A 54,798-nucleotide genomic window follows, 5' to 3' on the forward strand; every position below is an offset into this window, starting at 1 on the left:
GAGCTCCTGGACACCGACCCGCCCGAGGACGTCGCCGCGGCCGTCCGCCGGTCCCTGCGCGGCCTCGGCGCCGGGACCGGCGACGCGATGCAGGACCTTCGCCGCCGGTGGATGCGCGGCGCGCTCCTGGACCGCGCGGTGCGGCTGGAGCCGGAGGCGGTCGCGGCCGTCGTCGACGCGGGCTACCTGCCCGACGACGACGAGCTGGCCCTGCTGCCGTTGCTGTTCCTCACCGAGCAGTTCGACCGGTACGACCAGGAGGACCCCGACGGCACGAAGCTGCGCGCCGCCCTGGCCGAGCGGCGCCACCGGTACGAGCACGAGCACTTCCGGACCGTCGCCGAACGCTCCGGGCGCGACGACCCGTGGCCGCCGTACGAGCCGCCACCGCAGCGCTACCGGTCGGGTGTGCACGCCACCACCTGGCCGAGCAGCATCGGTGGTGGCGGCCACTCGATCGGCGGGTACTTCTGACTACTTGACGAGGACCGGCGCCTCCTCGACCGCCTGCTCGGTGGCGGGCGCGCGGCGGGAGGCGCCGGTCCGGGCGTGCGTCGAGTAGACGGTGAGGCCGACGAACGTGATGCCGCCGACGAGGTTGCCGATGACGGTCGGGATCTCGTTCCAGATGAAGTAGTCCGCGATCGAGAAGTCGCCGCCGAGCATCAGCCCGGACGGGAAGAGGAACATGTTGACGATGGAGTGCTCGAAGCCCATGTAGAAGAAGACCAGGATCGGCATCCACATGCCGATGACCTTGCCGGACACGCTGCTGGAGATCATCGCGGCGACGACGCCGGTCGAGACCATCCAGTTGCACAGGACGCCGCGGATGAAGAGGGTCAGCATGCCCGCGGCACCGTGGTCGGCGTAACCGACCGTCCGGCTCTCACCGATCTTGCCGAGCGCCTGGCCGACGGCGTTCGGCTCGACCGTGAACGCGAAGGTGAAGATCACCGCCATCATCACGGCGACGGTCAGCGCGCCGGCGAAGTTGCCGATGAAGACCAGGCTCCAGTTGCGCAGCACGCCGCGTAACCGCACCCCGGGACGCTTGTCGATCAGCGCGAGAGGCACCAGCGTGAACACCCCGGTGAGCAGGTCGAAGCCCAGCAGGTACAGCAGGCAGAACCCGACCGGGAAGAGCAGGGCGCCGAGGAGAGGCTGGCCGGTCTGCACGGTGACCGTGACCGCGAACGCGGCGGCGAGGCAGAGGATCGCACCCGCCATGTACGCCCGGATCAATGTGTCCCGGGTGGACATGAAGACCTTCGCCTCACCGGCGTCGATCATCTTCCTGGCGAGTTCAGGTGGGGTCACATACGACACAGCGTTGCTCCTCCGGGGCGGGTGGGGGCGCCGCAGACATGATTGCCCGGACGTTTCCGGTGCGGATCGAGTCTGCGGAGCGCCTGTCACCAACATGGTGCGCGATCGAGAGCCCCGGGTCACGTCGCGCTCACTGACAGCGCACACCCAGTGCGACGTCAGTCCTCCAGCGTCCGGCGCAGCCGGTCGACGGCGCGCAGGATCTCCGCGCGGTGCTTCGCCGCCTTCATCCAGGCCGGCAGCCGCGCGACCAGGGTCATGCCGCCGGGCCCGTCGCCACGCTCCCGCAGCCTGGCACCGACGTAGCCGTCCAGGAGGTCCAGGTGCCGCCGGTTGAACGCCCACAGGACGTGCCCGCCGCAGCATTCGGCGCGCAGCCACAGCGGCTCGCGGAAGTACGGGTCGACCGGGCCGCCCCAGACGGAGCTCGCCCCCGCCTGCGCCTCGACGACGTACCCGCAGGCGGCACACGCGAGCCGCCGGCCGCCGCCGGGTCGCGGGACGTCCACGGCGCGCCGCCCGCACCGGGGGCACACCACCAGGATGTCGCCGGCCGCCAGCTCGTACAGGTCGGCCAGCGGGTCCTGGAAGCGGTGCCCACCCGTCACAGGACGTGGGCGCCGGCGAGCCGGCTGGCCAGCTCGGCGCTGCGGGCCGCGAACGGCGCCCAGGCGTCCGGCGTCCGGTCCAGGAACCGCTGCGCGTTGGCCTTCCGGCAGGCGCGCTGCGTCCAGGTGCACAGCCGGCCGCCCTTGACGTGGAAGCGGACCAGGAGGTCGTCGGCCCAGCCGTACACCTCGCAGTCGGCGGCGCCGTCGACCGTCACCTTCTGCTCGGCGACGAGCCAGTCGATGGCCTCGATCTCCTCCTGTACGCGCTGCGCCACCTCGAACGCGAGGCCCTCCGACGCCCGGTCCCGCTGCCGCGTGAGCAGCTCCCGCACCGCGTCGATCGCGGCCCGCTCCCGCCGCAGCACCCCGGCGGTGGCGGCGACGAGGGCGTCGCGGTCGGCGGCGTCGACGCCGCGGATCCGGGCCATGTCCCGCTCCGAGCCGGTGAGCCGGTCGCCGGTGTACCCGAGCGGCAGCACCCGGCCCAGCCCGTTCAGCGCCAGCCGCGCCTTCGTCCCGCCCAGGTACGGGCCGAACACGTCCTGCGCACCGGGCTCGAACGGCCCGTGATCGACGACGAGCCGCGGCACGCCGCCTCGGCGGTCGAGGCGAAGGTAGATCGGCACCTCCAGGCCGCCACGGATCCGGTTCCAGCGCGGCTTCGACCGCTCCAGCAGGTTGCGCTCCAGCCACGCGGCCTCGTGCACCGAGTCGCACACGACCGCCTCGACCTGCACGATCTGCGCCACCATCCGCTTGAGGTGCCGCCTGCCGCGCAGGTCCGACCAGTACGAGCCGACCCGCTGCCGCAGGTCGGTGGCGCGCCCGATGTACAGCACCTTGCCGTTCTCGTCGCGGAACCGGTACACACCGGATGTCTTCGGCAGGCTCGCCACCGCCGCCCGCGCCGCCGTCGTCACGCCCGGCATCCTACGGCGCTCAGCTGGGCTGTTGCCGCCAGGTGAGCTGTTTGGTGAAGCGCAGCAGCGTCCCGGTCCCGTCGACCGACACCACGTCGAGCCCGTCCACCACGGCCGCGACCATCTGCAGCCCTCGCCCCGAGTCGGCCCACACATCGCCGGGCCCGACGGTGGACGGGTCGAAGCCGCCCCCGTCGTCCGTCACCTCGATCACGCAGCGGTCGCCGTGGACGGTCACGTCGACGTGGTACGTCGTGGCGAGGCCGGCGTGCTCGATGACGTTGGTGCACGCCTCGGTCAGCGCCAGCCGGATGTCGTCGCGGCACTCCTCCTCGACGCCCGCCCCGGCCAGGGCCCCGTCCAGCATGCGGCGGGTCTGCCCCACCCGTGCCGACTCCCGCGGCAGATCCAGCGACATCTGCAGATGTACCGCGTCGGTCATGTACTCGCTCCCAGCCTCGTCCGGATGCCGCACGGGGTACCCCACGAACGCCCCCGCGTAACCGGCCTACGATCACGACGCTCGGATTTGTCGGCGGGGTCGGGGGCGGAGCGGTGCAATACGTGCGGCTGGGCGGGACCGGGTTGCGGGTCTCGCGGATCTGCCTGGGCATGATGAGCTACGGCGACCCGGCCAGAGGCAGCGGCTGGGTGCTCACCGACGCCGGCGCCGAGCCGCTCGTGCGGCGGGCCGCCGACGCCGGCATCACCTTCTTCGACACCGCCGACATGTACTCCGCGGGCACCAGCGAGGAGGTCACGGGGCGGCTGCTCGCGAAGATCTTCCCCAGGCGGGACGACTACGTGCTCGCCACCAAGGTCTACTTCCCGATGGGCAAGGGTCCCAACGACCGCGGCCTGTCACGCAAGCACATCCACGCCGCGATCGACGGATCGCTGCGCCGGCTCGGCACGGACCACGTCGACCTGTACCAGATCCACCGCTGGGACGACGAGACGCCGATCGAGGAGACGATGGAGGCGCTGCACGAGGTGGTGCGCGCCGGGAAGGCCCGCTACATCGGCGCGTCCAGCATGGCCGCGTGGCAGTTCGCCAAGGCCCAGCACACCGCCGACGCGCACGGCTGGACCCGGTTCTGCTCGATGCAGAACCACTACAACCTGCTCTACCGCGAGGAGGAGCGCGAGATGCTCCCGCTCTGCCGCGACCAGGGCGTCGGCGTCATCCCGTGGAGCCCGCTCGCCCGCGGCCTGATCGCGCGGGCCGGGTCGGCCCAGGCGGCCACGGCCCGAGCGTCCGGTGACGACGCCGGCCGCCAGCAGGCCCTCTACGGCCGCGGCGACGACCGCATCCTGCGGCGGGTCGCCGAGGTCGCCGCCGAGTCCGGCCTCCCGCCCGCGCAGGTCGGCCTGGCCTGGCTGCTGAGCCGCCCCGGCGTGACCGCCCCCATCGTCGGCGCCACCAAGCAGCAGCACGTCCTCGACGCGGTCGCAGCGGCCGATGTACGACTCACGCCGCAGCAGCTCCAGCGCCTCGAGGAGCCCTACCAGCCACAGCCCGTCCGCATGTAGACCCACCGGTGGCCCAGGGGTCGGATCCCTTGCCGCCACCGACCTGGGCCACCCAGGCCTCCCGCCAGGCGCGGTCGGCGGATTAGAGCCGATGGTGGGTGCCGGCCACAGCCTGGCGATGTTGCCAGGCGTGCTGCGCAGAGCCACGCCTCTGACGTGACGCCGGAGCAACGGTCGGGCCGCAACGTTGCCGGCGCGGCAGCGGTGCTTCAGTCCTCGCCGAGGTCAGAGGTCGTGGTGGCGGGGGTGCGGGCCGCGACGGTCGCGAAGGCGGTGACGAGGGCGGCGTTGACGACGACCGCGAGCCAGCCGATGTTGGCGATGTGCGCGACCGGCCAGGCGAGGGACGCGGCGGCGAGCAGGACGACCGTCCACAGTGGCTGGGTGCGGTGCAGGACGGCGGCGCCGAGCAGCAGGGTCAGCGGGAAGAACAGGCCGAGCGGCTTGATCAGGGTGGCGGCGCCGGACGCGTCGACGAGGTCGGTGTCGCCGAGGGAGACGTGGATGGTGTTGAAGCCGTAGGCGACGTTGCCGGCGGCGCCGAGGACGCCGACGACGAGCAGGACGGCGGCCAGGACGCCGCGGCCGAGGGCGACGAGCCGCAGCATGAGGACGATGTACGCGGTGGCGCCGAGCACGTGGAAGACGGCGGCGAGGGGGTCGTCCCAGCCGCGGGCCGCGTACAGGAAGTCGGCGATCAGGTAGATCACCGGGGCGACGAACAGTGACGCGGTCAGCACCCGGTCGACGGGTGTAGCAGAGCGAGCGGTCATGGCGTGCTCCTGAGAGGTGTGGGTACCCGTACCCTCGCCGCAGCGGTCGTCCGGGGCATCGGGGCCGGCCCTGGAACATTGCCGGGTTAACCCTGGTCCCAGCGGGCGCATGCGCTGGCACGATGTGGACGTGGCACGCGACGGGACGCTGCGAGGGGCGGTGGGTGCGGCGACGGCCGTGCTGGTCGCCGGCGGCGCCGCGCTCGGCTGGCACGTCGGGAACCTGCACAACGGGCTGATCGCGACGGCGTTCACGGCGGTCGGGCTGTTCGTGCTGCGGCGCAGCCCGCGCAACCCGGAGGGGCGGCTGTTCGTCGCCACCGGCGTCGCGCACGCGGTGATGTACGCCGGACGCCAGTACGGTCTGCATCCGGGGCCGCTGCCGGGCGCGTCCTGGGTCGGCTGGTGCGGGGTGTGGCCGCTGCCGCTGGTCCTGGTGCTGATCGGTGTGACGGTGATGGGCTTCCCGACCGGGCGGCTGCCGTCGCCAGGCTGGCGGCCGGTCGTCGGCGTGCTCGGCGCCACCGGGCTGGTCCTGTCGGCGGTGTCGGCGCTGTGGCCGGTCGAGTACGCGCGGACCGGCCTCCTGGCCGCGCACCCGCTGCACCTGCCGGGCGCGGCGGCCGCCGAGGCGTTCTACGGGGTGGCGCGGCCCGTCGGGTACCTGCTGCTGCAGCTGACGTGGGCGGCGTGCGTCGTCGTCCGGATGCGCCAGGCGCGCGGCGACGAGGCGCGGCAGCTGCGCTGGTTCGTGTACGCCGTGACGGTGTCGGCGGCGGTGATGGTCGTCGGGCTCGCCGTCTGGCGCTCACCCGTGCCCGGTGCGCTGACCGCGCCGCTGATCGCGGCGGCGGCCGGTGCGGCGGTCCTCAAGTACCGCCTGTACGACATCGACCCGGTCATCAACCGGTCGCTGGTGTTCGGCGCGATGGCCGCGGCGGTGACCGCCGGCTACGCCGTCGTCGTGACCGGCGTCGGGCGGCTCGTCGACGGGCACGGCACGCTGCTGTCGCTGGCCGCCACCGGGGTGGTCGCGGTCGCGTTCGAGCCGTTGCGGCGCAGGGTGCAGCGGATCGCGGACCGGCTCGTGTACGGGCGGCGCGCCACGCCGTACGAGGCCCTCGCCCGGCTCTCGGCGCACCTGACGGCACCCGCGGGCGGGCTGCTCGACGGGATCTGCACCACCGTCGCCGACGCCGTGGGCGCCCACGAGGTCGTCCTGTGGACGGGCCCGCCGGACGCGCTGCGGGCCGTGTCGATCTGGCCCGCGGCATCGCTCGTACCGGACGGGACACGGCGACTGGAAGATCTCCAGGCCGTGCCCGTGCGGCACGACGGCGGGTTCCGCGGCGCGCTCACCGTGACGAAGGCGCCCGGCGAGCCGCTGTCGGCCGCCGAACAGCGTCTCGTCGGCGACCTGGCCGGTCAGGCGGGTCTGGTGCTGGAGCTGCGGGCGACCGCGCAGCGCCTGGTCGCGGCCGGTGACGCAGCCCGCCGCCGCCTCGAACGCGACCTGCACGACGGCGCGCAGCAGCGCCTGGTGACGGTCGCGATGGAGCTCGGCGGGGTGGTCCGCGCGGCGACCGCCGCCGGCGCCGACGACGTCGCCGCCCAGGCGTCCGCCGTGCGCGTGCGGCTGCTGGAGGCGACGGCCGAGCTGCGGGAGATGGCCCGTGGGTTGCACCCGGCGGTCCTCACGCAGGACGGCCTCGAGGCCGCGGCCGGGTTCCTCGCCGACCGCTCGCCGCTGCCGGTGCGGCTCACCGTGTCGGTGGGGCGGCGGCTGCCGGCCGAGGCGGAGGCGACCGCGTACTTCGTGGTGAGCGAGGGCCTGACGAACGCCGCCAAGCACTCCGGCGCCACCGTCGTCTCGGTGACGGTCTCGCTGACCGCCGCGGGTCTGGTCGTGGAGGTGGCGGACGACGGCACGGGCGGCGCGTCGGTGCGCCCCGGCAGCGGCCTGGAGGGGCTCATGGACCGGCTCGCGATCCTCGACGCGCGGCTGACCGTCGACAGCGGACCGTCCGGCACCCGCCTGCGGACGGTGATCCCGTGCGCGTGATGCTCGCCGACGACGGCGTCCTGTTCCGCGAGGGCATGGCCCGCCTCCTGGTCGAGGCGGGCTGCACCGTCACCGGTCAGGCCGGTGACGGTGCAGCGCTGCTCGCGCAGGTGCGGGCCGCTCCCCCGGACGTGGCGGTGATCGACCTGCGGATGCCGCCGGGCTTCGCCGCCGAGGGCATCGAGGCGGCGGCCGCGATCCGCGCGGCCGCGCCCGGCGTCGGGCTGATGCTGCTGTCGCAGTACCTGGAGGTGCACCACGCGCTGCGGCTCATCACCGAGTTCGACGGTGGTGTCGGGTACCTGCTGAAGGACCGGGTGTCGGACCTGACCGCGTTCGCCGTCGACCTGCGCCGCGTCGCGCACGGCGACACCGTCATCGATCCGGAGCTCGTCTCCAGGCTCGTCGCCCGCCGCCGCGAACGCGACCCGCTCGACGACCTCACCGACCGCGAGCGCGCGGTGCTCGCCCTGATGGCGCAGGGCCTGTCCAACGCGGCGGTCGCGGCCGACCTGCACCTGGCCGTCAAGACCGTCGAGGCGCACGTGACGTCCATCTTCACCAAGCTCGGCCTGGTCCAGCACGAGCGCGAGCACCGCCGCGTCCTCGCCGTCCTCACCTTCCTGCGCGCCTGAGGCTACGATGCGCACCGTGAGCTCCCCGCTGACGGTGCGCCCGGCCAGGGTCGAGGACGTCGCGCAGATGGCGCGGGTGATCGTCCGGTGCTGGCGGGAGACGTACCGCGGGCTCATGCTGGACACGGTCCTCGACGACCCCGGTCTCGTGCCCGCGCGGGAGCGGTTCTGGACCGCCGCCCTGACCGACGAGCGCTACCGCGCCAACCGCGTGGCCGTCGCCGAGCGGGACGGCTCGCTGATCGGCGTCGCAATGTCCGGGCCGCCGCTGGACCCCGCGGCGGCGTGGACACGGCAGCTATACGTGCTCTACGTGCACGCCGAGGATCACGGCACGGGCGCCGGGACGGCCCTGCTGGAGGCGGTCCTCGACCCCGGCGGGTCGGCGGCGCTGTGGGTGGCCGACCCGAACCCCCGCGCGCAGGCGTTCTACCGCAGGCACGGCTTCGTCGCCGACGGGACCGCCCAGGACGACGAGGACGGGGTCCGGGAGGTCCGCATGGTCCGTCGCAGGCACCGGCACTCGGACCTCGGCGTGTTCGAGGGGTCGGCGTTCGAGTGGCGCGCCATGACGCCGTCGCGGCTGGGCGGCACAGACGAGGTGGCGCTCTGTCTGACGCCGATCGGCGGGGTCGACGACGACCAGGGCCCGCTCTTCGACACGGCCGCCGACGTCGTGCGCCGCCTCGACCCGCACGCGCTGCGGCGCGCCGTCGCCGAGGCATGCCTGGAGCTGTACAACGACACCTGGCGGCAGGACGACGTCGAGCTGGACGAGGCGGCGTTCACCGCCCGCATCACCCCGACCGCCGTCGACATCACCGAGGAGGACCTCACGGTCCACCTCGACGACGGCGGGCTCTTCGGGCAGCACTCCATCGTCGTGTCCCTCGACCTGGACCTGACGGTCACCGACGTCAAGCTCGCCGGTTGACGTTGCCGGCAGGATGAACCTTCCGGGCCTCCGCGCCGACTGTACTGGCGAAGGAGGGTCGATGAGCGATGAGTTGCTGGTGGTCCGCTGCCAGCTGGGTGAGCGGGAAGCCTTCACGGAGCTGGTGCGGGCCTGGCATCCGACCGTCGAACGGTACGTCGGGCGGATGCTCGGCGGGTCGGACGACGACGTGGTGCAGGAGATCTGGCTCGCCGTCGTCAAGGGATTGCCGCGGCTGCGGCAACCGGACCGGTTCGCGCCGTGGCTGTTCACCGTGGCGCGCCGGGCAGTGATGAACAGGCTGCGGGACGTGTACACGCGCCCGGCGCATGAACCGGTTAACCGTGCCGGGGACGACCAGGCGGACGCCGTCGTCAACCGCGAGGCGCTCACCGGTGCCCTGGCAGCACTGCCGCCCCGGGAGCGGGAGGTCCTGATGCTGTTCTACCTCGAGGACATGCCCCTGGAGGCGTGCGCGCAGATCTGCGCGGTGCCCGTCGGCACGGTCAAGTCGCGGCTCCACCGGGCCCGCACGTTGTTACGGCACGAACTGGAGCAGAAGGGGTACGAGGGATGACGCCGGAAGACTTGCTGGCACGGCTCGGCGCGCCACTGTCGCTGCGCAGGCGCGTCGGATACCTGGTCCTGACCTTCGCCGCGCTGACCGGCAGCGGGCTGATCGGCCTGCTCTGGGCGACGGAGCCCGGCCTGCCGCCGCGGACGAAGGTCGCCTTCGCGGTGCTGATGGCGATCGGGCTGGGCTGGGCAGCGTTCGGCGGGTGGGCCCTCACCCGGCGCACGCCGCTGTTCGCCCGGGACCGCGTGATCGCCGGGTGGCTCGGCGTCGGCGCCTGGCTGGCCTTCACCGTCGGCGCGTTCATCATCACCACGCTGCGGCACAAGGTCGAGCCGTCGCTGCTGGCGGTGGTGGTCACACTGGGCGTCGTGGCCGTCGTGCACCTGCGGGTGGCCCGCCGGGCACGGGCGGCGCTGCTACGGCGCAGGACCGAGCTGACCGGACGATGAACGGGCCGGGTCGCGGCGGCATGACCGCACCGTGACCGGCGTCGGGTCGGGCAGCCTGACCGCACCGTGAACGGGCCGGGTCGCGGCGGCCTGAGCGCGCTGTGAGCGGGGGCGGGTCGGGGGCGGACTCTTCGTGACCCGGCCGGTGCACTTGCCGGTCTCGGCGCGGGCCGAGACCGGCAAGGCCGTCAGCCGGCGAGGGCGACGTCGCGCGGTGGGGCGGTGAAGTCGCGGACCGGCAGCGGGGCGAGGCCGTCGTGCTGGACCGCCGCGACCACGCCGATCGCGGCCTCCGGCACACCGGTGGGGATCGCGGCCTGGCCGGTGCGGGCCCACGGCGCGGTCGCGATCATGCCCGCCGTGGCGAGCTGGGGTCCGGCGACCACGACGGAGCAGGAGCGGCGGCTGTCGGTCACGCCCGACTGGCCGGCCACCGGGCGGCCGACGGTGGCCCGGACGGTGGTGGCGGGCACGGCACCGGCGCCGCAGCGGTCACCGAACGCGGACGAGTCGCCGACCGGGCAGCGGCCGGCGTCGATCGCGGCGCGGGCCACCTCGGGGCGCAGCACGGACTCGCACTTCGGCCCGACGCCGGGCACCTGCGCGCCGGTGGCGTCGGTGACCTTGACGGCGGGCAGCGGGTCGCAGCGGGTGCCGTCGGCGGCGAGGGTCGCGTACGCGTTGGCCAGGTCGAGCGTGCTGGTCGCCGAGACGCCGAGGGTGAACGCGCCCCACATCGCGCTGTTCTTGCCCAGCATCTGGTCGTCCCTGCCGCGGAAGGTGATGCCCAGGCGCTGCGCGAGGGCGACGGCCTTCTCCACGCCGACCTGCTCCGCGAGCGCCACGAAGTAGGTCACCACCGTGTGGCCGAACGCGTCCCACATGGTCCGCCGCCCCGACTGGTACGCCGTGTCACCGGTGTTCGAGGGGCAGTAGTACCCGCCGCCGCAGGCCATCGGGCTCTGCGGATCGATGCGGAACTTCGACTGGTACACCTTCTTCGTGTCGATCGCGTGATCCAGTGTCAGCCCGCTCTCCAGCGCCGCGGCGAGGGTGAACATCATGAACGGCGCGCCGGCCTGTGTACCGGGCATGTTCTCGTCGCCGGCGATGAGCGCGTCCGTCGCGTCCGGCCCCGTGTACGGCCACACCGGTCCGTCCGCACCCGCCGGCGCGCTCGGGCTCGCGGCGGCCGTGCGGCGGAAGTTCCGGTTCACGGCCATCGCCCTGATCAGCCCGGTGCCGGGCTCGATCGACGCGAGGGAGAACACCTTCGGGTCCGTGACCGGCACGAGCGCGTCGACCCGCTGCTTGGCGCCGGCCTGCAGCTTCGGATCGAGCGAGCCGACGATGCGGAGCCCGCCCTGCCGCAGCCGATCGGTGCGCTCCGCCCTGTCGGCGCCGAACGCCTCCTGCCCCTGCCACCAGGTGACGACGGTGTCGCAGAAGAACCCCCAGTCGTTCACCGGCGCCCGCAGGCAGCTCTCCCGCGGGTCCTCCGCGCCGAACCGCGCGATCAGTGTGGTGCCGTCCGCCGCGAACAACTCCGACGCCCGGGCCGCCGGCGCGGGTGCCGCCTTCGGCGGGTCGGTGTCCCTGGACCGCCAGACCGCGATGCCGGCCACGGCGGCGACGACCAGGACCACCACCGCCAGCGCCACCGGGCGCCGCCCACCCGGCCCGTCCCGGTGCGCCGACTCGATGATCGACACGTTCGGCCCATCCCCCGCCACCGCAGCCCCCGCCACTCGCTTGTCGACCGCTCGTCGTACAGGTGGATGTTATCGACTCACGCCGCTGCCCGGTGCCCGCCGGAGGTTCGTGCCCGCCATCCTGTCCGGCGCCTGCTCCGACGTCGGCACCGCCTACACCGGCTTACCGACCGGCGCCTGGCCGCCGGCCCGCCTCGGCACCGAGCGGGCCGGCCGTTCTCCTCGTAGGGTCGGAAGGACGAGGAAGGATGACGATGGAACAGATCACCTCGAAGGACGGCACGACGATCGCGTTCGACCGGATCGGGCACGGGCCGCCGGTGGTGCTGGTCGCCGGGTCGGCCTCGGACCGGACGGACAGGACTCCCCTGGCGCGGCACCTCGCCACCGAGCTCACCGTCCTGAACTACGACCGCCGCGGCCGTGGTCCCAGCGGTGACACGCAGCCCTACGCGGTCGAGCGCGAGATCGAGGACATCGCGGCGGTGATCGACGCGGCGGGCGGCGAGGCCGGGCTGTTCGGGGGTTCCTCCGGCGCGGCGCTGGCGATGCTCGCGGCGGGCGCCGGGCTCCCGGTCACGAAGCTCGTGATGTGGGAGCCGCCGTACCTGCCGGAGGGCATGCCGACGCCGCCGCCGGACCACGTCAGGCAGCTCGAGGCGATGGTCGCCGAAGACCGGCGCGACGACGCGGTCGAGTACTTCATGTCGACGGTCGTCGGCCTGCCGGCGGAGGCCGTCGCCGACATGCGCCGGAAGCCGTTCTGGGCCGAGTCCGTCGCGCTCGCGCACACGCTCGCCTACGACGCCCGCATCCTGGGCGACTACCGGATCCCGGCCGACCGGGCGAAGCACCTGACGGTGCCGACGCTCGTGCTGGCGGGCGGCGCCGACATGCCGTTCATGCGCGACACCGCGGCGGCCCTCGCCGGGCTCCTCCCGGCCGGCGAGGCGCGGTTCCTCGACGGCCAGCCCCACAACGTCGACGCGGCGGCCCTCGCCCCCGTCCTGAGAGCGTTCTTCGCCCACTGAACCGCCGCCGTCCCTGATTGATCGAATGGCGGATCCGGTCCATGGCGACCGGGTCCGCTGTTCGATCGTGAGCAAGCCAGGGAATGCTGCGCGCAGGCGCGGAAGCCGCCGCGCGGCGAGGCGCGCAGGAGCGCAGCGAGCATGGGGGCCGCGGGTGGGAACCCCCGCCCCGCGCCGGCAGGCGCGGAGCTGGCACAGCGCACGCCGGCCGCGGAAGGCGCCTTCCGCGACCGGGGTGCCTACCCTGCTCGGCGTCGGCGTCGCCTTGCAGGGTGTCGTCCGCAGGTCTGCGAGCGGTGGGTCCGCTCATCGAACCATGGACAACCCTCGACACTGAGTGAACATCGGAGGTATCGGTTCGTCAAGAAGGGTGCCGAACTTCTGTCCGAGCGAACAAAAGCGGCAGGTTCCAAGATTTTGCCCCTTGCCCAGTGGTGGCGAAGCCTGCTAGACATCGGATGTCTTCGCACGGCTTGCGGCACCAGACCGAGGGAGGGGCCATGACCAACCGATTCGTGTCGCTGGACACCTACGACGTACGGTTCCCGACCTCCAGAGCGCTCGACGGCTCCGACGCGATGAACCCCGACCCCGACTACTCGGCCGCCTACGTGGTCATTCGTACCGACGAAGGGGCCGGCAAGGCGGAGCAGAGCGAGGGGCACGGGTTCGCGTTCACCATCGGGCGCGGCAACGAGATCCAGACCCGCGCGATCCAGGCCCTCGCCCCCTATCTCGTCGGACGTCTGGTGAAGGAGGTCCTCGACGACCTCGGCGGCCTGTACCGCGAACTCGTCTACGACTCGCAGCTGCGCTGGCTCGGCCCGGAGAAGGGCGTCATGCACATGGCGATCTCCGCGGTCGTCAACGCGCTGTGGGACCTGAAGGCGAAGCGGGCCGGGCTGCCGCTGTGGCGGCTGCTGTCGTCGATGCCGGCCGAGGAGATCGTCGACCTCGTCGACTTCCGGTACCTGTCGGACGCGCTCACCCCCCAGGAGGCGCTGCAGCTGCTCCGCCGCGGCGAGGACGGCCGGGAGGAGCGGATCCAGACGCTGCTGCAGCGCGGTTACCCCGCCTATGCCACGTCGCCCGGCTGGCTCGGCTACGACGACGCCAAGCTCGCCGCGCGCTGCCGCGAGGCGCTGGCGAGCGGCTTCACGCAGATCAAGCTCAAGGTCGGCGCCGACCTCGAGGACGACCTGCGCAGGATGAGGATCGCCCGGGAGGTCTGCGGTCCCGGGGTACGGATCGCGGTCGACGCCAACCAGCGGTGGGACGTCGGCACGGCCGTCGACTGGGTCCGGGCGCTCGCACCGTTCGACCCGTGGTGGGTCGAGGAGCCCACCTCCCCCGACGACGTCGTCGGGCACGCCGAGATCGCGCGCAGGATCGCCCCGATCCCCGTCGCGACCGGTGAGCACGTCCAGAACAGGGTCGTGTTCAAGCAGCTGCTGCAGCTCAACGCGGTCTCGTTCGTCCAGCTCGACGCCGCCCGCGTCGCCGGGGTCAACGAGAACGTCGCGATCCTGCTCCTCGCGGCGAAGTTCGGCGTGCCGGTCTGCCCGCACGCCGGCGGGGTCGGGCTCTGCGAGCTCGTCCAGCACCTGTCGATGTTCGACTACGTCGCGGTGTCGCGGACCATGCACGACCGGGTCATCGAGTACGTCGACCACCTGCACGAACACTTCACCGACCCGGTGCGCGTGGACCGGGGGCACTACCTGGCACCCCTCCAGCCAGGGTTCAGCTCCACCATGCGGGCCGAGAGCAGGGCCCGCTACGCCTTCCCGGACGGTCCCGTCTGGAACACCCCCTGAAGGAACCCGAGGAATCCGCCATGAAGCTGTTACGACCGGCCCTGCTGGCCACCGCCCTGGTCGTCTCGCTCACCGCCTGCGATTCGTCCACGACACCCAGCGCCGGCACGACCGACGCCAAAGGCGGGCAGATCGCCGTCGACCTGCCCCGCGCCGACTCCGACTTCTGGAACTCGTACGCGAAGTACATCCCGCAGTTCGCGAAGGACTCCGGCATCAACCTGATGACGCCGACGAACTCGCAGAACGACATCGCCAAGCTGGTCGCCAACACGCAGGCGCTGACCAGCCAGGGCGCGAAGGCGATCGTGATGGCGCCGCAGGACACCGGCGCGATCGCGACGACCCTCACCCAGCTGGAGCAGAAGAAGATCCCGGTCGTCACCGTCGACACCCGCCCCGACAAGGGCAAGGTCTTCATGGTCGTCCGCGCGGACAACCGCGCCTACGGGCAGAAGGCGTGCGAGTTCCTCGGCACGAAGCTCGGCGGCAAGGGCAAGGTGATCGAGTTCCAGGGATCGCTGTCCAGCGTCAACGGCCGGGACCGGTCGGAGGCGTTCGCCGAGTGCATGCAGAGCAAGTTCCCCGGCATCACCGTCTTCGCCGAGCCGACCGACTGGGAAGGTGCGAAGGCATCCGCGGCGCTGCAGACCCGCCTCGCCCAGCACCCCGACATCAACGGCATCTACATGCAGGCCGGCGGCGTGTTCCTCGCCCCGACGCTGCAACTGCTGCGCACCAAGAACCTCCTCGTGCCGCCGAGCGACCCGAAGCACATCTTCATCGTGTCCAACGACGGCATCCCGCAGGAGTTCGACGCCATCCGCAAGGGCGAGATCGACGCGACCGTGTCGCAGCCGGCCGACCTGTACGCCAAGTACGCCCTCTTCTACGCCAAGGCCGCGGTCGACGGCAAGACGTTCCAGCCCGGCAAGACCGACCACGACAGCACCATCGTCCAGGTCCGTGAAGGGCTGCTGGAGGACCAGCTGCCCGCCCCGCTCGTCACCAAGGACAACGTCGACGACTCGGCGTTGTGGGGCAACCAGATCGGCAAGTGATGAACAACGCACACGGTGCCGCGGGCGTCCATGCAGGCGCCCCGGCGGTGGAGGCCGTCCACACGAGCAAGCGCTTCGGCGCCACCACCGCGCTGCACGACGTCTCGATGTCGATCGCGCCCGGCAGTACCCACGCCCTCGTGGGCCGAAACGGCGCCGGGAAGTCGACGCTCGTGTCGCTGCTCACCGGCCTGCAGAGCCCCGACGCGGGCGCGATCGCCTTCGACGGCAAGCCGGCCCCGCCGGTCGCGGACCGGGCCGCGTGGCGGCGCCGCGTCGCGTGCGTCTTCCAGCGCTCCACCATCATCCCCGACCTGTCGGTGGCCGAGAACCTGTTCCTCAACCGCCAGGGCGACCTCGTTCGCTGGGGTGCGCTCCGGCGCAACGCGGCGCGGCTGCTGGAGGAGTACGCCGTCGACGTCGACCCGGCCGCCCGCGCCGGTGACCTCGGCGTCGAGCAGCGGCAGCTGGTCGAGATCGCCCGCGCGCTGTCGCAGGGTGCCCGGTTCATCATCCTCGACGAGCCGACCGCCCGGCTCGACGCGACGGCGATCGACCGGCTCTTCGGCCGGCTGCGGGCGCTGTCCGCGACCGGCGTGACCATGCTGTTCATCTCGCACCACCTGCAGGAGGTGTACTCGGTCTGCGACACCGTGACCGTGTTGCGGGACGCGCGGCATGTACTGACGGCGCCGGTGTCCGACGTGGACCACGACGCACTGGTCGCCGCGATGACCGGTGAGGCGGTCGGTCTGACCACCGTCGAGGCCCGCCCGCCCGTCGGCGAGGCCGCCCGGGTCGCGCTGCGCCTGGCGGGGCTGACGCTGCCCGGCTCGTACAGTGGCATCGACGTCGACGTGCGCGCCGGTGAGATCGTGGGCGTCACCGGATCCGGCAGCAGCGGCAAGGTCGCGCTCGCCGAAACGGTGGGTGGGCTTCGCCGCCCGACGAATGGGACCGTCAGCGTCGGCGAGCGGCCGGTGCCGCCGGGGAGCGTGCCGGCCGCGCTCGCCGCCGGGATCGGGCTCGTGCCGCAGGACCGGCACCGCGAGGGGCTGATCCCGCTGCTGTCGGTCGCGGAGAACGCGACCCTGCCGATCGCGGGGTCGTTCGGCCGGTTCGGCTACGTCGCGCCGGGCCGGCTACGGGAGAGCGCGCGGTCGTTCATCGAACGCTACGACATCCACGCCGAAGGCCCGGCCGCGCCGGTGAGCAGCCTGTCGGGCGGCAACGCCCAGAAGGTCGTGCTGGCCCGCGCCCTGAGCACGGAGCCGTCGGTGCTCGTCCTCATCAACCCGACCGCGGGCGTCGACGTGCGCTCCAAGGAGTCCCTGCTCGGCGCCGTCCGTGCCGCCGCCGACACCGGCACGGCGGTGCTCATGGTCTCCGACGAGCTCGACGACCTGCGCCACTGCGACCGGGTCCTCGTCATGTTCCACGGCCGCGTCGTGGCGGCCCTGCCCGCCGGGTGGAGCGACACCGACGTGGTCGCCGCCGTCGAAGGAGTCAACCGATGACCACAGTCCCGGCCCGGTTGTCCGGGATCCGCCTGGCCAGGATGCGGGACCTCACCCTCGTCCCGGCCATCCTGCTCCTGCTGATCGTCGGCGCGGTCGTCGACCCCGTCTTCCTGTCCAGCGCCAACATCGTCAACGTCCTGCAGCAGCAGACCGAGCTGTCGCTGCTGGTCCTCGCCGAGACGATCATCCTGATCGGCGGGCGGTTCGACCTGTCCCTGGAGTCGACGGTCGGCCTCGCCCCCGCGCTCGGCGTCGCCCTCGTCATCCCGGCCGCCAGCAACGGCCTCGGCACCGGCTGGCCGTCGGCCCTCGCCGTGCCGATCATCCTGCTCGTCGGGCTGCTGGTCGGCGCGCTGAACGGGCTGCTGATCCTGCGGTTCGGGCTGTCGGCGTTCATCGTCACGCTCGGCATGCTCATCGTGCTGCGCGGCCTGCAGATCGGTATCACCGGCGGGCAGAACCTGTTCGAGCTGCCGCCGTCGGTGCTGTACCTGGGCAACGCGACGTGGCTCGGGCTGCCGCTGTCGATCTGGCTGTGCGGGCTGCTGTTCGCCGTCGGGATCGCCGCCCTGGGCTGGTTCCGCCACGGCCGCGCCGTCTACGCCATCGGCGGCAACGTCGACGCCGCCCGCGCCGCCGGCATCCGCAGCGACCGCGTCATCTGGATCGTCTTCATGGTCGGCGGCACCCTCGCCGCCCTCGCCGGCCTGCTGATGACGGGCCGCCTCGGCTCCGTCGCCGCCGCACAGGGCCAGGGCATGATCTTCACGGTCTTCGCCGCCGCGGTCATCGGCGGCGTCAGCATGGACGGCGGCAAGGGCACGCTCTTCGGCGCGCTCTGCGGCGTGCTCGTCCTCGGCCTCATCAACAACATCCTGACCCTCGCGGGCGTCTCCGCGCAGTGGATCCAGGCGGTGTACGGCCTGATCATCCTCGTCGCGCTGATCCTCGCCCGGGTGACCACCGGCAAGGCGCAGGACTCATAGGCCGGCGTGGTGGGCGGTGTCTTGGCGGTCACCGCCCACCACGCCTTTCGGGAAACTTTCACGGTCCTGCGGCCGTATTCGCTGCTCAGGACCGCCGGGCACTTTCGAAAGATCCGATCGCACAGCACGCTCCCGCATTCGGCGACAGTTTGCGCTGACTGCATCGAAGGGAGCAGCAATGAACCATTCCAGACGCCTTCTGCTGGTCGGCGGGGCGTGCGCCGCGCTGGTCGCCGCGGGCGTGGTCGCGCTGACCACCGGCACCGCCAGCGCCGAGGCCGACCGTACCGTCACCGCGAACACCACCGGCACGCACAACGGCTACTTCTTCTCGTACTGGAAGGACACCGGCAACGTCACCATGCAGCTGGGCGCCGGCGGCTCGTACAGCGTCCAGTGGAGCAACATGAACAACACCGTCGTCGGCAAGGGCTGGAAACCCGGTTCCAGCCACACCGTGAACTACTCCGGCACGTTCAACGTGAACGGCAACGGCTATCTCGCGCTGTACGGGTGGACGACCAACCCGCTCATCGAGTACTACGTGGTGGAGAACTTCGGCAGCTACAACCCGAGCACCGGCGCGCAGCGCCTCGGCTCGGTGACGACCGACGGCAGCACGTACGACATCTACCGCACGCAGCGCGTGAACCAGCCCTCGATCATCGGCACCGCGACGTTCTACCAGTACTGGAGCGTCCGGCAGCAGAAGCGGACCGGCGGCACCATCACCACCGCCAACCACTTCAACGCCTGGGCCGGCCTCGGGCTGAACCTCGGCACGCACGACTACCAGATCCTCGCCACCGAGGGCTACCAGAGCAGTGGCAGCTCCAGCATCACGGTCAGCGAGGGCCCTGGCCCCGGCCCCACCACGACGTCGCCGCGGCCTTCGCAGGGCACGTCGAGCCCGCCCCCGGGCGGCGGCACCGCGGCGTGCCAGGTGACGAACGCCGTCAACGCCTGGAACACCGGCCTGACGGACAACATCACCATCACCAACACCGGCACGACACCGATCAACGGCTGGTCGCTGCGGTTCAACCTCGCGGCCGGGCAGACGATCACGTCCGGCTGGAGCGCGACGTACTCGCCGAGCAGCGGCCAGGTCACCGCGACCAACGTGAGCTACAACGGCTCCATCGCGCCGGGCGCCTCGACGACGATCGGCTTCCAGGCCAACCACACCGGCAACTCGGGCGCTCCGAGCGGCTTCACCCTCAACGGCGCCGCCTGCCGCTGAGGTTCCCCGGGCCGCGCCGGTTCCCGTTCCGGCGCGGCCCGCTGCGTGCCTTGCACATTCAGCGGGTTTCCACGGATGTACCGGTTGCCGGCGGGTCGAGCAGGGCCGCGGCGACGGTGTCGACGTACCAGCGCTGGAAGCGCTCCGGCGGCCGGCCCCGCCGGCGGACGAGCCAGTCGTGGCTGCGCACGTCCATGGCCGGCCACAGCACATCGGCCGCCGTGTCGGCGGTGTGCTCCGGCCGCAGCTGCCCGGTGGACGCCAGTTCGGCGGCGAACATGCCCATGCCGGTGCGGCGGTCGTCGACGTTCTTGCTGGCTGTGACCTTCCTGCCGGATCCATGACTGGCTATGCTTGGCGCGATGCCGAAGCAGTTCCGTCCCAGCCGCGGCCGCCGCGTCGGTGACGCCGTCATCGGGCTGTTCGTCCGCGCCGGCCTGATTCCCGCCACGTACATGCTGACGACCACGGGCCGGAAGACCGGGCGCCCGCTGACGCACCCCGCGACGATCGTCGACGACGGGGACCGGCGCTGGCTGGTCGCACCCTATGGCCCCGTGTCGTGGGTCCACAACGCCCGCGCCTCGGGCCGCGTCTCGCTGTCGCGTCGCGGCCGCCGGCAGCTGTACTCCGCGCGGGAGGTCCCACCCGACGAGACCGGCGAGGTGCTGCGACGCTACGTCACGGTGGCGACCGCCACCCGCCCGTACTTCGCCGCGACCAAGGACGATCCACCCGCCGCCTTCCTGCCGGAGGCCCACCGCCACCCGGTGTTCGAACTGCTCCCCCTGCCCGCGGATCAGGGCGCCTGAAGCAGGTCGACCAGCAGCTCCGACAGCGCGGCCGGGTCGCAGGCGCCGAGCGGGATGCGGCGGGCCAGCTGCAGGTGGTTCGACCAGACGTCGTCCACCCACAGTTCGGTGATCTGCTGCTCGGCCGGGTTGCCCATGCTGTACCTGCCGACACCCGGCGAGATCTCGGCGACCAGGGCGAGACCGCCGGGCAGCGCGCGGGCCAGTTGGGTGTGCGGGGGCTGCGACAGCCCGTTGCCCTGCCAGCCGCCGCGGTCCAGCAGCGTCACGATCCGGTCGGTCGGCACGGGGCGGAGGCCCGCCATGCTCGTCGCGGCGCGCTGCGCCCCGGTCAGCACCACCACGGGCCGGCCCAGCTGCGGGAACGTCGGCAGCAGCTCGTAGTCCGCGACGATCCGCGCCCAGCGTTTCAGGTCGCCGTCGAGGTCCGCGGGGTGCACGATGCCGAGCATGCCGTCGGTCGTCGCGGTCGCGTCGTCGATGTCGGCGAAGCTGCCGTCCTCCGCGACGCGCAGCGCCCGTGCCAGCCGGCCGGCGGTGTCGTACTCGCCCCACAGCAGCCGCCGGGCGAGCGGGCCGAGGATCGGGTGCGGCAGGAGCACCTCCCGCACGTCCCGGGCGGGGCGGAGGCGGCGGGCGAGCATGTCGCGTCGCAGGCGCGCGGTCTGTGCCGCCGCGGTGGCCCGCAGGTCCTTCTTGTACTGCAGGAACTGCTGGTACGCCTCGGGGTTGGTGTCCCTGGCGCCGGGCTTGGGCGGCCGCGCCAGCCGCACGCCGTGCTCGTCGAGCGCGAACGCCGTCAGGTGCTCGTCGGCGACGACCGTGAACGTGCGCGGCCCGTAGTCGAAGGTGACGCCCGTGTCGAGACCATGGGTGGTCGCCAGCCGGTCGGCCAGCTGCGTCACGGACAGCCCGCGCCGTGCGGCCGCCTCCGTGAGGTACGCGGTGGCGCGGTCGTTCGTCGGCCCGCCCGACATGTTCTCCTCGATCGCGAGCAGGTGCCGCAGCGCCACGTCGGTGCCGACGGTCGCCAGCACCGCCAGCCCGTCGATGGCGCGCGCGTAGCGGCTGCGTGGGGGCCAGGACCGCACCAGCGGCGCGAGCACGTCCATCGTGGTGTCGTCGCCGACGTGGGCCTGCGCCAGCACCACCCAGGCGTCCGCGGCCTGCATGCCGTCGGCCAGCCAGGCGTCCAGCAGCGCCCGCCCGAAGGCGGCGAGGCTGGTGCGGTCACAGTCGGCGATGAGCTTCTCCGCTTCCGGTTCCGCGGGGTGTACGAACGGCTGCGGCGCTTCCGCCGACTCCACGGCCAGCGGCACACCCCCGCCGTCCGGCGCCGGGTCGCCCGGTGGGGGTTCGGGTGCCGCCGCGAGCCGCGACCAGGTCAGCGCCGCGACGAGACGCTTGACGTCCTCCTGCGGCATCGCTTCGCCATGGACCAGCCGGATCTCCGGCAGCGACCACGCCTTCACCTTCCGGGCCGGCAGCGCCGCACCCGTTCCCACCTCGCACAGCGCGGTGACCGTGCCCGTGCCGCACCGCTCGACGGCTTCGACCACGGTCTCTTCGTGGCCTGTCGCGGCCAGGTGCCGCAGCGCGTCCTCGGCCTGCTGGCGGGGCCTGCCCGGGCGGCCGGCCGCGACCGGCGCCAACGCCGACGCCGCCGTCCGGGGGTGCCGCTCCAGCCACAGCCGCGCCCACAGCCGCGCCGAGCCGAGATGCCGCAGCCACCCGGCGACCAGCGAGGCCATCTCCGGCCCCCGGAACGGCAGCACCAGGAAGCCGAGCCGGTCGGCGTTCGTACCCACGTCGCGCAGCACCAGCGGCCACGCGTCCAGCTCGAACCGCGCGACCGCGACCCGGTCCACGTCGATCTGCTGCCGGTGATGCAGCAGCGCCAGCGGTCTGCCCAGCAGTGCCCGCGCGGACGACTCCGGCCCGCGGACCAGCAGCCACGACTGCTGCGCCGGGGTCAGGTCAGACAGCTGGTCGGCGCCCGCCACCGCCGCGGCCCAGTCGTCCTGCTCCCGCCCGTGCTCCAGCGCCGCCGCCCTCGCCCACCACCGCTCCCGCTCCCCGTCCTCCCACGCCATCGCCATCCCGGCCGGCTCCGCACGGGCCAGCCCGTCGACCATCTCCGGCTCGCCCGCCGCCATCACGCCTCCCCAGGTACGTTCCGGTGCACGACCGTACCCCCTGCGACGGACGACCTCTCCGGCACCAGACCCGGCCGGCGGTTACAGTACCCAGGTGTCGATCTTGGAGATCTCCGACCTGATCGTCCGGCACGACCCGGCGACCGGTGCGCGGCTGCCGGTGCGGCGCGACGACGTGCTCGCGGCGCTGCGCGCGGCCGGTGACCGGCGCGGGGCCCGGATCGCGGAGGCGCTGCCGCACCGCGACGGCGTGCTCGACACCGACGCGGCGGAGCGGCTGCTGGTGCGCACGCACACCGAGCTGCAGCGGCTCAATGAGGAGCTGCGGATCGCCGAGCAGCTGGCGGAGCTGCTCGGCCCGCTGCTGGCCGCGGTCGCCCGGGACGGTGAGCGGCCACGGATCGTCGACGTCGGCTGCGGCATCGGGTACGCCATCCGGTGGCTCGCGACCACCGGTGTGCTCGGCGACGTGGAGCTGTGCGGCGTCGACCTCAACGCCGCGCTCGTCGCCGAGGCGAGCAGGCTGGCCGAGGCCGAGGGGCTGACCTGCCGGTTCACGCACGGGGACGCGTTCGCCCTGCCCGGCGGGGCGACCGTGTACATCTCCTCCGGGCTGCTGCACCACCTGCGCGGCGACGAGCTCGGCGCGTTCTTCCGCGCGCAGGCCGCCGCCGGTGCCCGGGCGTACTGCCACTTCGACATCGCCGCGACCCGGCTGGCGCCGCTGGGTGCGTGGATGTTCCACCGGGCGCGGATGCGCGAGCCGCTGGGCCGGCACGACGGCGTCGCGTCGGCCCGCCGCGCCCACGAGGATCACGCGCTGCTCGAAGCGGCCCGGTCGGCGCCCGGCCTGGAGCCGCTGCTGCACCGGCCGATGCGCCACAGCAACCCGTTCTGCGCGTCGGTGCGCCCCCTGCTCGGCGTGCGGCCGGAGCACGGGCCGGCGCTGCGCACCGCGCTCGGCCCGGCCGCGCGCCACCTGGTCGCCGTGAGCGGACCGGAGCGCCGGGCGTGGTAGCCGCGGTGCTCGTCGCGATCGCGCTGGTGGACGCCGCGCTCGCCGGGTTCCGCGTCGCGACCGGGCGCAACGGCCGCATCCGCAAGCGCGCCTTCTACCGCACGGCGATGCGGCGCGGGCTGGTCACCGGCGCGGCCGTGCTCGGCGGGCTGGCGCTCGTGCTCGGGGCCGTGCTGGTCACCGCGCCGGATCCGGGCACCCGGTACGCCGAGCTCGCCCGGACCGGAGCCGCCATGCTGTGGATCATCGGCCCGTTCGCCGCCGTCGTCCTGCTCACGCTCGCCGGCTACGCGGTCCTGCCCCAGCGACCGGCGACGTTCCTCATCCTGCTCGGCCTGGGCCCGCTGACCCTGCTGCGCCCGTGGGTGACTGTCGCCGCGGGCGCCACGGCCGCCTGGACGGCGCCGAACGCACCGGCGGCCGCCTGCGCCATCCTCGCCGTGGCCGGCGTGCTCACGGTCGAACCGTTGGTCCACCGGCGCTGGTACCGGGAGCCCGCCTGAGGTTCATGGCTGCCGTGCGGGTGGTGCGCCGACCCGGATCGGCGTCGCCGGACACGCCGTCGGCGTACACCCGGGTGAAGGCGGACAGTCGCTCGTCGCGCGGATCGGCCACGTCGACGTAACGGTCGATGAACGCCGTCAGCGTCGCCGGCTCCCGGTCCGGCACCCAGACGTACACGTCGATGCAGGACGGCATGTGACCGCCTCCAGCCCGGTCCGGGCAGACCGCAATGGCAGGCGAATATCCTCGAGGCGTGATGGGGATCTCGCTGGGGATGGACGCCGACCACCGGGACGCGGAGCGGGTGCTGCGCGCGGACGGGTGGACCTGGTGCGGCGCGGGCGACTGGGCGATCGCGCTCCGCTCACCGGACGGCGCGACGGTCGCGCGGATCAGCCCGTTCGACCCGACGGGCCCGTACGCCGCAGCCCTGTACCGGGAGGCGGCCCACACCCGGCAGGTCCCGGCGCTGTTCGCGCACCGCCGGCTCGCCGGCGGCGGCGACCTGCAGGTGCTCGAATGGCTGCGGCCCGTCGGCCAGGACGAGGCCGCCGCCTTTCACCGCGCACTCGCCGCCCGTACACCTGACGTCGCCGCACTCGCCGATGTCGTGCGACAGGTCCACGAGCGTGCCTGCCAGGCCCTCCCCTGGTGCGGGCCGCTGGACACCAACCCGGCCAACGTCATGCGCGCCGCCGACGGGCGGCTCGTCCTGGTCGACCCGTACTACGCCGACGGCCCGAACCTGTACGCGACCGCGGCCAGCGACCCGGACCGCGTCGCCGCCCTCATCCCGGAGTCCGAGCGGCGCTTCATGACCGAGATCCCCCTGGCCGGCTCCGGCCCCTGGCTCCCCGAGGAGCGGGCGGCGATGCGCACCGCCCTCGCCGCCGCCGACGCCCGCGCCTGATCACCGCGGACCTACTGTTGCCGGCGGACCATCTCGGCGATCCACACCGGCGCGTACGGGGACGTGCAGTTGGGCGGGGTCGGGTAGTCCTTGAGGACCTGCAGGCGCTCGCCGATCGCGATGGCGCGGGCGCGGTGGTCGGGGTGCTCGATGCCGATCTGGGCGAGGCAGTGGTTCATCGCCCACTGCAGCCGGTCCGGGGCGTCCTTCATGTCCGCCTCGATGGTGTCGAGCAGCGCCGCGAGGTCGAGACCGGCAGGCTTCTTCGCGACCCGGTCGGTGGTCAGCGCCCAGCCGGCGCCGGCGACGACCGGGTCGTCGTCCGCGAGCCAGGCCACCCGCAGCTCCTCGACCGCCGGGTGCTTCTTCACCACGTAGCCGACGAGCCAGTCGTGCACCTTGGGCGCCCGGGCGTCGCGCAGCATCGCGTCGAGCTCGTCGCCGGTGAACGCCTTCGGCCGGCAGATCAGCAGCGCCAGCAGCCGGGCCGCCGTGTCCCCCGTGCCCCACAGCTGGACCGCGAGGTCCTGCTGCGTCTTGAGCCGCTTCGCGATCGCCCGGAGCTTGCCGAGGTTCACGCCGTGGTCGTCGCCGTGCCTCTCGTTCACGGCGCGCGCCTTCGGGTCCTCGAGCGCGGCCAGCTCGGCCATCACCTCGGCGACCGTCGTGTCAGCCATCGCCGCGACCGCCCAGTCCGGGTGCGGGCTTCACGCGGCTCAGCCACGCCGCGGCCTCTTCGGGCGGGAGCGTGCCGTCCACCCGCAGCAGCGGCGTCATCAGCGGGTACTGGCGGCCGGTGTTCCAGCTGCGCGGGTACGGCTCGGGGTCGAGCACGACCACCCGCACCCCGTCGAGGTGCGGGATGTCGGCGGGCGTCCCTTCGTTCCAGATCCACTCGCCGTGGGCGTCGGCGAGGTTCCAGTTGCCGCGCAGGCCGCCGGCGGGCTGCAGATCCTCGCCGGTGCCGGCGGCGGCCACCTCCACCGCCGTCGGCGGGCGGCCCGGAAGCAGGCCCTGGGCGGGATCGCCGATCAGGGCCGCGGCGAGCAGGGTGTGCAGCTGGAAGTTGTCGCCGATCCCGCCGATCGTCACGCGGTACCCGCGCCCCGTGCCGGCGAACCCCCGGTCCAGGACCAGCAGCGGCTCGTCGTCGAGCACCCGGAGGAGCCCGCCCAGCCAGTGCGGCGCGCCGTGGGTCTCGCCGACCCGTGCGACCGCCGCGGCGAGCCGGTCCCGCTGCGGGAGCATCGCCCGGATGTCGGCGCGCTGACACAGGTACAGCATGGGCTGCACCAGATCGTCGGCGCAGAACCACGCCTGGCCGAGCACCGCCGCCTCGCCGACATCGAGGCCGTGTCCACTGCCCGGGCCGGTGAACCGATCCATTGTCGCGTCGACCTCGTCGTGCGCGCCGGGCGACGGCGGCTCCCCGAACGCGGCCCGGTGCAGCTCGGCGAAGCGCGCGGCCGCCTCCATCGCCGCCGCGGCCCGGTCGACGAGCGCCGGCAGGACCACGCCCGGGTCGGTGCCGTATCCGGCCATGCCGCCGACCAGCGGCGCCACGGCGCCGCCGATGAAGAACGGGAGGCGGCCGAGGTACGGCTCGATGCGCGCGAGCGCGGCCTGCACCTCATCGGGCGTGGCGCCGGGCACGGCATCCGCGACGCCCGGCAGCGCGTGGTCCAACGCCTCGAGGTCCTGTCCGTCCAGCGCCGCGAGCAGTGCCTTGACCTGACCGGCGAGCGACGCCATCGGTGCATCCATGCCGGTGATCGTAGCGACCGGCTCCCCGCGACGGGCGGAGATCGGCGTGACGCCACCGTGGCCTGAGCGTTCTACGCTGCTGCGATGATCAGCCGGCTCGCGCAGTCCCTGAGCTTCGAGGTGCACCACCGGTCGCACCGCCGGATGACGGCCGTCCTGAGCACCGTCGCCAGGGCGCTGCGGTGTGAGTTCACCCCTGTCGAGCACCCCGACCTCGCCGACGCCTCCTCGGCGACGCTCTTCGGGATGCACGTGCTCCTCGGCGCGCTCACGTCGGAGGGCGCCGGCACCACGTACGTGCTGCGCGGCGAGACGTCCGGGCTGACCGGCCAGCACACCGAGTACATCGACCTGAGTCCGCACGTCGCCGGCCTGCTCGTCCACGGAGCGGGGCACTGGGAACCCGCACGCGACGGCCGAGCATGATTGCGGGCGGCGACACCGCCGAGTTCGCCGCGAACCCCGGAGGGATGTGCATGGCCGCTTCGACGACGGTGCTGCTGGAGGGGCTGCGCCGGGCCGGGCTGCGGGACGTCGACGCCGTGGAGCCGGCGAGCGGCGGGCTCGCGGCGCTCGCGGGCATCGCGACCCGCCGCGACGGTCCGCCGGTGTTCGTGAAGGCCTTCGCCGACGCGCCGGGCGACGACGTGTTCGAGGCCGAGGCCGAAGGGCTGGCCGCGCTGCGCGAGCTCGGCGGCATGGCGACGCCCGACGTGGTCCTGGCGGGCCGGGACCTGCTCGTGCTGTCGATGCTGGCGGCGAGGCCGAGCAGCGAGGCGTTCTGGGAGCGGTTCGCGCACGCGCTCGCCGGGCTGCACACGAGCACGACCCACACCCGGTTCGGCTGGCACCGCGACAACTGGCTGGGCCGTCGCCGGCAGAGCAACGCCTGGGACGACGACGGTTTCGCGTTCTTCGCGCGGCACCGGCTGCTGCGGTGGCTCGGGGAGCCACGGGTCGACGCGGCGCTCGAGCCCGCCGACCGGGCGGCGCTGGAGCGGCTGTGTCACCGGCTGCCCGAGCTGCTGCCGGAGCGGCCCGCCTGCCTGACGCACGGTGACCTGTGGGCGCAGAACGTCATGGCCGCCCCGGACGGGCGGCCCGCGGTGATCGACCCGGCCGTGTCGTACACGTGGGCCGAGGTCGACCTGGCCCACGTCTGGTCCACGTCGCCCCCGCCCGAGGCGCGGCGGTTCTTCGAGGTGTACGCGGAGCTGACCGCGCTCGACGCCGGCTGGCCGGCCCGGATGCCGATCATCCAGCTGCGACAGCACCTCGCCGTGCTGGCCCAGTTCGACGACGACTGGGGCGCGGCCGACCACATCCGTGCCACCCTCGCCCCGTTCCGGACGCGCACCTGACACCGGGTTCGATGTGCGCACTGTCAGGCCGGTCACCGCTCGTGAACCACCTCACCGTCGATGAAGACGAGGTCGGCGGCCGTTTCGTAGAGGGTCGCGTCCGGTTCGAACGGGTCGCGGTCCAGGACGACCAGGTCGGCGGCCTTGCCGGGCGCGATGGAGCCGGTGAGGTCGTCGGTGCCGTTCACGTACGCGGAGCCGAGGGTGTAGGCGGTCAGGGCCTGGTCCAGGGTCAGCGCCTCGCGAGGGAGCATCGGGACCTGGGAGGTCGGCCAGTCGGCCTCGGCGGAGACGGGGGGCTCCGTGCGGTGGACGGCGACGTGGATGGCCCACCACGGGTTCGGGGTCGTCACGGGCCAGTCGCTGCCGGCGGCGAGGCGTCCGCCGGCGCGGGCGATCGAGCCGAACGGGTACTGCCACGCGGCGCGTTCGGGGCCGAAGAACGGGACGCAGAGGGTGTCGTTCTGCTCGTGGTGGGTCGCCCAGAGCGCCTGGATGTTGGCGGTGACGTCCAGCGCGGCGAACCGCGGTACGTCGGAAGGGTGCACGACCTGCAGGTGCGCCAGGTGGTGACGAGGCCCCGAGAAGCCCGCGGCACGGGCGGCGGCAACGGCGTCGAGGCATTCGCGGACCGCGCGGTCACCGATGGCGTGGAAGTGGACGCCGAAGCCCGCGGCGGCCAGTTGCCGCACGAAGAAGGCCAGGCGGGCGGGGTCGACGTTGGAGTGGCCGCAGTGGGCGCCCTGGCCGACGTACGGGTCGATCATCGCGGCGGTGAAGTTCTCAGCCACGCCGTCCTGCATGATCTTCACGGCGGTGGCGCGGAAGCGGCCGTGCCCGGCGGCGGCGCGGCGGGACTCGAAGAGGGCGATCTGCGACTCGTCGCCGGCGCGGTCCCACCACAGCGCACCGGTGACGCGGGCGCGCAGTACACCGGCCGCATCCGCCGACAGGTAGGTGTCGAACTGGTCGCGGGTGCCGGCATACGAGCCGACGATCGCGTCCTGCCAGCCGGTGATGCCGAGACTGAAGAGGTACCGCTGGGCCTCGGCGAGCGCGCGGTCGTAGTCCTCGGCGGTGTCCGCCGGCAGCAGGCCGGTGACCAGGTCCATGGCGCCCTCGTGCAGCACCCCGGTCGGCTCGCCGGAGGCGTCCCGCTCGATCCTGCCGCCGGCCGGGTCGGCGGTGTCACGGGTGATGCCCGCGAGCGCCAGTGCGCGGCTGTTCACCCACGCCGAGTGGTGGTCGCGGTTGGGCAGGAAGACGGGGCGCCCGGCAGCGACGGCGTCCAGGTCGTCGCGGTGCGGCAGGCCGCCGGGGAACGCGGCCATCGACCAGCCGCCGCCGGTGATCCAGCCGGAGCCGGGGTACGCGGCGACGGCGGCCAGGTACTCGGCCTTCGTGTGCCATGGCGTGAGGTCGCAGCGCAGCCGCTCCAGGGCGCCGGAGACGGGGTGGATGTGCGCGTCCTGCAGGCCGGGGACGAGCGCCCGGCCGTCCAGATCGACGACGTCGAAGGCACCGCCGGACAATTCGGATAAAACAGAGGCGCGGTCGCCAACGGCGACGATCCGCCCGTCACGGACCGCGACAGCGGAAGCAGGACCGGCGCCGAACACCCGGCCGCCGATGAACAACAGCGCACTCATGCAGGGCAGCATGACGGGCAACGGTGGGGGTACGCAAAGGGTCCGCCCCGTTGACCGGCATGCCCGTCGATGTGATGGTGCCATCACCACATCGACGGTCGGCGAAGTGTCCGCGGTATCCCCGCGGGCGCCCGCTGCGTTCCCCCCAACCCGAAGGGACCACCCACCCATGCGCACAAGACGGGTCATCGCGATCGGCGCGGCCGTGCTCGCCGTCGCCGCGAGCGTCGTCGCCGGGCCTGCGCCCGCCCAGGCGGTCCAGGTCACCGGCCTGACGGCGACGATCGCCCTGAACAACTGCTCCGGTGCTCTGGTCCGGTACCCCACGTCGGTCGACAGCGACCGGGCGATGCTGCTCACCAACGGCCACTGCTACGAGGGCGGCTTCATCAACGCCGGGGTCGTGCTGCAGAACCGGACCAGCTCGCGCACCGGCACGCTGCTGGGCAACACCGGCAACTCGCTGGGCACCGTGCGCGCCGACAAGCTGATCTACGCGACGATGACGAACACGGACGTCGCGCTGTACCAGCTGACCCAGACGTTCGCGCAGATCAAGACCAGCTTCAACACCACGGCCCTGACGATCGCCGGCACCCACCCGGCCGACGGCGCGGCGATGACGATCCCGTCCAGCTACTGGAAGCAGGTCTGGACCTGCACCATCAACGGCTTCGTGCCCACCCTGCGCGAGGACCAGTGGACCTGGCACGACTCGATCCGCTACAACACCGGCTGCCAGACCACGCACGGCACGTCCGGCTCGCCGATCGTGTCGTCGGCGGACAACACCGTCATCGGCATCAACAACACCGGTAACGACGACGGTGCCAGCTGCACGCTGAACAACCCGTGCGAGGTCGACGCGAACGGCAACGTCTCGGTCCACCAGGGCCAGAGCTACGGTGAGCAGACCTACTGGTTCACCACCTGCCTCAACTCGTCGCGGGCCATCGACCTGACGATCGCCGGCTGCCTGCTCACCAAGCCCGCCGGCACCGGCAACACGGTCACCGTCACCAACCCGGGCGCGCAGACCGCGACGGTCGGCACGGCGAAGTCGCTGCAGATCTCGGCCTCGTCGTCCGGTTCGGGCCAGACGCTGACCTACTCGGCGACCGGCCTGCCCGCGGGTCTCACCATCAACTCCAGCACCGGCCTCATCTCCGGCACCCCGACGACCGCCCAGACCACCACGTCGACGGTCACCGCGACGGACACCACGGGCGCGAGCGGGACGGCATCGTTCGGCTGGACGGTCAGCGGTGGCGGCGGCACGTGCAGCGGCCAGAAGCTGCTCAACCCCGGCTTCGAGTCCGGCGCCACCTCGTGGACCGGCACGACCGGCGCGATCGGCCAGTGGGCTTCGCAGGGCCAGCCCGCCCGCACCGGCACCTACTCGGCCTGGCTCCTCGGCTACGGCTCCACCCACACCGAGTCCATCTCCCAGTCGGTCACCATCCCCGCCGGCTGCTCGGCGACCCTGACCTTCTACGTGCACATCGACACCGCCGAGACGACCAGCACCACGGCCTACGACAAGCTCACCGTCACGGCCGGCTCCACCACCCTCGGCACGCTGTCCAACCTCAACAAGGCCACCGGGTACCAGGCCAAGACCTACAGCCTGAACGCCTTCGCCGGCCAGACCGTCACCCTCAAGTTCAACGGCACGGAGGACTCTTCCCTGCAGACCTCCTTCGTCCTGGACGACCTGGCCGTCACGGTCAGCTAGTCCGGGTGGCCCGCACCCGGGAAGAATCCGGGTGCGGGCCTCAGGCCGGGCTGTCGCGGACCGATGGTGCGGCCATGAACGTGACGTCCCCGCCCGCTGACGGTTCGGTGACGCCGCTGCGCCTGACCGCGCCCCTGGCGGTCACGGCCGGCCTCGTGGTGCTGGCCGCCCTCTGGTTCGCGGTCGGTCTGGTGTACCGAACGCCGGCGCTCGTCGGGTGGTCGGCCCTGCTGGTCAGCGTCCCGGTCGCCGCCGTCAGCTCGTGGCGGGCCGGCGGGCCGCAGCGGACGTTCTGGCGGTACGTGAGCGTCGGCCTCGTGCTCGTCGGCTGCGGCGCGGTGAGCAACGCCCACGACAACCTGGCCGGCGTTGACCGCAACCAGCACGTCAGCGGCGTCACCTCGGCGATCTACCTGAGCGGCCTGCTGGTCATGATGATCGGCCTGCTGCGCATCCCCGGCATCCGGCGCACCGGCGGGGCGTGGACGCGCTTCGGCCTGGACATCGCCACGGTGATCGTCACCACCATCACGTTCGCCTGGCATCTGGTGTACCCGCGGTGGGAGTCGTGGTTCGCGGGCAGCGCCGGCGACACCTGGTCGGCGCTCACCGTGGTCGGTGGCGGCTTCATCTGCGTCTTCGCGTTCATCAAGGTGGCGTTCACCGGCACCGGGCCGATCGACCGGCGGGCGCTGCACCTGCTCGCGCTCACCGGCGCGGTCGGTGCGGGCGGCGGGTCCCTCGCGCCGCTGCTGGCGTCCCGGCCGCACCTCAACACCTCCCACCTGATCCTGCCGTCGGTCTGCCTGGTGCTGTGCCTGGCCGCCGACCGGCAGGTGCGGGCGCTGGGTGTCGCGCCGCCCCCGGACCGTCCGCCGGGCCGGCGGCTGAGCGTCATGCCGTACGCGGCGGTCGTCGCCACCGGTGCGCTGCTGCTGCTGTCGACGATCCAGGCCACCGCCGACGTCGTCGTCGTGGCCCTCGGGGCGATCACCGTCACCGTCCTCGTCGCCGCCCGGCAGATCATCGCGCTGCGCGACAACGCCGCCCTGCTGCAACAGCTCGACGCGCGGCTGCAGGACAACGCCCGGCTCGTGAAGCAGCTCGACTCCCGGCTGCGCGATCTCCACTCGTACCAGCGCAAACTCGCCCACCAGGCGGGTCATGACGCGCTGACCGGCCTCACCAACCGCACCGTCTTCGCCGAGGCCACCACGGCGGCGCTCGGCGGCGGGTCGGTGGCGCTCAGCGTCGCCGTGATCGACCTGGACAACTTCAAGGGCATCAACGACCAGCTCGGCCACGCCGTCGGCGACGCGCTGCTGCAGGCGGTCGCCGCCGTGCTGACCGCGCACGTGCCCGCCGGCAGCACCGTCGCCCGGCTCGGCGGCGACGAGTACGCGCTGCTGCTGCACGGCACCGACCAGGCCGCGCACGAGTCGGCGCTGAACACGCTCACCGCGTCGCTGCGCTGCCCGCTGCAGGCGGCCGGGCACGACCTCGTCGTCGAGGCCAGCATCGGCCTCGCCGGCGCCCGGCCCGGCGACACCGCGGCGGAGCTGCTGCGCCGCGCCGACGTGGCGATGTACGAGGCGAAGAACCAGGGCAAGGGCCGCTTCCGTGTCTACACGTCCGCGATGGACCAGCGCGGCGCCGAGCAGGCCCGCGTCGCCGCCGACCTGCGGACCGCGCTGGACACCGGGCAGCTGCATCTGGTGTACCAGCCGATCGTCGACATCACCGACGGGTCCCTGTACGGCGTGGAGGCCCTCGTCCGCTGGAACCACCCCGAGCGCGGCCCGATCCCGCCGGTCGAGTTCATCCCGGCGGCGGAACGCACCGGCCTCATCGTGCCCCTCGGCGCGTGGATCCTCGCCGAGGCGTGCACGCAGGCGGCCCGCTGGCGGTTCGAGCTCGGCCCGGACGCCCCGGCCATCGTCAGCGTCAACGTGTCGGCCCGCCAGCTGCGCGAGGCCGGCTTCGCCGACGACGTCGCCGCCGTCCTGCGCAGCACCGGCCTGCCGGCCCACCACCTCACCATCGAGGTCACCGAGACGGCCGTCTTCGACGGCGGCACCGCCGTGGAGACCCTGCACGCGCTGAAGGATCTCGGCGTCGCGGTCGCCCTCGACGACTTCGGCACCGGCCACTCCTCGCTCGGCCTGCTGCGCACCTGCCCCGTCGACCTGCTGAAGGTCGACAAGTCGTTCGTCGACACCGTCACCCACGGCGGCGAGCACGCGGTCATCGCCGCCGCGCTCATCGACATCAGCAGTGGCCTGCACCTGCGCGCGGTCGCCGAGGGCGTCGAGACCGCCGAGCAGGCCGCGGAGCTGCGCCGCCTCGGCTACCGGTACGCCCAGGGCTACCACTACGCCCGTCCCCTGCCTGCTCCCCGCCGACCTCGAACGCCACGCCCTGCCCCACCCCGCGCCGGCCCCCGCCTGACCGTCAAGGAGGTCCGATGTTGCTGCGCGCCGCCCGGCCCGCCCGCACCGCGCGGGCCGTCCTCGTCGCTTATGAATGGCGGTGCGCCATCAGCAGCGTCGCCACCCGCGAAGTGTTGGAGGTGGCCCGCATCGCCCCGCACGCCGGTCCGCCGGACGCCGTGACCAACTGCCTGCTCCTGCGCGCGGACCTGCGCAACCTGTTCGACCGGCACCTGCTGTGGCTCGACGACGACTTCACCGTCCGGGTCGCCACGTCCATCACGGACGCCACGTACCGCCACTGGGACGGCCGGCTCCTGCACCTGCCGCTCGACCCCGCCGACTGGCCGGACCCGGAGTCGCTGCGCCGGCACCGCGCCGCCCGCTGCGGCTGACAGCCCGCGTCACAGCTCCCCGGTCGCGGCGTCGTCGTAGCCGCCGATCTCCTTGAGCCGCGTCAGGCCGACGGCCGCGGGCCGCGCTCGCCGCCTGCACCTGCCGCTGCGACGCCTCCGTGGTGCGCGGTAGGTTCTTCAGGGACGCGATGATGTTGGGCCGAGGAGGGGCACGTGGCTCAGGTGTTCACCCGGGGGCAGAAGAGCCCGCTGTCGGCGCTGACCAGCACGGACGAGCTGTATGTCGGGGTGTTCCTGGACGGGCCTGGGCTGACCTGGGACATCTCGTGCTTCGGGCTCGACGCGGCCAACAGGATGGCCGACGACGCGTACTTCATCTTCTTCAACCAGCCGAGCTCGCCGGAGGGGTCGATCCAGAAGGTCGGCGCGCAGGGCGGGGACACCGAGGGGTTCCGCGCGGTGCTGAGCAGGGTGCCGGAGAAGATCGCGAAGCTGTCGTTCTGCGCGTCGATCGACGGTGCGGGCACCGCCCGGCAGCTGCGGTCCGGGTACATCCGGATCGTGGCCGGCGGCCAGGAGGTCGTGCGGTACAGCTTCACCGGCGCGGACTTCGGCACCGAGCGGGCGATCATCATCGGTGACGTGTACCGCAAGGGGGTCTGGCGGGTCGGGGCCGTCGGGCAGGGGTTCGCCGGCGGGCTGGCCGACCTGATCCGCTCCTACGGCGGGACCGTGGACGACGAGCCGGCGCCCGCACCAGCGGCACCGCCGCCGTCCTTCGCACCGCCACCGCCAGCCGCACAAGCGCCCCCACCACCGCCCGCACAAGCGCCCCCACCGGCGCCCGCTCAAGCGCTGCCACCGCCGCCCGTACAGGCGCCGCGGGGTTTCGCGCCGCCGCCGCACATGCCCGGGCCGCCCGTACCGGCGCCGGCGCAGCAGCAACAACAGTGGGGGCCGCCACCCGTACAACACCCGCGGCAGCCGCACGGTGCACCGGTGCCGCCGCAGCCCGAGCGGGTCCGGCCCGGGGTCATGACGAGCCTGGACAAGTACCGGGAGGCGCCGACCACCGGCCGGTGGACGAAACAGGGCAGCAAGATGGTGAAGGTGGCCCTGGGGCCGGAGGTGCACGCGCGGCGCGGGTCGATGGTCGCCTATCAGGGCAGCGTCGAGTTCATCTACAAGGGCTCCGGCGGCCTGCGGGCCATGTTCGAGGGCGCCGTCACCGGCCAGGGCCTGAAGCTGATGACGTGCAAGGGCCAGGGCGAGGTGTTCCTCGCCGAGAACGCCACCGACCTGCACATCGTCGAGCTCGACGGCCAGTCGCTGTGCGTCAACGCCGACAACGTGCTCGCGTTCGACGCCACCCTGCAGACACAGATCGCGCGGATCGAGAGCCCCGGCATCCCGGGCGGCGGCATGTTCCACCTGGTGGTGTCCGGGCAGGGTGCGATCGTGGTCATGACCCGGGGCACGCCGGTGACGCTGCAGTGCCAGGGCCCGACGTTCGCCGACATGAAGGCCGTCGTCGCCTGGACGTCAGGCATGCGGGTCTCGGTGTCGACACAGGTCAGGCTGTCACGGCAGCTGTACGCCGGCGACAGCGGCGAAGGCCTCGCGCTGCAGTTCATGGGGTTGCAGGGCCACTTCGTGGTGGTCCAGCCCTACGAGGTGTGACCGGCGATCACTTGATCAGCGCGGTGCAGCGGGCGATCAGCTCGTCGCTGTGGAACGGTTTCATCATGTAGTCGTCGGCGCCGGCGTCGAGGCCGGCCTGCAGGTCGGCGGGCATGGCGTAGGCCGACAGCATGAGGATCGGGACGTCGGCGGTCGCCGGGTCGGCGCGCAGCGCGCGGCAGACGTCCAGGCCGTTCAGCCCGGGCATGACGAGGTCCAGCACCCGTTCGCCGTGCAACGCCCGCACCAGCGGCAGCTCACCGGGGCCGATCGGGCGGCCGTCCGGGTGGTGCAGGTGCAGCACCGGCCCCCACTCGGTGGGCGGCACGGTGATCTGGGGGCCGAGCAGGTCGCGGGCGGCGTCGTTGGCCAGCACCACCCGGCCGTCGTGGCCACAGCCGACCACGGCCGCGTCGAGGCTGTCGAGCAGGGCCTGCAGCACCTGATGCTCCTGGTGCAGCCGCTGGTGGGCGAAGACCTCCGCCTCGGCCCGGGCGTTGCTGGTGCGCACCTGCTCGGCCAGTTGCGCGAACCGCAGCCCGTCGGGCCGGGACTCCACATAGGCGGTGACGTCGTCGACGCGGTGCACGATCCAGCGCAGCTGGCCGTCCTCGTCGCAGACGGGCTCGTTGACCGGCGCCCAGAACCGCCTGTCGAAGCCACCGCCGACGCGCGGGATGTCGTATTGATGGATCGCCATCACATCGGTCGTGTGCTCCCGCAGCACGCGCCGCAGCGAGGCGTCGAGCGCCGCGATCCCGGACGACTCCGGGTCGTCGGGGTTGACGGGGAACGCCTCGAACACGCCCCGCCCGATCAGGCCGTCCCGGGTGCACATGGTGGCGGCCAGGTACGCGTCGCTGGCCTCGACGATCGTCAGGTGCGGGTCCAGCACCAGCAGCGCCGCGGGCGCATGCCGGAACAGCAACCGGTAGCCGACCGTCGCAGTCGTCTCCACCCGCATCGCCCCCGTCACGCTCCGTATCCGGACATGCTACGCTTTTCGCCCACCCAGGGTGCGGAGACGCCGCGCGGCGCGGCCCGTGGGACGATCGGCGCCGTGGCCTTCACGCACCCGCCGCGGGCCGGCCTCACGGCCACCGCGAGCGTCCCGCTGCCGCGGATCCTGCTCTGTGCGGCGCTGCTGCTGAGCGGCTGCACCGCCGCGGACGAGCGCGCCGAGTACACCATGAACACCGACGCCATGCAGCCGAAGCTCAGCGCGGGCCAGTCGTTCAAGGCAAGGCGCGTGCGCCCGGGCTCGTACCAGCCGCACGCCGGCGATGTCGTCGTCTTCACCCCGCCCCCGTCGTGGGACCGGCGCGGCGTGTCGGTGGCTCGGGTCGTGGCGGTCGGCGAGGCCGAGATCGCCTGCTGCGACGACCAGGGACGGGTGACGGTCGACGGGATCACCCTCGACGAGCCGTACCTCGGCGAGAACTCCAGCATCGACAATCCGCCGGACGACCGGTGCGTGTCGCGGCGGTTCGGGCCCATGCCCGTCGGGACCGGCCAGGTGTTCCTGATGGGCGACAGCCGCGGCATCTCGATGGACTCGCGCTGTCTCGGCACGGTGCACAGCGACCGGATCGTCGCGGTGGCCGAGTAGGCCCCGCCCGACGGCATCTGCGATCATCGCTGGATGCGCCGCCCCCACACACACTGACCTCATCCGAGCGGCAGGTCCGGGCAGGTTTCTCGCCGGCGACCCGGTCGACCTCGCAGCGGCGGTGGCGTCGGTACGAGCGGCAGCGCTCGCCGACCTGTTGAGCCGGCCGGTGGACCGTGCGGCGCACGCGGCGGCACTTCCCCGGCTGCTCGGCGACGACAGCCCGCTGGCGGCGCAGGCGCGCGACCGCCTCGCGCAGGTCGCACGGCACAACGCCACGCTGTCGCACCGCATCAAGCGGCGGCTCCGCAGCCTGGCCGAGTGACCGGACGTCATCGGTTGACGAGGGCGCCGGCGAGGCGTTGCTGCTCCTCGGCGACGATCATCCGGGCGAGCTGGACCTCGGAGATGTCCACGGCGCCGGGAGAGGCCTGCGCGATGGTGCTGTGCCGCACGTACGCGTCGAAGAGCTGGGCCTTCGAGCCGAGGATCTCGATCATCCGCTCGTCGACGGAGTCCGCGATGAGCAGGCGGTGGACCTGAACGGTGCGGACCTGGCCCATGCGGTGGGCGCGGGCGATCGCCTGGGCCTCGATCGAGGGCTTCACCTGCGGCTCGCACAGGATGACGACGGAGGCGGCCTGGATGTTCACGCCGACGCCGGCCGCCTCGATCTGGCAGACCAGCACGGCGGGCTTGCGGGAGGCGGTGAAGTCGTCCACGATGCGCTGCCGGTCGGCCACCGGCGTCGACCCCGTGATCGGCCCGCGGGCGTCGGCGCCGAGCGCCGCATGGACGACGGCCAGGACATCACGGAAGTAGGAGAAGACCACCACGTGGCGCTTGGCCGCGAGGGCCTCCTGGGTGAGCTCCAGCAGGCGGGTCAGCTTCGCCGAGTCGCGCGGCCGCTGGACCGCGAACGCCGCCCGGCGCATCGCCATGAAGTTGCCCTCCTGGACCGCGGCGCGGTAGGCGGCGGCGTCCTCGGCGCCGAACTCCTCCCACTCGTCGACCTGCACGAGCTCCGGCAGCTCGGTGAGCACGTCGGGCTGGTTGCGCCGCAGGTACACCGGGGCCGCCGCCCGGCGGAACGCCTCGACGCTGATCGCCGCGTGCTCCGGCCCCATGTCCGCGGCGATCTCCGGCCGCAGGTGCTCGATCAGCGCACGGAACTCGTCGATGCGGTTCTCCATGGGGGTACCGGTGAGGAACAGCACCCGGTCGGACTCCGCCGCGACCCGGTTCACCGCCTGCGAGCGCTTCGCGTCGGGGTTCTTCACGTAGTGCGCCTCGTCGACGACCAGCAGCGCCGGGCGGGGCGGCGGCAGCGGGACCGCGCCCAGCGACCCGAACGTGACGACCCCGACGCCGCCCTGGGCCCGCCACCGGGCCGCCGCCCGCGCCCGTCCGTTGCCGTGCAGCGTGACGACGGGGACGGTCGAGTGGCGGGCGATCTCGCGGGACCAGTTGATCAGTACACTCGCCGGGCAGACGACCAGGAAGTGGGTCGCGCCCCGGGCGGCCAGGTGCGCCATCGCGGCGATCGCCTGCACCGTCTTGCCCAGCCCCATCTCGTCGCCGAGCACGACCCGCCGCTGCACCAGCGCGAACCGCGCGCCGAACGACTGGTAGCCGCGCAACCGCAGGCCGTCGCTCAGCCGCGACGTGTCCAGCTGCTGGGCGCCGACGCGTTCGACGATGTCGGCGGGCAGGAACCCTTCGCTGGCCGCGACGTCGCCGCCGAGCCCGACGACCTGGCTGAGCAGGCCGTAGTAGTCGGCTGAGTGCCGCTCGAAGTCCCGCCACACCCACCGGTCGCCGGGCGTGCGGACCTTGCGCAGCCCCCGGGCGGCCTCCGGCAGGCCGGCGCGCTCGGCTTCCTGCAGCGTCGCCTGTACCGCCAGCGCCGCCTCGGCCGCCGCGGCCCTGTTCGCGGCCCGCATGAACATCCTGCGCCACGCGCCTGCCGCGGCCGGGCCGGCCATCGGCCGCTGCGCGTCAAGCTCTTCCTTGCACCGCTGCGCGTCGGCCTCCCGCGCACCGGCCGCCTGCGACACCTCCCGCCACTGCGCGAGGGCCCGCACCAGCCGCGTCATGTCCGCGTTCTTCGGGTCGAACTCGATCCTGAACTGCAGCGAGTCCCGCGCGGCCCGCTTGAGCTGCTCGGCGGCGTGCATGGTCTTGCGCGCCGTCTCCGCCCCGATCCCCGGCACCTTCGTGAGCCGATCGGGCCCGGCCTTCAGCACGTCCGCCACCGAACAGATCCCGTGCGCCGGCAGCTCGTCCAGCCGCGCCCGGCCGTCCACAGTGTCCTTCACCGTCTCGATCGACATCGTGCCGATCGCGGCCCACACCTGCGGCTCCCGCGCCACCTCGTACGCCGCGACGACCTCGTCCCGCGCCGCCGCCACGGTCCCGGCGATCGTCCCGGCGTCGCCGTGCACCTCGTCGGCCCGCGCCAGCAGGGCACGCGCCTCCCGCGGCCTCATGCTCGCAGCGCCGGCATACATGCTCTTGAAGGTACCGATACAGCGGCGGTGCCGCTCGGCGCGGGCCGGTCACTCGGGGAACGGCGGGGTGCGGCTCACGCCGTACACCTTCCAGAAGAAGTCGTTCATGGCCGCCGCGACCGGAGCGTGCCGGGTGACGATCTCCGCGAACGGTGCGGGAAGCCCGTCGGGTGCCGCTCCCGCCGCGCAGCGACGCAGGTAGGCGTGGCGCTCGGTGGTCCCGGTGATCCCGGCGACGTTGGCGACGATCCAGTTGAGCAGCTCCCGCACGGCATATCTCGCGTCGTGGTCGCGGTGCCGCTCGAGGAACGCCCGCTCCTGCGCGGAGAGCTCGAACCGGGGCGACGTGGCCAGCCCGAGGTCCGTCAGGTAGAGCGTGTCGCCGTCGGTCAGGATGTTGCCGAAGTGCGCGTCGAAGTGCAGCAGCCCGTTGGCATTCATGAAGGCGACGTCGGCGGTCAGGCGGTGCTCAACCGTGCCGACGGCGTCCGGATGCTCGCGCAGCCACGCGTCCAGGCGCTGCGGGACGTACTCGAGGAACAGCACCACGCTCGCCGACGCCGCCGCAAGGGCCTCGAGGCGCCGCCGCACCGCCGCCGATCCGTCCCAGTACGCGACGGCCCGGTCGATGTCCTCGTGCTCCTCGGCGGGCGGCGGCGCGCCCGGCAGCACGCGCCAGTGGTACAGCAGCGGAAACGCCTCGGTCCTACCGGCCAGCACCCAGCTCGTCGTCATGGTGTTCGCCGCGAGCTCCCGCCACGCGCCGAAGCCCCCGCCACCGTGCGCGACGACGCTGTAGTGGCAGGACGTCGGGAGCTCGAACAGATTCGCCGTCGAGCGCACGTGCCGCGGAAGGCGCTCCAGGTCGGTCAGCGCGAGCCGCTTCACGAAGACCGGCGTGCCGGCGACGCCCAGCAGGGCCGAGGCGCCGCCGACACCGACGCCGAGCGCCTGGGCGTTGTCGACGAGCCGGGCCAGCCTGGCGTCGCTGAGCAGGGCCAACTCCGTGGAGACGGCGCAGTGTCTGCTCAGCCGGGACATGGCGGGAGCCTAGTCCTCACTCCGATCCCGCCGGTGGCACCGGCGCCGCCGCCATCGGGCTCCCGCGGGTGTCCCTCATCCCGGCCGCCCTCGCCCTGCTGGCCGTCGCCGGCCTGGCCGTCATGGCCCGCTCCGTCGATCGCCTCCGGTAGAGCGCTCGGCAGGTCTGTCTTGTGTCTTCGTTAAGTGTGGCTTAGATCGAGAGCTGACAGTGCCGCGCCGCGTTACGTTTGGCCCGGCCTGCCGGACGTCGCCCGCCCCGCCGGGGTGGCCGGGCAGCCACCGCCGAGTTGTCGGTCGCGCGTGTTCGATGCGGGCGGCCGGTGAGCCGGGGAACCAACCGGGGCCTCCCCATGGGGTGAATCCGCGCCCGCCACACCGGGGCGCGGTAGGGCGCGCCTTCTTCTCGCCCGAATCCGTCAGCTAACCCGGTAGGCGGTCACCGAAGAAGGACTGTGCCGTGTTCAACGGACGCACGACGCTCCGCGCCTCGGTCGTCGCACTGGCAGTGGCGGCGATGATCGCCCCGGCCTGCGCCGCGCAGGCGGACCCGACGCCGCAGGAGCTGCAGGCTCAGATCGACAAGGGCAACCAGGAGGTCGAGCACGTCGTCGAGCTGTACAACAAGGTCAACGGCGACCTGGAAGCCACCCAGGCGGCGATCACGAAGCTGCGGGCCGACATGGCGCCGCTGCAGGACACCCTGACGGCGGCGCAGGACAATGCCGCCGCGCTCGCGGTCAACGCGTACAAGTCCGGGGGCAACCTCGGCACCTTGTCGCTGATGCTGGGCGCGACATCGACCGACACGCTCAGTGCCCGCGTCGGCACGCTCCAGCAGATCTCGCACAGCCAGCAGCGGGACCTGGCGGCGTACGCGGCGGCGAAGGGCGCGTTCGACACCGAGCAGCGGCGCCTCGACGAGACCCTTGCCGCGCAGAGCCAGCAGAAGACCGAGTTGGAGACCCGGCGCAAGAAGATCGAGGGCGACATCGCCCGCCTCGACGCGCTGCAGGCCAAGGCCGAGGCGGCCGCCGCGGCGGCGAAGGTCAAGACCACCACCCCACCGCCGGCGACGAACCCGGCCAAGCCGCCGGCCGTGTCCGGCAACGCGGGCAAGGCGGTCAACTACGCCTGGGCGCAGCTCGGCAAGAAGTACGTGTGGGGCGCGGCCGGCCCGAACACGTTCGACTGCTCGGGGCTGACCATGATGGCGTGGAAGGCGGCCGGCGTGACACTGCCGCACAACGCCGCGCAGCAGTGGTCGAAGGTCCGCCACATCTCCCGGAGCCAGCTCGCCCCCGGCGACCTGGTGTTCTACAACGGCCTCGGGCACGTGGGCATCTACATCGGCAACAACCAGATCATCCACGCCCCGAACAGCCGCACGGTCGTCAAGGTCGCTCCCGTCGACATCGACACGCTGTACGGCTACGGCAGAGTCGCGTAACCACGGACGGTAGTCTGCCGGGCATGCGCACGTTGCATCTCGGGCTGCGGGTCACGGATCTGGAGCGCTCGCTCGCGTTCTACACCGCGGTCGGCTATTCCAAGGTCGGCCACGTCCCGGAGACCGGGTTCGGCAGCCTGACGATGCTGCGGCTGCCCGGTGACCCGTTCGTCAGCCTCGAGCTGGTGCACGACCCCGCCCGGCCGGTCGTCGACACCGGCGCCGTCAACCACCTCGTCGTCCAGGTCGACGACCTCAGCACCACGGTCGCCGACCTGGCCGGCAGGGGCCTCACGGCCGAGCCGCCGACCGACCACGGCGAGGGCATGGCCACGTCCTGGCTCACCGACCCCGACGGGTACCGCATCGAGCTCGTACAGTGGCCGCCGGGCCATCCGGAGGGCATGACCGAAGCCGACTTCGCCTGACCGCCGGCCATTCGTGCGGCCGGCCGCACGAAGCGGTGGGCGCACGAAGCGGTGGGGGCGGTGCGCGGAAACGGTTCGACAGGTGCGGTGACCGGCTGCCACGATCGGACGGTGATCACCGACGTCGACGCCGCGACCCGTTCGTTGCACGGGACGGCGTTGGGCGACGCGTTCGGCGAGACCTGGTTCTTCCGGCCCGCCGACCGGATGCAGTGGCAGATCGAGGAGCGGCTGGTGCCGAAGGGGCCGTGGCCGTGGACCGACGACACCGCGATGGCCGTCTCGCTGTACGGGACGCTCCGCGACCACGGCCAGGTGGTGCAGGACGACCTGACCCGCCGGTTCGCCGATGCGTACGCCGCCGACCCGTACCGCAACTACGGCCCGTCCATGCACGGCGTGCTGCAGGCCGTCGGCGACGGTGCGGCCTGGCGGTCGGTGACGGCCGCGCAGTTCGGCGGTCAGGGCTCGTGGGGCAACGGCGCCGCGATGCGCGTCGCCCCGCTGGGCGCCTGGTTCGCCGACGACCTCGACCTGGTCGTCGAGCAGGCGGCGCTGTCCGCGGCGGTCACCCATGCGCACCCCGAAGCGACCGCCGGTGCCGTCGCTGTCGCCGTCGCGGCCGCGCTGGCGGTCCGGCGGGTGCCGGCCGAGGAGCTGCTGCCGCAGGTGGCCGCGCGCACACCCGACGGCGAGGTCGCCGCCCGGCTCCGCCTGCTCTGCCGCCGACCGTTCGACCGGGAGCCGCGGTGGATCGCCGGTGAGGTCGGCTGCGGAACGCTGATCTCCGCCCCGGACACCGTGCCCTACGCGATCTGGTGCGCCGCCCGGCACCTGGACGACCTCGCCGAGGCGCTATGGGCGACCGTCAGCGCCGGCGGCGACATGGACACCACCTGCGCCATCGCCGGTGGCATCGTCGCCGCCCGCACCGGCCTGGACGGGGTGCCCGCGACATGGACCGACGCTTGCGAGCCGCTCCCAACCTGGTAGCGGCCGAGACACGACCGAGGAGTTGACCGTGACCAGCACACCCGACCAGCTGTCGGTACAGCAGCGGCAAGACCTCATCGACGACTTCGTCGCCACCGTGTTCGACGGCGTGACCGACCCCGACGGCGCCATCGTGGCCGGCTGGATGCGGGAGCTGCCCACCGGCCTCGCGGACGACCCGACCGGCGCGCGGGCCGCCGCGTGGCTGGAGCTCGCCGAGCTCGTCGCCGACACCGCGTTCCGGCGCAAGCTGCGCACCATGGTGCTGAGCGACCCGCGGCTGGAGTTCGGGATGAACATCCGCCCGCTCGTCCTCGCCCACGCCGGCGACGCCGTCGAGCGCGGTGTCGCCGCCGGCTCGCCCGAGGCGCGCGCGATCGTGCGCCGGATCGTCCCAGCCGACCTGCCCGCCGAGGAGACGGCCGCGTTCGTCCGATGGCTGGAGCTGGTCGCCGACGCCCGAGTCGAGCGCTACTGGCAGCTGCTCGCCACCCTGAACGGCACCGAGGCGGGGCCGCCGGCCGTGCCGGCGTTCACCTGGCTGCTCGCCGCGCTGCGGGCCGTCAGCTCATGAAACAGGCGCCAACAGGTCGAGCGTCCGGCGGATGAGCAGGGCGGTCGCCTCCGGGTCGTAGGTCGGCAGGGAGCTGTCGGCGAAGTAGTGCTGGTCGCCCGGGTACAGGAACAGCTCGCCGTCCTTCGCCTGGGCGACCAGGTCACGGGCGGCGTCGATGTCACCCTCGCCGACGAAGATCGGGTCGGCGTCCATCCCGTGCACCTGGACCGGCACGTCGGCGGGCCAGGCGGGGCCGAACTCGGTGACCGGCACGCACGAGTAGCACAGCAGCGCGCCCCGGGCGCCCGGGCGGGTCTGCGCCAGCAGCTGGGCGGGCAGCACGCCGAGCGAGAAGCCGGCGTAGACGAGCTCGCCGGGCAGCTCCGCCACCGCCCGCGCGCCGCGGCTCAGGATCTCGCCGGGGAAGCCGAGCTCGGTGGCGTACGCCAGGCCGGCCTCGATGCTGTCGAACGTGCGCCCGTCGAACAGGTCGGGGGTGTGGACCGTGTGCCCCGGCCCGGCGCAGCGCGTCGGCGAACGCGACGACGCCCGTCGTCAGCCCCTGGGCGTGGTGGAACAGGACAACCTCAGCCATGTTGCCACCCTATGCGTGCCAGGCGGCCCGCGAGCGGACAGGCAAGGAATGCGTCGACGTCGAATGGTGTACTGGTCGTACCGATGTCATGATCGATCGGGCGTGAGGTGAGGAGCGGGGCATGCGGTGGTTCCGGCGCAAGGCGGCCGGCAGGGCTGTCCTGGTCGACCCGGCACGGCAGGAGGCGCTGCTGGCCGACGTCCGGCAGCGGTACGGGGCGCACGTGGCCGGCGGCTGGCAGCAGCAGGCAGCTTCGCTGGCGCAGGCGCTCACCGGCGACGACGGGCTGTCCGTCGCGACCCGGATCGTGCACGACACCGCCGACCACGCTTACGCCGACGTTCAGGCGCAGGTGCGCGGGCACCGCGTGGACCGGCGCGACTATCGGGCGCTGTACCGGCAGATGGGGCCGCACCTGCGGTACCGCCTGACGGAGCTGCCGTTGCACCCGTACGTCCACCTGTCGGCGGCGCTGACGGCCGTCGAGGCGGACGTCAAGCGGGCCATGGTGCTGACCGACCCCAACCTGCTGCTGGCGCACACGCTGGAGCTGCTGGACCTCACCGTGTCCGGCTGGGAGTTCGGCCGGGTGCCGGTCACCGCCGACGCCGCCCGCCTCGTGTCGCGCCTCATCGCCGCCGCGACGCGGATGCGCCTGACCGAGGACGACCCGCCGGCGCTGCCGCCGGGCATCCGCGAGGTGATGCGCAGCAACCGGACGACGGATGTGCACGACCACTCCGGCACGCTGGTCGGCACCATCAACGTGGGCGCGGAGACCCGCCGGTCGTTCCTGATCTGACGTCACGCACCTGCGATGCGGCCTGAGCCCCGTGGCCCCGCGGGCCGCGGGTCGTGCTGCTCGTCGGTGACCTTCTCCAGCCGGTCGACGGCCCGGCCGTCCCGGACGCCGGTGCGGCCCAGCGGTCGATGCTGCACGGTGGACTCCTTCCCCGCGGCTCAGGCATGACGTTCTCCGAAGATCCGGCTACCCCGGCGGGTTCGATCCAACCGGCCGCGACCGTGCGGACCTGCCTCATGATCGCCGCCCCCACGGGACTCCCGCGGTCGGTATCGTGGGCGCCTTGAGCCTCCTCGACGCCATTCCGGACGGTCCCGGCGCGCCGGCACCCCGACCCGGACATCCGCGAGGCCGCCCACGACGCCCGGCCGGCAGGCCGTGACCGACCACGCCGGCGCGCCGTCGTTCTCGCTGGCCGTGCCGCCGCTGTTCGCCGCGCTCGCGCCGGCGCGCAACGTGCTCATCGCCGGGGCGGGTGGCGGGTTCGACGTGTACGCCGGGCTGCCCCTCGCGCTGGCCCTCTGGCAGGGCGGGACGCGGGTGCACCTGGCCAGCCTGTCGTTCTCGCAGCTGGAGCTCATCGACCGGGCCGCGTGGGCGACGGAACAGGTCGCGGCGGTGCGACCGGACACCGACAGCCCCGACTGGTACTTCCCCGAACGCACCCTCGCCCGCTGGCTGGCGGCGCACGACCTGCCCTCGACCGTGTACGCGTTCCCGCCGCTCGGCGTGCAGACCCTGCGGGACGGCTACCGGTACCTCATCCAGCACCTCGACATCGACGCGGTGGTGCTGGTCGACGGCGGCACCGACATCCTGCTGCGCGGCGACGAGAGCGACCTCGGCACCCCGGTCGAGGACATCACCAGCGTCGCCGCCGTCACCGCTCTCGACGTGCCGGTCAAGCTGGTGACGAGCCTCGGCTTCGGCATCGACGCGCACGACGGCGTCAACCACGTGCAGGTGCTGGAGAACCTGGCCGCGCTCGACCGCGACGGCGGCTACCTCGGCGCACTGTCCATCCCGAGCGCCGGCCGGGAGGCGGTCCTGTACCGCGACGCCGTCGCCGACGCCCAGGCCGCCACCCCCGACCGGCCCAGCATCGTGCAGGGCCAGATCGCCGCCGCCACCGCCGGCGCCTTCGGCGACGTCCGCTTCACCCACCGCACCTCCGGCAGCGCCCTGTTCGTCAACCCGCTGATGGCCGTCTACTTCACCGTCGACCTCGACAAGCTCGCCGCGCGCTGCCTGTACCTCGACCGCATCGAGCACACGATCGGCCGCCGCCAGGTGATCACCCGCATCCAGGCCTTCCGCGACGACCTCGCCACCGCCCGCATCCCCCGCGCCTTCCCCCATTGACCTGCGGGGATGCACTGGGAAATGCGCATGGGGAAGGATGTGCGGATGCCTTCACCTCGGCGGTGGCGATCACGGCCCGCCTATCCGCTCGTCGCGATCGCCGTGCTGGCGACGGGATTCGTGGCGTACGCACACTGGAATCCGCGCAACCACCTCTCGCTGCGGCCGGTCGCGGAGGTCGCGCCCACGATCGCGGTGGCGCTCGCCGTGCCGATGATGCTGGTCCTCGCCGTCGCGCTGACGGTGGCGCCGGGGCCGCTCAGGACGCTGGCGGTGTCGGCCCTGTTCGTGCTGCCCGTGCCGCTGGCGTGTGCCGGGCTCGTCATGGCCGAGGTGCTCGACGACAGCTGCAAGCCGGGGCCGGCCGCCGGGGCCGCCCGCTCGCCCGACGGCCGCTGGGACGTCGTCCGGGTCCAGTACCACTGCGCGAGCGACTCCGACGGCTACTTCGACAAGTTCCTGCTCCGGTCCCGCGCCGGGTGGCTCAGCCGCGAGTCGCCGCTCCCCGTCGCGGTCGTCTGGCACAGCTTCCACAACGGCACGTTGGCCGACGTCGTCCGGGTCGAGTTCGCCGCCGGCAACACCATCGTCCTGCACACCTGGGCCGGCACCGTCCACTCCACGACGTTCGACCCGGGCAGCCTCGCGGTCCGCGACCAGTTCGGGCACTGCGAGCACGACCCCACGCTGCTCTGCGCGGTGTAGGACGCCCGCCTGGACGGGGCATCGCGGTGGGGCGGGATGTGCGAGACTGTCGCGGCTCTCGATGATGTCGCTCGCACGGAGACATGATGACGCTGCACTATCGTCGCCCCAAGTTCTGGCTGCTCGCGCTGTACTTCCTCGCCGGGTGCGGAGTCATCTGGGCCTCGCGGACCGGCACCGAGCTGACCGTGCTCGTGTTCATCAACCTGGGCTCGACGGCGCTGCTGATCCTGGGCGGGCTCGCGATCGTGTTCTCGCTGTGGCAGCTGCGGGAGGCGTTCCGGCCCGACCCGGTGGTCATCGGCGAGGCCGGGCTCCAGCTGAAGGTGGCCGGCATCAACCGGCTCGTGCCGTGGGGGGCGATCGACGCCGTGTTCCTCGAGCCGTACGTCAACCCCGGCAGCGACACCCGCACGCACCGCCTCGTGCTGACCCCGGCGCCCGGCGTCGACCTGGGCGCGAAGACGGACTACAGCAACCAGACGGACGGCCGCCCGTCGATCGTCCTGCTGGCGCTCGACGAGACGCTGCACACCGCCAACGAGGTGGCCCAGGCCCTGGCGGCCTACGCGGGCCAGCGCTTCGTGCCGGCGCCGCTCAGCATGGAGAAGTGACCCCGGACCGCTGGGCGCGCTGCTGGACCCCGGCCGAGGTGGCCCGCCGCCTGACCGGGGTGACGGTGCCCTGGTACGTGGCGGGCGGCTGGGCCCTCGACCTGTTCCGCGGCGAGCAGTCCCGCGAGCACCACGACATCGAGATCGCCGTGCCGGCCGGGCGGTTCGCCGAGCTCCGCTTCCCCGGCCTCGTGTTCGACGCGGTCGGCGACGGCCGGATCTGGCAGGACGCGGATCAACGGACGCTCGACGCCACGCGGCAGACCTGGCTGCGTGACCCGGCCACCGGCGACTACCTGCTCGACGTCTTCCGCGAGCCGCACGACGGCGACACGTGGATCTACCGGCGGGACGAGACGATCCGCTACCCGTACGGCGACATCATCCGGCGCACCGCGGACGGCATCCCCTACCTGATCCCGGAACTGGTGCTGCTCTTCAAGGCCAAGGAGCCACGCCCGAAGGACCAGGCCGACTTCGACGCGGTGCTGCCCCTGCTGAGCCCGTCGCAGCGGCGGACGCTGGCCGCCCTGCTCGCGGCGCACCCATGGCGCGCGGCGTTACCGTAGCCGGCAGTACTCGACGTGCAGCTCCGCGGGCGCGTGACGGCGGTCGTGGTGGCGCCGCCGCCGGCACGGCCAGCCGGTGGTGCAGCAGCACCAGGTCGAGCGGGCGCCCCCACCAGGAGCACCGGTCCGGCGTGCGTGCCGCGCGGACCGGCAGGTACACGATGCTGTGCGGGGACCGGGCCGCCAGCCCCCATGCCGTCGCGAGGGTGACGGCGGTGTGCTTGTCCAGGCAGAACTGCGCGCCGAGCCGGCCCTCGTAAAGCCCGCCGAAGGCGATCACCCGGGCCGGGCGGATCACGCGGTACTGACGCGCACCGCCCACGCACGCTCCGCCAACGGGACGACCATCGCGAAGACCGTCCCGGGGCGCGCGTGCTGGGCGCCCTCACCGCGTACCACCTCGCGCTCGCCTCCGGCGTGCCGGCCGCCCAGGCCGTCCCGGTGAAGGGCGGCGAGCACCTGGACTTCGGCGACTACACCGTCGAGGTGGCCGCGTCGCTGCACAGCCGCAACGCCGCCTACTCCCCCGCGCTCCCCGGCGTGCGGCTCACCCCGCCGCCGGCGCCGCGGACGATCGGCGACCTGCCGGAGGGCGACACCCTCGCGTACCAGGTGACGATCGCCGGCGGCCCGAAGCTCTTCTTCATGGGCGGCAGCGACTTCGTCGAGCGCAACCTGACCGGCCTCGCTCCCGACGTGGCGATGGTCGCGCTGCCGTCAGCCGGCGTCGTGTACGACTACACCGGGAGACTGCTGGCGGCGCTGGACCACCCGCGGGTCGTCGTGCCCGTGCACTGGGACAACTTCGAGACCCCGCTGCGCAACCCTCCGGCGGTCGCCGCCGGCGACGCGGCCAAGCTCGACGCGTTCGTCGCCGCGATCCGCCGGGCGTCGCCGCGCGCCCGGATCCTCCTGCCGTCGTACGACACCCCGTACACCTTCTAAACCTCGAACACCGACCAGCAGATGTCGTTGCGCAGCCGCTGGTCGTCGAGGACGAGCTCGCGGATGGCGTCCGGCAGCTGGTCCCGCTGCCACCGGCACTCCAGCCGGCCCGCCGCGTCGCCCGTGGCGCCTGGTGCGGCCGCCCGCGCTGCCTTGATCGCGTAGGCGGCCGCGCCCAGCTCGTGCGCGGCGACGTGGGCGACGACCGCGGCCTGCCCGGCGGCGTACGCGGCGTGCCGTGCCGCACCGCGCAGGTCCCGGGCCGCGCCCATCGCGTGCCCGCCCGCCGCCCGCGCCTCCATCATCTTCACCTCGCCCCGCACCCACGCCCGGGCGTGCTCGATCGCCTGCCGCGGCCGCAGATCCCCGGGCCGGGCCGCCTCGAAGAGCCCGAGCACGTGCTCCGCGCACGCGGCGGCCCACAACGCGAGCAGATGGTGGTCGTCGTCGGTGAGCGTCCCGCCGCGGCGGATCGTGATGAAGCGAGGATCCCGGATCTTCGGCAGGATCATGACACGTGTCCCGAGCTCATGTGGGTCAACCGTACCGTTGAACCACCGGTTGAGACTTCGGCGTGCGGGCGCCCGTCGCTCGCCCGCTCAGTCCCGGTCCCAGGCCGGCGTGGAGAACCTGATCAGCGCGTCGATGCCCCAGCCGACCAGGAACGACAGCCAGGCGAGCGGCACGCCGATGATGCCGTCGTACCAGAGCAGCCAGCCGCCGGCGCCCGCCCCGGTCACGAACGCCTCGCGGTAGCCGGGGACCGGCAGGAGGACGTCGATCAGCACGTACGCGACGCCGACCAGGATCGACATCACGGGTGTACGCACCAGCCACGCGTAGAGCCAGGCCGGCCCGGCGGACACACCGACCATCAACACGAAGAAGCCGGGCGCGTCGCCGCGCAGGATCGTCATCCCCGCCGTCGGCAGCGCGATCCCCACGGTGGCGGCGAGCGCGACCCCGCACCTCACCCACGCCCACCGGCTCATCGCAGCACGATAGCCGTATCCTGCTGCGGGTGCGCCCCCGTCTGATCGCCGGTCCCTGACCGGTGCGGTGCCGCACCACATCCGTCCCGTTGCGGGTGGCGGCTGGCTGGTCACCGACCCCGGCGAGGACGCGACGCGCCTGCTCTGCCGGCGGCTGCACACCAGAGCCACGGTGGACGGCGACCGTGGCGTGGTCGCCAGTGACGGCACGCGCATCGGCACCGCCATCGACAGCACCGTCACGGTCGAGGACCTGCGCGGCCGGCAGGTGTGGCGGATGGCCGTCGAGGGCGTCAGCGACTGCCACCTGGACGGGCGCGGCGTCCTGTGGACCCTGGCCGGCGACCGGCTCGGCGCGCGGGAGACGGCGCCGTGCGCGCAGGCCGCCCGGAAGTAGCCGGCGCCGCGCGGTACCGTCGCGGCATGACCGATGAGATCCGCCGCCTCGCCGCCGGAGTCGACACCACGGCGCTGTGTGACGTCGGCGAGGACGTGCGGGTCATGTCGCCGGCGCTGCGCTGCAGGTCGGCGAACCCCGTCCTGTGCGGCCCGGCTGTCACGGTGCGGTGCCGGGACGACTTCTTCGGTGTGATCCAGGCGATCGAGCTGGCGTCAGCGGGTGATGTACTGGTGGTCGACGGCGGCGGCCGCGAGACCGCCCTCGCCGGTGAACTGTTCGCCCGGGTCGCGCTGGGCAAGGGCCTGGCGGGGATCGTCGTCGACGGCGGCTACCGTGACCTGAGGTTCGTGGCCGGCTGCCGGTTGCCCATCTACAGCCGGCACGTCACCCCGAAGGCCGGCACCACGACCAAGCCCGGCGTCCTTGGCGCCACCGTCAGCTGCGGCGGCGTGCCGGTCCACCCCGGCGACATCGTCATCGCCGACCACGACGGCATCGTGGTGCTCGACCCGGCCGTCGCCGTCGACCGCCTCACCGCCGCCGCGCAGGTGATGGCGACCGAGGCGAAGGTCGCGGAGCGCCTCGCCGCCGGAGCGTCCCTCGCCGACGTGCTCAACACCGCGGAGCACGCGGACCGGCTGGCCCGCGGCGAGCCGTCACGGCTGCGCTTCACCCTCTGACGGCAGGCGCAGCACCATGTCGACGCAGTCGTCGAACGCGCCCACCTCGACGAAGCCGTGCCGGCGGTAGAACCGGCGGGCGCGCTGGTTGGCGGCGTGCACGCCGCCGAAGAGCACCACGCGGTCGCGGCCGAACAGCCGGGCCGCGTCCCACGCCGGCGGCAGCAGCGCCGCCGCCAGCCCCCGGCCCTGCCAGGCGTCGGCGACGCACGGGCCGAACCTGACGGTCCGCGCCGGGTCCAGCGGGTGGCCGTAGCTCGCGTACCGGGTGATCTCATACCCGTCCGGTAGCGAGAAGCTCAGGTCGGCCACCCCGGCGAGGTGGCCGCCGTGCTCGGCGACGAGCCGCAGCTTGTCGTACCGGCCGATCGCCTCGATCCAGTCGCCGGCCGCGGCGGCGTCGTCGGTGTCGCCGTGCCAGAACCGGCGGCTCGTGCCGGACAGCCCGGCGACGAACGCCGTCAACGCGTCGCCTTCGTCGGGGCGAAGCGCCCGCACGACGACCTCGACGCCGTCCACCGTGACCCGCCGGGTCAGCGGCGAAGGATCCCTGGCGAGCTCCGCCGGCGTCAGCATCGGTGTCACACCTTCCACGTCACGTGTTTCGTGGGCGTATCGAACATCGCATACGCCGGCGCGACAGGCGAGCGGCTTCGACGGGTGCATGAGAACACAGGGCACCACGCCGGTCCTGCGCAGTGGTGGCGGCGGCGAGGGCCGACAGCGCCGGGTCGGGCGGCAGGCGGGGCAGGACCAGCCCGACGCGCAGCAGCGGCAGGCGCCCGTGCGTGGCGGCGACCTCGGCGCGCAGGCGGCGCTTCACCGGCAGCGGGGCCAGCGCACCGCCCGGCGCCGGCGTGGAGACCGCGATGCCGTCGTCCGCGAGGGACCGCAGCACCGCGGCGACCAGCGCCCCGCTTGCGAAGTCGTCCATGACCGGCAACGGTAGGCGCTGCCAGCCGGCGTGTATTGAACGATCACGCCGCGATCGGGTACCGGCGGAGCTGGATCCGGGTCTGGTCGACGGTGCCGGGCAGCGGCGTGCGCAGCGGGTGGACGGCCGTGTACCGGTGGGTGCGGAGCAGTTCCGCGAGCACGGTGGTCATGACGAGCAGGACGAGGTTGCGGCCGGCGCACTCGGCGGATCCGCCGCTGAACGGGAAGATCTGCGGGCTGCGGCGGGCCGCGCCGCTGAGCCAGATCTCGGGGGTGAACCTGTCGGCGTAGTGCATGCCCTCGTCGCGCTGGAAGAACGAACTGAGAATGATCAGCGACGTGTGCGCGGGAAGGGTGGCGCCGCCCCAGTCGGTCTCCTGCGTGCTCTCGCGCAGGATGGCGAGGGTCGTCGGCCACAGGCGCAGCGTCTCCTGCACGCACGCGCCCAGGAAGCGCAGGTCGGTGGCGGCGGTCCCGGCGCGGGACGGGTCGGAGCCGAGCAGGGCGAGGGTGCGGAAGGCGGTCATCGCGGCCGCGTCGAAGGCGAACAGCCAGTGCGGCACCTGACCGGCCGGGTCGACGTCGGTGGTCGACGGGGTGCCGGCCATCATGCCGGCCAGGCTGCCGGGTTCGGCGCGGGCGACGTACGCGTCGACGCGGCGCTGGAACCGCTGCCGCAGGCCCTCCTGGCGGGGGCGCAGGTAGGCCCAGTTGGCGGCGTCGCGCAGCCGGTCGAGCTCGCGGGTCAGCCGCTCGTCGTCGCGGGCGGCCTCGCCGAGCGTGACGCGGCGGGCGACGCGGGCGAACATGGCGGAGAACCGCCGCCAGTCCAGGGCGTCGCCGGGCGGGTCGCTGCGCCGGACCTCGTCGCGGATCGCGGCGACGATCGCGTCGGCCTGGCGGTGCAGGGGCTCCGGGGTGTCGAGGACGCGTTCGTTGTACGTGCGGCGGTGGGTGCGCTCCTCGCCGGTGCTGATGAGCACGCCGTGCGGCTGGAAGTGGCGCAGCGCCGCGCGCTTCTCCGTGGTGGCGGGCGTGAACGGGTCGGGGGTCTCCCGCAGGATCCGCTGGACGTCGTCGGGCGACAGCACCACCGCGACCGACCGGCCCGGCACCTTCAGCATCAGGGGCCTGACACCGTACTGCCGCCGCAACCGCTGCAGGAGACGCCCTGCCCGCCAGTCGGTGTCGAGCCGCCGCGCGAGGCGCACCATCCGCGGCCGTCGGCGGATGGCGCCCTGGACGAACGCCGGGGCGACGACCACCAGGACGACCTTCGCCGTGTCGAGGACCGACGCCGTCGCGAGCGATGCCGGCGCGGACGGGGCGGTCCGAGCGGTCGCAGCCGTCGATGCTGTCATGCCGCCCGGCTACCCGGCCGCCGGGCGCGGAAACGCCGCGGCGGCCGCGTGCAGGGGAGCAAAACCGGAAACTCGCAGCTCAGCGGCGGGACGGCGCCCCTATGATCGACTCGGCCTTCAGCAGCGTGTCGAGCTGCACATGGCCGGATCCGTGGTCCCAGTCAACTCCGGCACCGCCTGGCGTGCCGGAGCCTCGTCGTGCGCAGCGCGCGTGCCGGTGTCCCAGGAGCGGAGCGGACAGATGACCTTCTTCACGACGAACCGATCGTCGGAGCCCAACCAGAACGTGCAGCGGACGTTCGTCGACGTGCTGTACGACCACACCGGCTACCTCGAGGCCAACGGCGGGCGGCTCGGCCCGGCCGGCGCGCTCAACGGCAGGTCCGTCGCCGTGATCGGGGCGGGCATGGCGGGTCTGATGGCGGCCTACCTGCTGGACCAGCAGGGCGCGAAGGTCACGATCTACGAGGCGTCCGAGCACGCCGGCGGCCGGGTGCGCTCGGTCCGTCCGGTGCCCGGCGACCCGGCGATCTTCGAGATGGGCGCGATGCGGGTGCCGCCGTCGGAGCAGCTGTTCAACTACTACGCCGCCCAGTTCGGCATCAAGCCGGGCGGGCAGTTCCCCGACCCGGGGAAGGTCAACACCAACATCATCTTCCAGGGCGGCACGTACGAGTGGGCGG

The 54,798-nt window shown here is 73.1% G+C and carries 59 protein-coding genes and 1 riboswitch (2 of these 60 only partly in view); of the genes, 38 read left to right on the forward strand and 21 right to left on the reverse strand.

What is annotated here, in order from left to right:
• Positions 1-474, forward strand: partial view of a hypothetical protein gene (locus tag ACFY3L_RS04995; protein ID WP_389318803.1) — the end only. 996 nt of this gene lie to the left of the window's left edge; 474 of the gene's 1,470 nt are visible here — the last part of the coding sequence; the start codon falls outside the window, past its left edge; the stop codon is at positions 472-474.
• On the opposite strand, the gene ACFY3L_RS05000 is transcribed toward ACFY3L_RS04995, so the two are convergent.
• The 4 genes from ACFY3L_RS05000 to ACFY3L_RS05015 form a co-directional block, all read right to left on the reverse strand.
• Entirely contained in the window at positions 475-1,329 is an 855-nt protein-coding gene (locus tag ACFY3L_RS05000) for a formate/nitrite transporter family protein (RefSeq protein ID WP_389318805.1), read from the reverse strand. It lies immediately after the preceding gene.
• A 158-nt stretch (positions 1,330-1,487) separates the two neighbouring features.
• Positions 1,488-1,937 (reverse strand): hypothetical protein, encoded by a 450-nt coding sequence (locus tag ACFY3L_RS05005; protein WP_389318807.1) that lies wholly within the window; start codon positions 1,935-1,937, stop codon positions 1,488-1,490.
• A complete protein-coding gene (locus ACFY3L_RS05010; RefSeq protein WP_389318809.1) occupies positions 1,934-2,860 on the reverse strand; it encodes a GIY-YIG nuclease family protein in 927 nt (308 codons plus the stop codon). Before ACFY3L_RS05010 ends, ACFY3L_RS05005 begins: the two co-directional genes overlap by 4 nt.
• Positions 2,861-2,879: 19 nt before the next feature.
• Positions 2,880-3,302 carry an ATP-binding protein gene (locus tag ACFY3L_RS05015; protein WP_389318811.1) on the reverse strand — a complete coding sequence of 141 codons (423 nt, stop codon included), beginning with the start codon at positions 3,300-3,302 and terminating at the stop codon, positions 2,880-2,882.
• A 170-nt stretch (positions 3,303-3,472) separates the two neighbouring features.
• Between ACFY3L_RS05015 and ACFY3L_RS05020 the strand changes: the two genes are divergently transcribed.
• A complete protein-coding gene (locus ACFY3L_RS05020; protein WP_389319163.1) occupies positions 3,473-4,393 on the forward strand; it encodes an aldo/keto reductase in 921 nt (306 codons plus the stop codon).
• A 209-nt stretch (positions 4,394-4,602) separates the two neighbouring features.
• On the opposite strand, the gene ACFY3L_RS05025 is transcribed toward ACFY3L_RS05020, so the two are convergent.
• A complete protein-coding gene (locus ACFY3L_RS05025; protein WP_389318813.1) occupies positions 4,603-5,166 on the reverse strand; it encodes a hypothetical protein in 564 nt (187 codons plus the stop codon).
• A 130-nt stretch (positions 5,167-5,296) separates the two neighbouring features.
• Here ACFY3L_RS05025 and ACFY3L_RS05030 point away from each other — a divergent pair, with 130 nt between their 5' ends.
• The 5 genes from ACFY3L_RS05030 (at position 5,297) to ACFY3L_RS05050 (ending at position 9,823) form a co-directional block, all read left to right on the forward strand.
• Positions 5,297-7,228: a sensor histidine kinase gene (locus tag ACFY3L_RS05030; protein ID WP_389318815.1), complete on the forward strand. Its 1,932-nt coding sequence runs from the start codon at positions 5,297-5,299 to the stop codon at positions 7,226-7,228.
• Complete coding sequence (locus tag ACFY3L_RS05035) at positions 7,219-7,863, forward strand: response regulator transcription factor (protein WP_389318817.1); 645 nt, start codon at positions 7,219-7,221, stop codon at positions 7,861-7,863. Before ACFY3L_RS05030 ends, ACFY3L_RS05035 begins: the two co-directional genes overlap by 10 nt.
• Before the next feature lie 16 nt (positions 7,864-7,879).
• Positions 7,880-8,797, forward strand: coding sequence for a GNAT family N-acetyltransferase (locus ACFY3L_RS05040; protein ID WP_389318819.1), 918 nt, complete (start codon positions 7,880-7,882; stop codon positions 8,795-8,797).
• A 61-nt stretch (positions 8,798-8,858) separates the two neighbouring features.
• The gene (locus tag ACFY3L_RS05045) at positions 8,859-9,374 is read left to right on the forward strand and encodes an RNA polymerase sigma factor (RefSeq protein WP_389318821.1); all 516 of its coding nucleotides are present in this window, start codon (positions 8,859-8,861) and stop codon (positions 9,372-9,374) included.
• The gene (locus ACFY3L_RS05050; RefSeq protein ID WP_389318823.1) at positions 9,371-9,823 is read left to right on the forward strand and encodes a hypothetical protein; all 453 of its coding nucleotides are present in this window, start codon (positions 9,371-9,373) and stop codon (positions 9,821-9,823) included. Before ACFY3L_RS05045 ends, ACFY3L_RS05050 begins: the two co-directional genes overlap by 4 nt.
• Positions 9,824-10,011: 188 nt before the next feature.
• On the opposite strand, the gene ACFY3L_RS05055 is transcribed toward ACFY3L_RS05050, so the two are convergent.
• On the reverse strand, positions 10,012-11,535 hold the full coding sequence (locus ACFY3L_RS05055) for a penicillin-binding transpeptidase domain-containing protein (protein WP_389318825.1): 1,524 nt from the start codon (positions 11,533-11,535) through the stop codon (positions 10,012-10,014).
• Between the two features lie 248 nt (positions 11,536-11,783).
• Between ACFY3L_RS05055 and ACFY3L_RS05060 the strand changes: the two genes are divergently transcribed.
• The 6 genes from ACFY3L_RS05060 (at position 11,784) to ACFY3L_RS05085 (ending at position 19,193) form a co-directional block, all read left to right on the forward strand.
• Positions 11,784-12,566, forward strand: a complete 783-nt coding sequence (locus ACFY3L_RS05060) for an alpha/beta fold hydrolase (RefSeq protein WP_389318827.1) — start codon at positions 11,784-11,786, stop codon at positions 12,564-12,566.
• Positions 12,567-13,066: 500 nt separating this feature from the next.
• Positions 13,067-14,383, forward strand: coding sequence for an enolase C-terminal domain-like protein (locus tag ACFY3L_RS05065; RefSeq protein ID WP_389318828.1), 1,317 nt, complete (start codon positions 13,067-13,069; stop codon positions 14,381-14,383).
• 20 nt (positions 14,384-14,403) lie between these two features.
• A complete protein-coding gene (locus ACFY3L_RS05070; RefSeq protein WP_389318830.1) occupies positions 14,404-15,444 on the forward strand; it encodes a sugar ABC transporter substrate-binding protein in 1,041 nt (346 codons plus the stop codon).
• On the forward strand, positions 15,444-16,961 hold the full coding sequence (locus ACFY3L_RS05075) for a sugar ABC transporter ATP-binding protein (protein ID WP_389318831.1): 1,518 nt from the start codon (positions 15,444-15,446) through the stop codon (positions 16,959-16,961). The genes ACFY3L_RS05070 and ACFY3L_RS05075 overlap by 1 nt, the downstream gene beginning before the upstream one ends.
• Complete coding sequence (locus ACFY3L_RS05080) at positions 16,958-17,950, forward strand: ABC transporter permease (RefSeq protein ID WP_389318833.1); 993 nt, start codon at positions 16,958-16,960, stop codon at positions 17,948-17,950. Before ACFY3L_RS05075 ends, ACFY3L_RS05080 begins: the two co-directional genes overlap by 4 nt.
• Before the next feature lie 178 nt (positions 17,951-18,128).
• The gene (locus ACFY3L_RS05085) at positions 18,129-19,193 is read left to right on the forward strand and encodes a glycoside hydrolase family 11 protein (protein ID WP_389318835.1); all 1,065 of its coding nucleotides are present in this window, start codon (positions 18,129-18,131) and stop codon (positions 19,191-19,193) included.
• A gap of 58 nt (positions 19,194-19,251) precedes the next feature.
• Here the strand turns inward: ACFY3L_RS05085 and ACFY3L_RS05090 are convergent, their stop codons facing one another.
• A complete protein-coding gene (locus ACFY3L_RS05090) occupies positions 19,252-19,473 on the reverse strand; it encodes a hypothetical protein (RefSeq protein ID WP_389318837.1) in 222 nt (73 codons plus the stop codon).
• A gap of 82 nt (positions 19,474-19,555) precedes the next feature.
• On the opposite strand from ACFY3L_RS05090, the gene ACFY3L_RS05095 reads away from it, so the two are divergent.
• Entirely contained in the window at positions 19,556-20,005 is a 450-nt protein-coding gene (locus ACFY3L_RS05095) for a nitroreductase family deazaflavin-dependent oxidoreductase (protein WP_389318839.1), read from the forward strand.
• Here the strand turns inward: ACFY3L_RS05095 and ACFY3L_RS05100 are convergent.
• The gene (locus ACFY3L_RS05100) at positions 19,993-22,161 is read right to left on the reverse strand and encodes a DUF4132 domain-containing protein (protein WP_389318841.1); all 2,169 of its coding nucleotides are present in this window, start codon (positions 22,159-22,161) and stop codon (positions 19,993-19,995) included. The two genes, ACFY3L_RS05095 and ACFY3L_RS05100, sit on opposite strands and share 13 nt — an antisense overlap.
• 94 nt (positions 22,162-22,255) lie before the next feature.
• On the opposite strand from ACFY3L_RS05100, the gene ACFY3L_RS05105 reads away from it, so the two are divergent.
• The 3 genes from ACFY3L_RS05105 (at position 22,256) to ACFY3L_RS05115 (ending at position 24,593) form a co-directional block, all read left to right on the forward strand.
• Positions 22,256-23,179, forward strand: a complete 924-nt coding sequence (locus ACFY3L_RS05105; protein WP_389318843.1) for a class I SAM-dependent methyltransferase — start codon at positions 22,256-22,258, stop codon at positions 23,177-23,179.
• A complete protein-coding gene (locus ACFY3L_RS05110; protein WP_389318845.1) occupies positions 23,173-23,682 on the forward strand; it encodes an oxidoreductase in 510 nt (169 codons plus the stop codon). The genes ACFY3L_RS05105 and ACFY3L_RS05110 overlap by 7 nt, the downstream gene beginning before the upstream one ends.
• 254 nt (positions 23,683-23,936) lie before the next feature.
• Entirely contained in the window at positions 23,937-24,593 is a 657-nt protein-coding gene (locus ACFY3L_RS05115; protein WP_389318847.1) for a hypothetical protein, read from the forward strand.
• Between the two features lie 11 nt (positions 24,594-24,604).
• On the opposite strand, the gene ACFY3L_RS05120 is transcribed toward ACFY3L_RS05115, so the two are convergent.
• Together ACFY3L_RS05120 and ACFY3L_RS05125 are read right to left on the reverse strand one after the other, a co-directional pair.
• Positions 24,605-25,270 (reverse strand): DNA alkylation repair protein, encoded by a 666-nt coding sequence (locus ACFY3L_RS05120; protein ID WP_389318849.1) that lies wholly within the window; start codon positions 25,268-25,270, stop codon positions 24,605-24,607.
• Positions 25,263-26,357, reverse strand: a complete 1,095-nt coding sequence (locus ACFY3L_RS05125; RefSeq protein ID WP_389318851.1) for a hypothetical protein — start codon at positions 26,355-26,357, stop codon at positions 25,263-25,265. Before ACFY3L_RS05125 ends, ACFY3L_RS05120 begins: the two co-directional genes overlap by 8 nt.
• An 84-nt stretch (positions 26,358-26,441) precedes the next feature.
• Between ACFY3L_RS05125 and ACFY3L_RS05130 the strand changes: the two genes are divergently transcribed.
• Both ACFY3L_RS05130 and ACFY3L_RS05135 read left to right on the forward strand, forming a co-directional pair.
• Positions 26,442-26,783: a hypothetical protein gene (locus ACFY3L_RS05130; RefSeq protein ID WP_389318853.1), complete on the forward strand. Its 342-nt coding sequence runs from the start codon at positions 26,442-26,444 to the stop codon at positions 26,781-26,783.
• A gap of 50 nt (positions 26,784-26,833) precedes the next feature.
• Positions 26,834-27,718, forward strand: coding sequence for a fructosamine kinase family protein (locus ACFY3L_RS05135; protein ID WP_389318855.1), 885 nt, complete (start codon positions 26,834-26,836; stop codon positions 27,716-27,718).
• Between the two features lie 32 nt (positions 27,719-27,750).
• On the opposite strand, the gene ACFY3L_RS05140 is transcribed toward ACFY3L_RS05135, so the two are convergent.
• On the reverse strand, positions 27,751-29,367 hold the full coding sequence (locus ACFY3L_RS05140; protein WP_389318857.1) for an amidohydrolase: 1,617 nt from the start codon (positions 29,365-29,367) through the stop codon (positions 27,751-27,753).
• 169 nt (positions 29,368-29,536) lie between these two features.
• Between ACFY3L_RS05140 and ACFY3L_RS05145 the strand changes: the two genes are divergently transcribed.
• The 4 genes from ACFY3L_RS05145 to ACFY3L_RS05160 all read left to right on the forward strand — a co-directional run bounded on the left by ACFY3L_RS05145 (position 29,537) and on the right by ACFY3L_RS05160 (position 35,567).
• Positions 29,537-31,102 (forward strand): putative Ig domain-containing protein, encoded by a 1,566-nt coding sequence (locus tag ACFY3L_RS05145; protein WP_389318859.1) that lies wholly within the window; start codon positions 29,537-29,539, stop codon positions 31,100-31,102.
• 74 nt (positions 31,103-31,176) lie between these two features.
• Positions 31,177-33,714, forward strand: a complete 2,538-nt coding sequence (locus tag ACFY3L_RS05150; protein WP_389318861.1) for a putative bifunctional diguanylate cyclase/phosphodiesterase — start codon at positions 31,177-31,179, stop codon at positions 33,712-33,714.
• The gene (locus tag ACFY3L_RS05155; RefSeq protein WP_389318863.1) at positions 33,672-33,926 is read left to right on the forward strand and encodes a hypothetical protein; all 255 of its coding nucleotides are present in this window, start codon (positions 33,672-33,674) and stop codon (positions 33,924-33,926) included. Before ACFY3L_RS05150 ends, ACFY3L_RS05155 begins: the two co-directional genes overlap by 43 nt.
• 174 nt (positions 33,927-34,100) lie before the next feature.
• Entirely contained in the window at positions 34,101-35,567 is a 1,467-nt protein-coding gene (locus ACFY3L_RS05160) for a TerD family protein (protein ID WP_389318865.1), read from the forward strand.
• Between the two features lie 7 nt (positions 35,568-35,574).
• Here the strand turns inward: ACFY3L_RS05160 and ACFY3L_RS05165 are convergent, their stop codons facing one another.
• On the reverse strand, positions 35,575-36,525 hold the full coding sequence (locus tag ACFY3L_RS05165) for a response regulator (protein WP_389318867.1): 951 nt from the start codon (positions 36,523-36,525) through the stop codon (positions 35,575-35,577).
• Positions 36,526-36,627: 102 nt separating this feature from the next.
• Between ACFY3L_RS05165 and lepB the strand changes: the two genes are divergently transcribed.
• On the forward strand, positions 36,628-37,176 hold the full coding sequence (gene lepB / locus ACFY3L_RS05170) for a signal peptidase I (protein WP_389318869.1): 549 nt from the start codon (positions 36,628-36,630) through the stop codon (positions 37,174-37,176).
• Between the two features lie 121 nt (positions 37,177-37,297).
• Complete coding sequence (locus tag ACFY3L_RS05175) at positions 37,298-37,501, forward strand: hypothetical protein (protein ID WP_389318871.1); 204 nt, start codon at positions 37,298-37,300, stop codon at positions 37,499-37,501.
• A 7-nt stretch (positions 37,502-37,508) separates the two neighbouring features.
• Here ACFY3L_RS05175 and ACFY3L_RS05180 read toward each other — a convergent pair whose 3' ends face one another.
• Together ACFY3L_RS05180 and ACFY3L_RS05185 are read right to left on the reverse strand one after the other, a co-directional pair.
• The gene (locus ACFY3L_RS05180; protein ID WP_389318872.1) at positions 37,509-39,665 is read right to left on the reverse strand and encodes a DEAD/DEAH box helicase; all 2,157 of its coding nucleotides are present in this window, start codon (positions 39,663-39,665) and stop codon (positions 37,509-37,511) included.
• A 69-nt stretch (positions 39,666-39,734) separates the two neighbouring features.
• Positions 39,735-40,727 carry a serine/threonine protein phosphatase gene (locus tag ACFY3L_RS05185; protein ID WP_389318874.1) on the reverse strand — a complete coding sequence of 331 codons (993 nt, stop codon included), beginning with the start codon at positions 40,725-40,727 and terminating at the stop codon, positions 39,735-39,737.
• Between the two features lie 273 nt (positions 40,728-41,000).
• A riboswitch (cyclic di-AMP (ydaO/yuaA leader) is annotated at positions 41,001-41,180 on the forward strand.
• Between the two features lie 7 nt (positions 41,181-41,187).
• Here ACFY3L_RS05185 and ACFY3L_RS05190 point away from each other — a divergent pair.
• The 4 genes from ACFY3L_RS05190 (at position 41,188) to ACFY3L_RS05205 (ending at position 44,172) form a co-directional block, all read left to right on the forward strand.
• Positions 41,188-42,177 (forward strand): NlpC/P60 family protein, encoded by a 990-nt coding sequence (locus ACFY3L_RS05190; protein WP_389318876.1) that lies wholly within the window; start codon positions 41,188-41,190, stop codon positions 42,175-42,177.
• A gap of 23 nt (positions 42,178-42,200) precedes the next feature.
• Entirely contained in the window at positions 42,201-42,605 is a 405-nt protein-coding gene (locus tag ACFY3L_RS05195) for a VOC family protein (protein WP_389318878.1), read from the forward strand.
• 111 nt (positions 42,606-42,716) lie between these two features.
• Positions 42,717-43,598, forward strand: a complete 882-nt coding sequence (locus tag ACFY3L_RS05200; RefSeq protein WP_389318880.1) for an ADP-ribosylglycohydrolase family protein — start codon at positions 42,717-42,719, stop codon at positions 43,596-43,598.
• A 28-nt stretch (positions 43,599-43,626) separates the two neighbouring features.
• Positions 43,627-44,172: a hypothetical protein gene (locus tag ACFY3L_RS05205; protein ID WP_389318882.1), complete on the forward strand. Its 546-nt coding sequence runs from the start codon at positions 43,627-43,629 to the stop codon at positions 44,170-44,172.
• On the opposite strand, the gene ACFY3L_RS05210 is transcribed toward ACFY3L_RS05205, so the two are convergent.
• A complete protein-coding gene (locus ACFY3L_RS05210; RefSeq protein ID WP_389319164.1) occupies positions 44,167-44,643 on the reverse strand; it encodes a dienelactone hydrolase family protein in 477 nt (158 codons plus the stop codon). The genes ACFY3L_RS05205 and ACFY3L_RS05210 overlap by 6 nt on opposite strands.
• Positions 44,644-44,870: 227 nt before the next feature.
• On the opposite strand from ACFY3L_RS05210, the gene ACFY3L_RS05215 reads away from it, so the two are divergent.
• Entirely contained in the window at positions 44,871-45,551 is a 681-nt protein-coding gene (locus tag ACFY3L_RS05215; RefSeq protein WP_389318884.1) for a hypothetical protein, read from the forward strand.
• 2 nt (positions 45,552-45,553) lie between these two features.
• Here ACFY3L_RS05215 and ACFY3L_RS05220 read toward each other — a convergent pair whose 3' ends face one another.
• Positions 45,554-45,688, reverse strand: a complete 135-nt coding sequence (locus tag ACFY3L_RS05220; protein ID WP_389318885.1) for a hypothetical protein — start codon at positions 45,686-45,688, stop codon at positions 45,554-45,556.
• Between the two features lie 241 nt (positions 45,689-45,929).
• On the opposite strand from ACFY3L_RS05220, the gene ACFY3L_RS05225 reads away from it, so the two are divergent.
• From ACFY3L_RS05225 to ACFY3L_RS05245, 5 genes are all read left to right on the forward strand, one after another.
• The gene (locus ACFY3L_RS05225; RefSeq protein ID WP_389318887.1) at positions 45,930-46,913 is read left to right on the forward strand and encodes a DUF1152 domain-containing protein; all 984 of its coding nucleotides are present in this window, start codon (positions 45,930-45,932) and stop codon (positions 46,911-46,913) included.
• 45 nt (positions 46,914-46,958) lie between these two features.
• On the forward strand, positions 46,959-47,618 hold the full coding sequence (locus ACFY3L_RS05230) for a hypothetical protein (protein WP_389318889.1): 660 nt from the start codon (positions 46,959-46,961) through the stop codon (positions 47,616-47,618).
• A gap of 86 nt (positions 47,619-47,704) precedes the next feature.
• Positions 47,705-48,232 (forward strand): hypothetical protein, encoded by a 528-nt coding sequence (locus tag ACFY3L_RS05235; protein WP_389318891.1) that lies wholly within the window; start codon positions 47,705-47,707, stop codon positions 48,230-48,232.
• Complete coding sequence (locus ACFY3L_RS05240) at positions 48,229-48,801, forward strand: nucleotidyltransferase domain-containing protein (RefSeq protein WP_389318893.1); 573 nt, start codon at positions 48,229-48,231, stop codon at positions 48,799-48,801. Before ACFY3L_RS05235 ends, ACFY3L_RS05240 begins: the two co-directional genes overlap by 4 nt.
• Positions 48,802-49,173: 372 nt before the next feature.
• Positions 49,174-49,746: a hypothetical protein gene (locus ACFY3L_RS05245; RefSeq protein ID WP_389318895.1), complete on the forward strand. Its 573-nt coding sequence runs from the start codon at positions 49,174-49,176 to the stop codon at positions 49,744-49,746.
• On the opposite strand, the gene ACFY3L_RS05250 is transcribed toward ACFY3L_RS05245, so the two are convergent.
• Positions 49,743-50,258, reverse strand: coding sequence for a putative immunity protein (locus ACFY3L_RS05250; protein WP_389318897.1), 516 nt, complete (start codon positions 50,256-50,258; stop codon positions 49,743-49,745). The genes ACFY3L_RS05245 and ACFY3L_RS05250 overlap by 4 nt on opposite strands.
• 87 nt (positions 50,259-50,345) lie before the next feature.
• Positions 50,346-50,738 carry a hypothetical protein gene (locus ACFY3L_RS05255; RefSeq protein WP_389318898.1) on the reverse strand — a complete coding sequence of 131 codons (393 nt, stop codon included), beginning with the start codon at positions 50,736-50,738 and terminating at the stop codon, positions 50,346-50,348.
• A gap of 67 nt (positions 50,739-50,805) precedes the next feature.
• On the opposite strand from ACFY3L_RS05255, the gene ACFY3L_RS05260 reads away from it, so the two are divergent.
• Positions 50,806-51,135, forward strand: a complete 330-nt coding sequence (locus ACFY3L_RS05260) for a hypothetical protein (RefSeq protein WP_389318900.1) — start codon at positions 50,806-50,808, stop codon at positions 51,133-51,135.
• 26 nt (positions 51,136-51,161) lie between these two features.
• Entirely contained in the window at positions 51,162-51,818 is a 657-nt protein-coding gene (locus ACFY3L_RS05265) for an RraA family protein (RefSeq protein WP_389318902.1), read from the forward strand.
• On the opposite strand, the gene ACFY3L_RS05270 is transcribed toward ACFY3L_RS05265, so the two are convergent.
• From ACFY3L_RS05270 to ACFY3L_RS05280, 3 genes are read right to left on the reverse strand one after another with little or no spacing between them, the layout of a single operon-like run.
• Entirely contained in the window at positions 51,795-52,394 is a 600-nt protein-coding gene (locus ACFY3L_RS05270; RefSeq protein ID WP_389318904.1) for a GNAT family N-acetyltransferase, read from the reverse strand. The genes ACFY3L_RS05265 and ACFY3L_RS05270 overlap by 24 nt on opposite strands.
• Before the next feature lie 19 nt (positions 52,395-52,413).
• The gene (locus tag ACFY3L_RS05275) at positions 52,414-52,752 is read right to left on the reverse strand and encodes a hypothetical protein (protein ID WP_389318906.1); all 339 of its coding nucleotides are present in this window, start codon (positions 52,750-52,752) and stop codon (positions 52,414-52,416) included.
• A gap of 43 nt (positions 52,753-52,795) precedes the next feature.
• Positions 52,796-54,115 carry a cytochrome P450 gene (locus ACFY3L_RS05280; protein ID WP_389318908.1) on the reverse strand — a complete coding sequence of 440 codons (1,320 nt, stop codon included), beginning with the start codon at positions 54,113-54,115 and terminating at the stop codon, positions 52,796-52,798.
• Positions 54,116-54,356: 241 nt separating this feature from the next.
• Between ACFY3L_RS05280 and ACFY3L_RS05285 the strand changes: the two genes are divergently transcribed.
• On the forward strand, positions 54,357-54,798 hold the beginning of the coding sequence (locus ACFY3L_RS05285; protein WP_389318910.1) for a flavin monoamine oxidase family protein. 1,241 nt of this gene lie beyond the right edge of the window; only the first 442 of its 1,683 coding nucleotides appear in the window; its start codon is at positions 54,357-54,359; the stop codon falls past the right edge of the window.

Origin of the sequence: Dactylosporangium sp. NPDC000521 (assembly GCF_042898305.1) — a bacterium.
Taxonomy (GTDB): Bacteria; Actinomycetota; Actinomycetes; order Mycobacteriales; family Micromonosporaceae; genus Dactylosporangium.

Bases quoted from the DNA above. Each gene is read 5' to 3' on its own strand.
- ACFY3L_RS05150 (WP_389318861.1), top strand. From the start codon at position 31,177: ATGAACGTGACGTCCCCGCCCGCTGACGGTTCGGTGACGCCGCTGCGC.
- ACFY3L_RS05235 (WP_389318891.1), top strand. From the start codon at position 47,705: ATGACGCTGCACTATCGTCGCCCCAAGTTCTGGCTGCTCGCGCTGTAC.
- ACFY3L_RS05185 (WP_389318874.1), bottom strand. From the start codon at position 40,727: ATGTCCCGGCTGAGCAGACACTGCGCCGTCTCCACGGAGTTGGCCCTG.
- ACFY3L_RS05060 (WP_389318827.1), top strand. From the start codon at position 11,784: ATGACGATGGAACAGATCACCTCGAAGGACGGCACGACGATCGCGTTC.
- ACFY3L_RS05280 (WP_389318908.1), bottom strand. From the start codon at position 54,115: ATGACAGCATCGACGGCTGCGACCGCTCGGACCGCCCCGTCCGCGCCG.
- ACFY3L_RS05015 (WP_389318811.1), bottom strand. From the start codon at position 3,302: ATGACCGACGCGGTACATCTGCAGATGTCGCTGGATCTGCCGCGGGAG.
- ACFY3L_RS05120 (WP_389318849.1), bottom strand. From the start codon at position 25,270: ATGGCTGACACGACGGTCGCCGAGGTGATGGCCGAGCTGGCCGCGCTC.
- ACFY3L_RS05070 (WP_389318830.1), top strand. From the start codon at position 14,404: ATGAAGCTGTTACGACCGGCCCTGCTGGCCACCGCCCTGGTCGTCTCG.
- ACFY3L_RS05250 (WP_389318897.1), bottom strand. From the start codon at position 50,258: ATGATCCTGCCGAAGATCCGGGATCCTCGCTTCATCACGATCCGCCGC.
- ACFY3L_RS05230 (WP_389318889.1), top strand. From the start codon at position 46,959: ATGCCTTCACCTCGGCGGTGGCGATCACGGCCCGCCTATCCGCTCGTC.
- ACFY3L_RS05075 (WP_389318831.1), top strand. From the start codon at position 15,444: ATGAACAACGCACACGGTGCCGCGGGCGTCCATGCAGGCGCCCCGGCG.
- ACFY3L_RS05135 (WP_389318855.1), top strand. From the start codon at position 26,834: ATGGCCGCTTCGACGACGGTGCTGCTGGAGGGGCTGCGCCGGGCCGGG.
- ACFY3L_RS05095 (WP_389318839.1), top strand. From the start codon at position 19,556: ATGCCGAAGCAGTTCCGTCCCAGCCGCGGCCGCCGCGTCGGTGACGCC.
- ACFY3L_RS05255 (WP_389318898.1), bottom strand. From the start codon at position 50,738: ATGAGCCGGTGGGCGTGGGTGAGGTGCGGGGTCGCGCTCGCCGCCACC.
- ACFY3L_RS05275 (WP_389318906.1), bottom strand. From the start codon at position 52,752: ATGGACGACTTCGCAAGCGGGGCGCTGGTCGCCGCGGTGCTGCGGTCC.
- ACFY3L_RS05125 (WP_389318851.1), bottom strand. From the start codon at position 26,357: ATGGATGCACCGATGGCGTCGCTCGCCGGTCAGGTCAAGGCACTGCTC.
- ACFY3L_RS05020 (WP_389319163.1), top strand. From the start codon at position 3,473: ATGATGAGCTACGGCGACCCGGCCAGAGGCAGCGGCTGGGTGCTCACC.
- ACFY3L_RS05100 (WP_389318841.1), bottom strand. From the start codon at position 22,161: ATGGCGGCGGGCGAGCCGGAGATGGTCGACGGGCTGGCCCGTGCGGAG.
- ACFY3L_RS05180 (WP_389318872.1), bottom strand. From the start codon at position 39,665: ATGAGGCCGCGGGAGGCGCGTGCCCTGCTGGCGCGGGCCGACGAGGTG.
- ACFY3L_RS05090 (WP_389318837.1), bottom strand. From the start codon at position 19,473: ATGTTCGCCGCCGAACTGGCGTCCACCGGGCAGCTGCGGCCGGAGCAC.
- ACFY3L_RS05265 (WP_389318902.1), top strand. From the start codon at position 51,162: ATGACCGATGAGATCCGCCGCCTCGCCGCCGGAGTCGACACCACGGCG.
- ACFY3L_RS05065 (WP_389318828.1), top strand. From the start codon at position 13,067: ATGACCAACCGATTCGTGTCGCTGGACACCTACGACGTACGGTTCCCG.
- ACFY3L_RS05270 (WP_389318904.1), bottom strand. From the start codon at position 52,394: ATGCTGACGCCGGCGGAGCTCGCCAGGGATCCTTCGCCGCTGACCCGG.
- ACFY3L_RS05045 (WP_389318821.1), top strand. From the start codon at position 8,859: ATGAGCGATGAGTTGCTGGTGGTCCGCTGCCAGCTGGGTGAGCGGGAA.
- ACFY3L_RS05085 (WP_389318835.1), top strand. From the start codon at position 18,129: ATGAACCATTCCAGACGCCTTCTGCTGGTCGGCGGGGCGTGCGCCGCG.
- ACFY3L_RS05130 (WP_389318853.1), top strand. From the start codon at position 26,442: ATGATCAGCCGGCTCGCGCAGTCCCTGAGCTTCGAGGTGCACCACCGG.
- ACFY3L_RS05050 (WP_389318823.1), top strand. From the start codon at position 9,371: ATGACGCCGGAAGACTTGCTGGCACGGCTCGGCGCGCCACTGTCGCTG.
- ACFY3L_RS05025 (WP_389318813.1), bottom strand. From the start codon at position 5,166: ATGACCGCTCGCTCTGCTACACCCGTCGACCGGGTGCTGACCGCGTCA.
- ACFY3L_RS05195 (WP_389318878.1), top strand. From the start codon at position 42,201: ATGCGCACGTTGCATCTCGGGCTGCGGGTCACGGATCTGGAGCGCTCG.
- ACFY3L_RS05140 (WP_389318857.1), bottom strand. From the start codon at position 29,367: ATGAGTGCGCTGTTGTTCATCGGCGGCCGGGTGTTCGGCGCCGGTCCT.
- ACFY3L_RS05080 (WP_389318833.1), top strand. From the start codon at position 16,958: ATGACCACAGTCCCGGCCCGGTTGTCCGGGATCCGCCTGGCCAGGATG.
- ACFY3L_RS05145 (WP_389318859.1), top strand. From the start codon at position 29,537: ATGCGCACAAGACGGGTCATCGCGATCGGCGCGGCCGTGCTCGCCGTC.
- ACFY3L_RS05215 (WP_389318884.1), top strand. From the start codon at position 44,871: ATGCGGTGGTTCCGGCGCAAGGCGGCCGGCAGGGCTGTCCTGGTCGAC.